At 71.2% G+C, this 56,687-nt stretch carries 53 protein-coding genes and 1 pseudogene (1 of these 54 running past the window's edge); 34 read left to right on the top strand and 20 right to left on the bottom strand.

Annotated elements, in window-relative coordinates:
- Both ABZ532_RS05390 and ABZ532_RS05385 read left to right on the top strand, forming a co-directional pair.
- On the top strand, positions 1–94 hold the end of the coding sequence (locus ABZ532_RS05390; protein ID WP_361279770.1) for a von Willebrand factor type A domain-containing protein. 1,439 nt of this gene lie to the left of the window's left edge; the window shows 94 of its 1,533 coding nt (coding positions 1,440–1,533); the start codon falls outside the window, past its left edge; its stop codon occupies positions 92–94.
- Positions 95–333: 239 nt separating this feature from the next.
- On the top strand, positions 334–795 hold the full coding sequence (locus ABZ532_RS05385; RefSeq protein ID WP_361279731.1) for an anthrone oxygenase family protein: 462 nt from the start codon (positions 334–336) through the stop codon (positions 793–795).
- Between the two features lie 78 nt (positions 796–873).
- Here the strand turns inward: ABZ532_RS05385 and ABZ532_RS05380 are convergent, their stop codons facing one another.
- Positions 874–1,374 (bottom strand): AraC family ligand binding domain-containing protein, encoded by a 501-nt coding sequence (locus ABZ532_RS05380; RefSeq protein ID WP_361279730.1) that lies wholly within the window; start codon positions 1,372–1,374, stop codon positions 874–876.
- 346 nt (positions 1,375–1,720) lie between these two features.
- Between ABZ532_RS05380 and ABZ532_RS05375 the strand changes: the two genes are divergently transcribed.
- Positions 1,721–3,388, top strand: a complete 1,668-nt coding sequence (locus tag ABZ532_RS05375) for a penicillin-binding transpeptidase domain-containing protein (RefSeq protein ID WP_361279729.1) — start codon at positions 1,721–1,723, stop codon at positions 3,386–3,388.
- 118 nt (positions 3,389–3,506) lie between these two features.
- Positions 3,507–3,962 (top strand): nuclear transport factor 2 family protein, encoded by a 456-nt coding sequence (locus ABZ532_RS05370; RefSeq protein ID WP_361279728.1) that lies wholly within the window; start codon positions 3,507–3,509, stop codon positions 3,960–3,962.
- 132 nt (positions 3,963–4,094) lie between these two features.
- Here the strand turns inward: ABZ532_RS05370 and ABZ532_RS05365 are convergent, their stop codons facing one another.
- The 4 genes from ABZ532_RS05365 to ABZ532_RS05350 are packed head-to-tail and all read right to left on the bottom strand — an operon-like array spanning position 4,095 to position 6,675.
- Entirely contained in the window at positions 4,095–4,316 is a 222-nt protein-coding gene (locus ABZ532_RS05365; protein WP_361279727.1) for a hypothetical protein, read from the bottom strand.
- Positions 4,317–4,340: 24 nt separating this feature from the next.
- On the bottom strand, positions 4,341–5,270 hold the full coding sequence (locus ABZ532_RS05360) for an MBL fold metallo-hydrolase (RefSeq protein WP_361279726.1): 930 nt from the start codon (positions 5,268–5,270) through the stop codon (positions 4,341–4,343).
- The gene (locus ABZ532_RS05355; RefSeq protein WP_361279725.1) at positions 5,267–5,890 is read right to left on the bottom strand and encodes a flavin reductase family protein; all 624 of its coding nucleotides are present in this window, start codon (positions 5,888–5,890) and stop codon (positions 5,267–5,269) included. The genes ABZ532_RS05360 and ABZ532_RS05355 overlap by 4 nt, the downstream gene beginning before the upstream one ends.
- Entirely contained in the window at positions 5,890–6,675 is a 786-nt protein-coding gene (locus ABZ532_RS05350; RefSeq protein WP_361279724.1) for an SDR family NAD(P)-dependent oxidoreductase, read from the bottom strand. Before ABZ532_RS05350 ends, ABZ532_RS05355 begins: the two co-directional genes overlap by 1 nt.
- A gap of 168 nt (positions 6,676–6,843) precedes the next feature.
- Here ABZ532_RS05350 and ABZ532_RS05345 point away from each other — a divergent pair, with 168 nt between their 5' ends.
- From ABZ532_RS05345 to ABZ532_RS05330, 4 genes are all read left to right on the top strand, one after another.
- Entirely contained in the window at positions 6,844–7,311 is a 468-nt protein-coding gene (locus ABZ532_RS05345) for an SRPBCC domain-containing protein (protein WP_361279723.1), read from the top strand.
- A 308-nt stretch (positions 7,312–7,619) separates the two neighbouring features.
- Positions 7,620–8,741, top strand: coding sequence for a hydrolase (locus ABZ532_RS05340; protein ID WP_361279722.1), 1,122 nt, complete (start codon positions 7,620–7,622; stop codon positions 8,739–8,741).
- An 80-nt stretch (positions 8,742–8,821) separates the two neighbouring features.
- On the top strand, positions 8,822–10,054 hold the full coding sequence (locus tag ABZ532_RS05335) for a cytochrome P450 (RefSeq protein WP_361279720.1): 1,233 nt from the start codon (positions 8,822–8,824) through the stop codon (positions 10,052–10,054).
- 49 nt (positions 10,055–10,103) lie between these two features.
- On the top strand, positions 10,104–11,129 hold the full coding sequence (locus tag ABZ532_RS05330; RefSeq protein WP_361279719.1) for an NADP-dependent oxidoreductase: 1,026 nt from the start codon (positions 10,104–10,106) through the stop codon (positions 11,127–11,129).
- 96 nt (positions 11,130–11,225) lie between these two features.
- Here ABZ532_RS05330 and ABZ532_RS05325 read toward each other — a convergent pair whose 3' ends face one another.
- From ABZ532_RS05325 to ABZ532_RS05305, 5 genes are all read right to left on the bottom strand, one after another.
- A complete protein-coding gene (locus ABZ532_RS05325) occupies positions 11,226–11,966 on the bottom strand; it encodes a VOC family protein (protein ID WP_361279718.1) in 741 nt (246 codons plus the stop codon).
- Positions 11,967–12,143: 177 nt separating this feature from the next.
- Complete coding sequence (locus tag ABZ532_RS05320; protein WP_361279716.1) at positions 12,144–12,521, bottom strand: VOC family protein; 378 nt, start codon at positions 12,519–12,521, stop codon at positions 12,144–12,146.
- A gap of 12 nt (positions 12,522–12,533) precedes the next feature.
- On the bottom strand, positions 12,534–12,899 hold the full coding sequence (locus tag ABZ532_RS05315) for a hypothetical protein (protein WP_361279715.1): 366 nt from the start codon (positions 12,897–12,899) through the stop codon (positions 12,534–12,536).
- Positions 12,896–14,161, bottom strand: coding sequence for an FAD-dependent oxidoreductase (locus ABZ532_RS05310; protein ID WP_361279714.1), 1,266 nt, complete (start codon positions 14,159–14,161; stop codon positions 12,896–12,898). Before ABZ532_RS05310 ends, ABZ532_RS05315 begins: the two co-directional genes overlap by 4 nt.
- Positions 14,161–14,484 (bottom strand): 2Fe-2S iron-sulfur cluster-binding protein, encoded by a 324-nt coding sequence (locus ABZ532_RS05305; RefSeq protein WP_361279712.1) that lies wholly within the window; start codon positions 14,482–14,484, stop codon positions 14,161–14,163. The genes ABZ532_RS05310 and ABZ532_RS05305 overlap by 1 nt, the downstream gene beginning before the upstream one ends.
- 172 nt (positions 14,485–14,656) lie before the next feature.
- Between ABZ532_RS05305 and ABZ532_RS05300 the strand changes: the two genes are divergently transcribed.
- Positions 14,657–16,129, top strand: coding sequence for an MFS transporter (locus tag ABZ532_RS05300; RefSeq protein ID WP_361279710.1), 1,473 nt, complete (start codon positions 14,657–14,659; stop codon positions 16,127–16,129).
- Between the two features lie 78 nt (positions 16,130–16,207).
- Positions 16,208–17,668, top strand: a complete 1,461-nt coding sequence (locus ABZ532_RS05295; protein ID WP_361279769.1) for an alpha/beta fold hydrolase — start codon at positions 16,208–16,210, stop codon at positions 17,666–17,668.
- 101 nt (positions 17,669–17,769) lie between these two features.
- Here ABZ532_RS05295 and ABZ532_RS05290 read toward each other — a convergent pair whose 3' ends face one another.
- The 3 genes from ABZ532_RS05290 to ABZ532_RS05280 are packed head-to-tail and all read right to left on the bottom strand — an operon-like array spanning position 17,770 to position 20,933.
- Positions 17,770–18,996 (bottom strand): cytochrome P450, encoded by a 1,227-nt coding sequence (locus tag ABZ532_RS05290; protein ID WP_361279709.1) that lies wholly within the window; start codon positions 18,994–18,996, stop codon positions 17,770–17,772.
- A gap of 27 nt (positions 18,997–19,023) precedes the next feature.
- Positions 19,024–20,166 (bottom strand): epoxide hydrolase family protein, encoded by a 1,143-nt coding sequence (locus ABZ532_RS05285; RefSeq protein WP_361279708.1) that lies wholly within the window; start codon positions 20,164–20,166, stop codon positions 19,024–19,026.
- Entirely contained in the window at positions 20,163–20,933 is a 771-nt protein-coding gene (locus ABZ532_RS05280) for an SDR family oxidoreductase (protein ID WP_361279707.1), read from the bottom strand. The genes ABZ532_RS05285 and ABZ532_RS05280 overlap by 4 nt, the downstream gene beginning before the upstream one ends.
- Before the next feature lie 265 nt (positions 20,934–21,198).
- On the opposite strand from ABZ532_RS05280, the gene ABZ532_RS05275 reads away from it, so the two are divergent.
- The 10 genes and pseudogenes from ABZ532_RS05275 to ABZ532_RS05230 all read left to right on the top strand — a co-directional run.
- Positions 21,199–22,416, top strand: coding sequence for a CaiB/BaiF CoA-transferase family protein (locus ABZ532_RS05275; RefSeq protein WP_361279767.1), 1,218 nt, complete (start codon positions 21,199–21,201; stop codon positions 22,414–22,416).
- A 45-nt stretch (positions 22,417–22,461) separates the two neighbouring features.
- The gene (gene cimA, locus ABZ532_RS05270) at positions 22,462–24,084 is read left to right on the top strand and encodes a citramalate synthase (protein ID WP_361279706.1); all 1,623 of its coding nucleotides are present in this window, start codon (positions 22,462–22,464) and stop codon (positions 24,082–24,084) included.
- Positions 24,085–24,108: 24 nt separating this feature from the next.
- Positions 24,109–25,140: a ketoacyl-ACP synthase III family protein gene (locus ABZ532_RS05265; protein WP_361279705.1), complete on the top strand. Its 1,032-nt coding sequence runs from the start codon at positions 24,109–24,111 to the stop codon at positions 25,138–25,140.
- Positions 25,141–25,253: 113 nt separating this feature from the next.
- Positions 25,254–26,237: an aromatase/cyclase gene (locus ABZ532_RS05260; RefSeq protein WP_361279704.1), complete on the top strand. Its 984-nt coding sequence runs from the start codon at positions 25,254–25,256 to the stop codon at positions 26,235–26,237.
- The gene (locus tag ABZ532_RS05255; protein ID WP_361279703.1) at positions 26,224–26,853 is read left to right on the top strand and encodes an antibiotic biosynthesis monooxygenase; all 630 of its coding nucleotides are present in this window, start codon (positions 26,224–26,226) and stop codon (positions 26,851–26,853) included. The genes ABZ532_RS05260 and ABZ532_RS05255 overlap by 14 nt, the downstream gene beginning before the upstream one ends.
- A 251-nt stretch (positions 26,854–27,104) precedes the next feature.
- On the top strand, positions 27,105–27,326 hold the full coding sequence (locus tag ABZ532_RS05250) for an acyl-CoA carboxylase subunit epsilon (RefSeq protein WP_361279701.1): 222 nt from the start codon (positions 27,105–27,107) through the stop codon (positions 27,324–27,326).
- Positions 27,323–29,047 (top strand): fatty acyl-AMP ligase, encoded by a 1,725-nt coding sequence (locus ABZ532_RS05245; protein WP_361279700.1) that lies wholly within the window; start codon positions 27,323–27,325, stop codon positions 29,045–29,047. The genes ABZ532_RS05250 and ABZ532_RS05245 overlap by 4 nt, the downstream gene beginning before the upstream one ends.
- Positions 29,044–30,774: an acyl-CoA dehydrogenase family protein gene (locus ABZ532_RS05240; protein ID WP_361279699.1), complete on the top strand. Its 1,731-nt coding sequence runs from the start codon at positions 29,044–29,046 to the stop codon at positions 30,772–30,774. The genes ABZ532_RS05245 and ABZ532_RS05240 overlap by 4 nt, the downstream gene beginning before the upstream one ends.
- Before the next feature lie 73 nt (positions 30,775–30,847).
- Entirely contained in the window at positions 30,848–32,077 is a 1,230-nt protein-coding gene (locus ABZ532_RS05235) for an acyltransferase domain-containing protein (protein WP_361279698.1), read from the top strand.
- Positions 32,074–32,778: pseudogene (locus ABZ532_RS05230) on the top strand (4'-phosphopantetheinyl transferase superfamily protein); the annotation flags it as partial. The gene ABZ532_RS05235 and the pseudogene ABZ532_RS05230, both read left to right, overlap by 4 nt.
- A gap of 147 nt (positions 32,779–32,925) precedes the next feature.
- On the opposite strand, the gene ABZ532_RS05225 reads toward ABZ532_RS05230, so the two are convergent.
- The 5 genes from ABZ532_RS05225 to ABZ532_RS05205 form a co-directional block, all read right to left on the bottom strand.
- Positions 32,926–33,540, bottom strand: coding sequence for a response regulator transcription factor (locus tag ABZ532_RS05225; protein WP_361279697.1), 615 nt, complete (start codon positions 33,538–33,540; stop codon positions 32,926–32,928).
- A 33-nt stretch (positions 33,541–33,573) separates the two neighbouring features.
- Positions 33,574–33,939, bottom strand: coding sequence for a hypothetical protein (locus ABZ532_RS05220; protein ID WP_361279696.1), 366 nt, complete (start codon positions 33,937–33,939; stop codon positions 33,574–33,576).
- Positions 33,936–35,090, bottom strand: coding sequence for a histidine kinase (locus ABZ532_RS05215; RefSeq protein WP_361279695.1), 1,155 nt, complete (start codon positions 35,088–35,090; stop codon positions 33,936–33,938). Before ABZ532_RS05215 ends, ABZ532_RS05220 begins: the two co-directional genes overlap by 4 nt.
- Positions 35,091–35,324: 234 nt before the next feature.
- The gene (locus ABZ532_RS05210; protein ID WP_361279693.1) at positions 35,325–37,616 is read right to left on the bottom strand and encodes a TOMM precursor leader peptide-binding protein; all 2,292 of its coding nucleotides are present in this window, start codon (positions 37,614–37,616) and stop codon (positions 35,325–35,327) included.
- Positions 37,580–37,870, bottom strand: coding sequence for a hypothetical protein (locus tag ABZ532_RS05205; RefSeq protein ID WP_361279692.1), 291 nt, complete (start codon positions 37,868–37,870; stop codon positions 37,580–37,582). The genes ABZ532_RS05210 and ABZ532_RS05205 overlap by 37 nt, the downstream gene beginning before the upstream one ends.
- A 244-nt stretch (positions 37,871–38,114) precedes the next feature.
- Here ABZ532_RS05205 and ABZ532_RS05200 point away from each other — a divergent pair, with 244 nt between their 5' ends.
- The 13 genes from ABZ532_RS05200 to ABZ532_RS05140 all read left to right on the top strand — a co-directional run bounded on the left by ABZ532_RS05200 (position 38,115) and on the right by ABZ532_RS05140 (position 52,566).
- Positions 38,115–38,909, top strand: a complete 795-nt coding sequence (locus ABZ532_RS05200) for an AfsR/SARP family transcriptional regulator (protein ID WP_361279691.1) — start codon at positions 38,115–38,117, stop codon at positions 38,907–38,909.
- A 90-nt stretch (positions 38,910–38,999) separates the two neighbouring features.
- On the top strand, positions 39,000–40,589 hold the full coding sequence (locus tag ABZ532_RS05195; RefSeq protein ID WP_361279690.1) for an acyl-CoA carboxylase subunit beta: 1,590 nt from the start codon (positions 39,000–39,002) through the stop codon (positions 40,587–40,589).
- 276 nt (positions 40,590–40,865) lie between these two features.
- Entirely contained in the window at positions 40,866–42,131 is a 1,266-nt protein-coding gene (locus ABZ532_RS05190; RefSeq protein ID WP_361279688.1) for a beta-ketoacyl-[acyl-carrier-protein] synthase family protein, read from the top strand.
- The gene (locus ABZ532_RS05185; protein ID WP_361279687.1) at positions 42,128–43,342 is read left to right on the top strand and encodes a ketosynthase chain-length factor; all 1,215 of its coding nucleotides are present in this window, start codon (positions 42,128–42,130) and stop codon (positions 43,340–43,342) included. Before ABZ532_RS05190 ends, ABZ532_RS05185 begins: the two co-directional genes overlap by 4 nt.
- A gap of 88 nt (positions 43,343–43,430) precedes the next feature.
- The gene (locus tag ABZ532_RS05180) at positions 43,431–43,712 is read left to right on the top strand and encodes an acyl carrier protein (protein ID WP_361279686.1); all 282 of its coding nucleotides are present in this window, start codon (positions 43,431–43,433) and stop codon (positions 43,710–43,712) included.
- Positions 43,713–43,869: 157 nt separating this feature from the next.
- Complete coding sequence (locus ABZ532_RS05175; RefSeq protein ID WP_361279685.1) at positions 43,870–45,654, top strand: acyltransferase domain-containing protein; 1,785 nt, start codon at positions 43,870–43,872, stop codon at positions 45,652–45,654.
- On the top strand, positions 45,651–45,860 hold the full coding sequence (locus tag ABZ532_RS05170) for a DUF6059 family protein (protein ID WP_361279684.1): 210 nt from the start codon (positions 45,651–45,653) through the stop codon (positions 45,858–45,860). The genes ABZ532_RS05175 and ABZ532_RS05170 overlap by 4 nt, the downstream gene beginning before the upstream one ends.
- 201 nt (positions 45,861–46,061) lie before the next feature.
- Positions 46,062–46,784: a chaplin family protein gene (locus ABZ532_RS05165; RefSeq protein ID WP_361279682.1), complete on the top strand. Its 723-nt coding sequence runs from the start codon at positions 46,062–46,064 to the stop codon at positions 46,782–46,784.
- Positions 46,785–47,081: 297 nt separating this feature from the next.
- Entirely contained in the window at positions 47,082–47,522 is a 441-nt protein-coding gene (locus ABZ532_RS05160; protein WP_361279681.1) for a CAP domain-containing protein, read from the top strand.
- Positions 47,523–47,992: 470 nt separating this feature from the next.
- Positions 47,993–48,811, top strand: coding sequence for a hypothetical protein (locus ABZ532_RS05155; protein WP_361279679.1), 819 nt, complete (start codon positions 47,993–47,995; stop codon positions 48,809–48,811).
- Between the two features lie 160 nt (positions 48,812–48,971).
- The gene (locus tag ABZ532_RS05150) at positions 48,972–49,535 is read left to right on the top strand and encodes a hypothetical protein (protein WP_361279678.1); all 564 of its coding nucleotides are present in this window, start codon (positions 48,972–48,974) and stop codon (positions 49,533–49,535) included.
- A gap of 147 nt (positions 49,536–49,682) precedes the next feature.
- Positions 49,683–50,594: a glutaminyl-peptide cyclotransferase gene (locus ABZ532_RS05145; protein WP_361279676.1), complete on the top strand. Its 912-nt coding sequence runs from the start codon at positions 49,683–49,685 to the stop codon at positions 50,592–50,594.
- Between the two features lie 64 nt (positions 50,595–50,658).
- Entirely contained in the window at positions 50,659–52,566 is a 1,908-nt protein-coding gene (locus tag ABZ532_RS05140) for a DUF4012 domain-containing protein (protein ID WP_361279675.1), read from the top strand.
- On the opposite strand, the gene ABZ532_RS05135 is transcribed toward ABZ532_RS05140, so the two are convergent.
- Positions 52,545–53,165 (bottom strand): low molecular weight phosphatase family protein, encoded by a 621-nt coding sequence (locus ABZ532_RS05135; protein ID WP_361279674.1) that lies wholly within the window; start codon positions 53,163–53,165, stop codon positions 52,545–52,547. The two genes, ABZ532_RS05140 and ABZ532_RS05135, sit on opposite strands and share 22 nt — an antisense overlap.
- Positions 53,166–54,596: a polysaccharide biosynthesis tyrosine autokinase gene (locus ABZ532_RS05130; RefSeq protein WP_361279673.1), complete on the bottom strand. Its 1,431-nt coding sequence runs from the start codon at positions 54,594–54,596 to the stop codon at positions 53,166–53,168.
- 266 nt (positions 54,597–54,862) lie between these two features.
- On the opposite strand from ABZ532_RS05130, the gene ABZ532_RS05125 reads away from it, so the two are divergent.
- Positions 54,863–56,593: a DUF4012 domain-containing protein gene (locus tag ABZ532_RS05125; protein WP_361279671.1), complete on the top strand. Its 1,731-nt coding sequence runs from the start codon at positions 54,863–54,865 to the stop codon at positions 56,591–56,593.
- The last annotated feature ends 94 nt before the right edge of the window (positions 56,594–56,687 follow it).

Here is a 56,687-nt window from a genome sequence, read left to right as displayed (position 1 = left end):
GCAGGCGGAGGGCCTGGCGAGGACGACGGAGGACGCGTCCGTGCAGCAGTTGGCGAAGTCGATTCGCCAGGCGGACGAGTTGACGGCCCAATGACTCGTGACGGCTGACGTCTCGGTCTGATGTCCGACCGCACCCGCTCCCCGTTCGCCGTCGCTGAACGCTGAACGCTGAACGCTGAACGCTGAACGCTGAACGCTGAACGCTGAACGCTGAACGCGACCGCTGACCAGGCGGGTGGTGTCGGGGCGCCGGCCCGGCCACCGCGTCAGGCCCGGTCGCGGGGTGGAGGAGAGAGGCTGCGGGAGGGCGTTGGGGGCGCCATGATGTGTGTCATGGCCTCCTCGCTGCTCGCCCTCGCCGTAATTTCCACCGGCCTGTACGCGGGCTTTCTGCTGATCTTCCAGACCGGGATCATGCCCGCGCTGGCGAAGCTTTCGGACGACCAGTTCGTCCCGGCCATGAGGCGGATCAACGAGGAGGTGCCGCGGGCGGTGTTCATGGTGGTCTTTCTGGCCATCATCGTGTTTCCGGTGGCGGCCCTCGTCGTGCCGGCCGAGGGCCGTTCGGCCGCTCAGACGTGGCTCCTTGTGGCAGGGGTGGTGTGCGCGTCCCTCAACCACCTGATCACGATCACCGGGAACATCCCCCTGAACAACGCGCTCGCGTCATCCGGGAGTTCACCCGACTCCGCGGTGAGGGCGGCCTTCGAGGCCAAGTGGAACCGTTTCCATACCGTCCGCACGGGGCTCAGCCTGGCCTCGTTCGTCCTCATCGTGTGGGGCTCGCTCGTGTGACACCCGGCTTGGACCGGCCCGGCCTGGTCGTCCAAGCCGGGCATGGTTCCAGCCGGACCGCGCTCGGAGACAGGGCGGTCAGACCGAGTCGGGAAGCCGTTCTCCGCAGCGGCTGCAGTAGCGGGCGTCCGACTCCGATGCCAGACGGCCGCATTCCGCGCAGACACGGTCCAGCAGACAGGCGCGCTCGCCACCCTCTTCCTCCGCGCCCGTGGCCGGAGTCCGGATGGCCAGCCCCGGGCGTCGGCGATGGACGCTGAGCTGGATGAGGCCATCGGGGCCGGCGTGCAGCGCACGGCGGGTGCCGCGGGGGAGCCACACCACCGAACCCTCGGTGAGGTCCTGCCACATACCGTCGACGCGTAGCTGTCCGCTACCCGCGGTGACATACAGCAGTACATCCAGGGCTGGTTCGACGTGTTCCGCGACATGGGTGTCCGGTAGCAGCCGCACGAGATTGGCGTCCAGCTGGCGCCCGCCTGCCGCGAGCCGCCACAGGGCCCCGCCCTGATCCTCCGACGCCTCCCGGCTCAGCTCGGCCAGCCGTGCGAGCACACCCGGCCCGGAAAGGGATGCCATGTGGTTCCTCCAGCGCTCAATCCCCACGCGGTCCTCACCGGACCCCCGAAGCCAGAGAAGGGATGCTACCTCTGTCGGCCGACCCCAGGGCGGCCATCGGGGCGGTAGCCGGGCGGAAAGTCCACGCCCGACATCGCGCGGCAGTACGGAGAGCGAGGGGACCGCGACCCTAAGCGCTGTCCCGTAATCCCCGGCGGGCTCACGACGACAGCTACGGCACCTCGCTGCGTTGTCGAATCGCCCGAATACGCCCAGTATGAGGACGACCCTCCGCCTTGCGATGCACCGCATCTGACGCCGTGCGCTGATCCACCGGGGATTACGGGACAGCCCTTAGGATGCGCGCATGGCTCGCGGCAGCGTATACCGGGACTACTCTCCGTCAGGACGCAGGCGGTGGCGTCGATCGCGCATTGCGGTCACCGCAGTGGTGGCGCTCGCAGCCGTGGCGGGAATCGGCTACTGGGCCTACTCCACCCTGGTCGTCCATGCCGAGGATCCTCAAGTGCGCGCCGCGACCGCCCGCTTGCAGGAGTTCCTGGACGCCTGGGAGGCGGGGGCGGCAAAGGAGGCCGGTTCGTACACCGGCACCCCCGCCTATGCCGAGTCCCTGATCACGTCCGTCATGACGAACCTGAAGCCGTCGAAGGCGGAGTTCACGGCGCGGAAGGGCCGCAAGCAGGGCAGCACGGAGGTTCGGATTCCGTTCACCGTCGCGATGACGATCCCCGGTGCCGGTGACTACACCTGGGAGTCGAAGGCCAGGCTCCTGCTGAAACAGAGCGAGGAAAGAGGGGAATGGGAGGTGGAGTTCACCACTCCGCTGATTCACCCCCGTCTGGCCGTCGGCCAGACCCTCGCCCTGCAGACGCAGCAACGTGCCGCTGTCCTCGACACCCGCGGCGACACCCTGCGCGCGCCCTCGATCGTCGGTCTGGTCGATCCGAGGAGCGGCAGGGGCGTGTCCGGACTCGAAGCCCGCTACGACCGGCAGCTCACCGGTGGAGCAGCCGGAAAGAAGTCCGTCGTGATCGTGGACCGTGCCTCCGGGCGCGCCGTGAAGACGCTCGGCAACGGCAACGGCGACGGTGCCAAGGGCGGAGTGCCGGTGCGGACCACCATCGACCCGAGGATTCAGGAAGCCGCCGCCGAGGCCCTGGACGGCGTACGGAAGAACGCGGCCATCGTGGCGATCGATCCGGCGACCGGTCGCATCCTCGCCGCCGCCAACCGACCCGGTGGCATGAACCGGGCACTGGAAGGACGCTACCCGCCCGGCTCCACCTTCAAAGTCGTCACCGCGGCCGCTCTGCTGAAGGCCGGCATGGGCCCGGCCGACCCCGTCGAGTGCCCGGTGTTCGCCCGTGTCAACGGGCAGCGGTTCGAGAACCACGACCAGTTCAGCATGCCGGGCGGTGCCACGTTCGCGGACGCGTTCGCCAGGTCATGCAACACCTTCTTCGTCAACGCCCGCACCAAGTTGAAGAAGGCCGCGCTGCACGACACGGCGCAGGCCTTCGGAATCGGAGGCACCTGGGACGTGGGAGTCGCCACCTACGACGGCAGCGTGCCGATCGCCAGCAGCGACAACGACAAGGCCGCGGCCACCATCGGGCAGGCCCGGGTCCAGGCGTCGCCCCTGGTGATGGCCTCGATCGCGGCGACCGTGAAGGACGGCACCTTCCGCCAGCCGGTGCTCGTGCCCGCCGCGGTGAAGAAGCCGCACCATGCGACGGAGCGGCTCCGCCCGGCCGTTCTGTCCGCCCTGCGCACCATGATGCGCGCCACGGTCACCGAAGGTACCGCCCGGGTACTGGGGGACGTACCGGGCGAGGCGTATGCGAAGACCGGCACGGCGGAGTACGGGGACCAGACCCCACCGCACACCCACGCCTGGATGATCGGTTACCAGGGCGGCCGGAACCTGGCCTGGGCGGTGCTCGTGGAGGACGGCGGCTCGGGTGGCGCCGATGCCGGGCCCATCGCCGCCCGGTTCCTGAAGGCCGTCGGCTGATGAGGCGAGAACCCCGGGACCTGTGGTTCCGAGCCGGTCTCCACTGGTGCTGAAGGCGCGTTCGGCAGCCTGGGCGCAGTCGCGCGGCCATGAGGGCAGCGTCTCGAGAGGAGTTGCCATGCCTCAGCCGGTCGGGACACTCCGGCACCAGGTCACCGGAGATGTCTACGCCGAGGTCCAGACCTTCTACGCCCACCAGATGCGCCGGGTCGACGCCCTCGATATCGAGGGGTTCGCGGACACCTTCACCGATGACGGAGAGGTCGTCCACGCGGGCGGGCACCGTCAGCAGGGCCGCGAGGAGATGATCGCCGGAATGAAGGCGAACCTCCCGCGCTACCAGGACATCGCGGTCCGCCACTGGTTCGACCATCTGCTGATCGAGGTCGACCAGGCGGACGTGGACCTCCTGCGGGTCTCGTACTACACCCTCGTCACCCAGACCAACCGCGAGGGCAACGTCAGCTTCCAGCCCACGTTCACCGTCGACGATGTCCTCGTCCGGGTGGACGGCAGGCTGCTGACCCGGTCGCGGGTGATCCACCGCGACGAGCCGGCCGCGTCCTCGACGTGACGAAGCCGTAGAAGCAAGAGAGGCAAAGGAAGCAAGAGCAGCAAATGAAGTGAGAGCGGCGGCAGAGACGGGCGAGCACCCCGTACCGAGACCGAGGTACGGGGTGCTCGCCCGTCTCCGCGCGTCATCCAGTCAGTCGATGCCACGGCAGATATGTGGTTCGCTGCCGTCGTCGTCCGGGTCACCCGCCAGCAGCAGGGGCACCCAGGCCGGTGTGGGGCGGGGCGCCGGGCGCGGTGGTGCCACCGTAGGCGTCAGCGTCGTCAACGGAGGGAGCGGAGGCAGGGTGTGTCCCACCGTCAGCTCCAACGGGGGCAGAACCTCTCGCACGGTCCGTTCCAGCAGGATCGTCATCGACGGCTCCTCTCAGCGTGTAGGTCAGGCATGGCAGGCGGGCAGGCCGCCGTGGTAGGCGACCATCTCCTTGAAGGACGCCAGTACGTCGATTCGCGCCCCGGGCGCGAGCCCTTCGAGCTCCGCGTACGCGCGGTGGAGATTGCCCACCAGCCGCTCGGAGTCCACGAGCCCGGCGAACTCGCCGGGGTCCGCCTCCTCGGCCGCGCGCAGCGGGCCGATGCCCCGGCGCAGACCCTCCTCCGCCAGCAGCTGGACCCAACGGAGATACGCCTCCGTCTCATCGATCAGCTCGCCGCCGCCGACCGGCCCGTGGCCCGGTACCACCGTCGCTGCTCCGAGCTCCCGCAAACGCGCCAGGGCGCGCAGCGAGCCCGTGATCGACCCCATCAGGACGTACGGCGTGACGCCCGACCACACCACGTCGCCCGTGAAGAGCACCGAACGCTCCGGTATCCACACCACCACATCGTCGGGGGTGTGGGCGGGCCCTACCGAGAGCAGCTCGACACGCACATCCCCCGCGTGCACGGTGAGCGAGTCGCGGAACGTGAGTGACGGCAGGACCAGCGGGGTCTCGCCCCACTCCACGTCCGGCCACAGGTTCCGCAGGCCGAGCCCGGCCTCGGCGCTGTCGGAGCGGCAGCCCTCGTGCGCCACGATCACCGAGCGGGGAGCGAACTGCCCGTTGCCGAAGGTGTGATCACCGTGGAAGTGCGTGTTGACGACGAAGTCGACTCCGGCCGGGGCCAGCCGCTCGGTCTCCTCGCGCAGCCGCCGGGCGCGTGCCTCGGTGGCCGCGGTGTCGACCAGCACGCTGCGCTCCGAGCCGACGACGAGACCGGCGTTGTTGAGACACCAACCCCCGTCCGGCTGGACGAAGGCGTACACCCCGTCCGCCACGGGCCGCAGGGAGGGCGGCGCCGTGGCGGACACGTCGGACACCGCTGTCATGCCGCCGCCTCCGTCGCAGCGGCGGCGGGCAGGCGGGAGAAGCGGCCCTGGTGGAAGACGAGCGGATCGGAGCCGCCTTCGGTGGTGGCCAGGGCCACCACCCGGCCGATCAGCAGGGTGTGGTCCCCGGCCTCGTGTTCGGCGTCGAGTACGCACTCGAACGACGTCTCCGCCAGGGGCAGTACGGCGTTCCCGGTGATCCCCTCGACCGCGCCGAGCCGGCGCATCGCCGCCAGGCCCGCCGGTCGGTCCGGGCGGCAGAACTCCTGGGCCAGTTCCTGCTGATGGCTCCCCAGCACATTGACGGCGAAGCTGCCGGCCTCGACGACCCGGGGGCGCATCCGGCCGTCCGCCTTGATGGAGACCAGGATCAGCAGGGGGTCCAGCGATACGGAGGTGAGGCTGTTCAGGGTGATGACGCTCGTGCTGTCTCCGCTGCCCTGGGTGAGCAGGGTGACACCGGTGGGGAAGCGGCCCATGGCCGCCCGGAACGCGGCCATCTCGGGCGGTGCCAGCACGGCTGTGGCGGACGGCGCGGACGGTACGGACAACGCGGACTCAGTCGGTTGGGAGAGCGGGGAAACCTTGGCCATGGTGAGGACTTCCGTCTCGGTTCGCATCAGTAGTTGCCCAGCCCGCCGCAGACGTTGAGCGCCTGCGCCGTGATCGAAGCCGCCACGTCGGAGATCAGATAGCCGACAAGTCCCGCCACTTCCTCCGGAGTCGAGTAGCGGCCCAGCGGGATCTTCGCGTTGAACTTCTCAAGGATGTCCTCCTCGCTCACGCCGTAGTGACCGGCGTAGCCCTGGCGCACCCGCTGCGCCATCGGCGTCTCCACATAGCCGGGGCACACGGCGTTGACCGTGATACCGCTCTTGGCGAGTTCCTTGCCGACCGCCTTGGTGAAGCCGATGACGCCGTGCTTGGAAGCGGAGTACGGAGCGGCCAGCTCGACGCCCTGCTTGCCTCCGGTGGAGGCGACGTTGACGATGCGGCCCCAGCCGCCGTCCCCCATCCGTCCGGTGCTCAGCACCTCACGGGTGACACGGAAGGTGCCGTTGAGGTTGGTCTCGATCACGTCGTCCCAGAGGGAGTCCTCGATCTCGGCGGTCACCCCGCCGCCGCCGCGTCCCGCATTGTTGACGAGGATGTCGATCCGGCCGTAGGTGTCGACGGCCGTCTGCACCGCGGTACGGATCGCTTCCGGCGAGGTGACGTCGCAGACCGTGCCGGAGACCTCGTGGCCCTCCGTCCGCAGCCGCTTCACCAGCGCGCGTATGTCTTCGTCGCCCCGGGCCACACCGAACACGGCTATGCCCTGCCCGGCCAGCAGCTCGGTCACCGCGAGCCCGATTCCGCTGGTCGCGCCGGTGACGAAGGCGACCCGTCGTGCCGTATCTGTCATCGTGCTCTCCCGTCGCTCGTCCAAGTGGACCGACCGTGGCGCCGGGGCCTTGCGCGGTTCTCGAATCCGGCTCGAGGCGGGGCCGTTCGAGTCCCGGTCGACGAGGGGTTGAGCGGCGGGCGGGAAGGTGACCGGACCGATCGATGTGACGCGAGCGAGGAGGGGTCCGTGTCGGAGCAGACGATTCCGGACGTACGTAAGTCGGTGACGGTGCCGGCATCGCCCGACGAGAGCTTCAAGATCTTCACCGAGCGACCCAAGGACTGGTGGCCCCCGTCCCATGTCCTGCTCAAGAAGGAGCGCGTGGGCCTTGCCTTCGAAGGCGGAGTGGATGGGCGCTACTACGAGTGGGATGTGGAGGGCAACGAGATCACCTGGGGCCGCATCCTGGAGTGGGAGCCGGGGCGCCGGCTCGCGATGACCTGGCGGCTCGACGGCAATTGGCAGTCGATCCCGGACGACGAGCGGGCCAGTGAGATCGAGGTGACCTTCGCCCCGGCCCCCGGTGGCGGCACCACGGTGGAGCTTGCGCACATCAAGCTGCACAAGCATGGAGAGGGTGCCGAGCGGATCTTCCAGGCACTCGACGGTCCGAGCCCGGGGGAGACCCTGGAGCGGTTCGCCAAGCTCTTCTGAGCCCGGCCGTCTTCCGCGGAGGCGGCCTCGGGCCCCGGTCGACGAGGACCGGGGCCCGAGGCATGTCCGGGGGAAGGTACGACTGGTACGGCGGGACCGGGCCGGTACGGCGGACACGGCATGCGCACGGCCGGTACGGCCCGTAGGCCGCGGCGCGCACGGCAGGAACGGCGCGCAGGCAGGAACGGCGCCCGGCAGCAACCCCAGACGCGCCCCCTAGCCGCGTTGCACCCGGTTTCGAGGTGCCCCCGGCAGGGTGAGCCACCGGACCGCGCACCGCGAAGCGTTCACCACAGGAGGTCACGAGGATGGCTGCCGTCATACAAGGGGACACCGGGCTGGCCGAGGCCGCCGACAAGCTGCGCGCCCTCGCGGCCGAGCACGCCGCCGACGCGGACAGCACCCGCCGGATCGCTCCCGAGGTCACGGAGTCGATCCGGCAGTCCGGATTCGCCCGGCACTTCGTGGCCGCCCGCTGGGGCGGTACGGAAGGCAGCTTCGGTGAGCTGACCCGGGCCGTCGTCGCCGTCGGCGAGTCCTGCGCGGCGACCGCCTGGTGCGCCTCACTGGCCGCCTATTCGGCGCGGTTCGCCTCGCACCTGCCGGAAGAGGGGCACCGCGCGATCTGGAACGAAAGCCCCGACACCGTGATCGCCACCGGGCTGATGCCCGCCGGACGGGCCAGGGCGGTGGACGGCGGCTGGCGGCTCAGCGGACGCTGGAGCTACGTCAGCGGGGTCGACTTCGCCGACTGGATCCTCGTCTGCGCCGCAGCCGCCACCGGCGCCGAAGGACCGCCGCAGCTGCGCTTCTTCGCACTGCCCCGCGGGACGTGGACGGTGCAGGAGACCTGGGACAGCGTCGGTATGCGAGCCACCGCCAGCCACACCGTGGTGCTGGAGGACGTGACCGTACCGGCACATCTGTCCTTCGACCGCGCCGACATGCTGACCGGACACAACGAGACCTCCGCCGCACCCTGCCACCGGGTGCCGTTCCAGGCGGTCGGCGGGCTGACCTTCATCGCCCCCGTGGTGGGTGCGGCCACCGGTGCCCTGGCCGCCTGCGCGGGAACCATGACCGGCCGGCGCCGCAACCACGCGGGTGAGCTGATCCTGGTGCGTGCGTCGGGGCGGATCGACGCCGCCCGCCACCTCGTCGACCAGAACGCCGCGGTCATCGACGAGCAGCTCTTCACACCGGAGCTGATGGCCAGGAACGAGCGCAACGCGACCTTCGCCGCCGAGCTCCTCCAGGAGGCGGCGGGCCTGCTGGTCCGTGGCGCGGGCACCGGCGGACTCGGCGAGGCACACCCCTTGCAGCGGTTCTGGCGTGACATCACTTCCGCCACGAGCCATGTCGCGCTCCAGTACGACACGGCGGCACGCAAGAACTACTCGGCCGTGCTGCTCGGTCCCGAAGAGGAGTGACCGGCCCGAAGCCGCATCGACCAGCACCCACGCCGCCGCCCCGACCACCCACGACAGACCCCACCTCGCGGAGGTATCCGATGTCCGCCTGCCCCGTGTCCGATGTGTCGGACGTCTACCCCTTCCCCGGGTCGAGCTACCGCGGCCCCGCCCCGCGGTACGCCGACCTGCGCACCGAACAGCCCGTGGTACGCGTCCCCACCGCGGGCGGCGTCGACACCTGGCTCATCACCCGGTACGAGGACGTACGGGCACTGTCGGCCGACCCCCGCCTCAGCCGCGCGCTGGCCTGCGGGGAGGGCGCCCCGCGTATCGGCGGCACGATGCACACGACCCCGGAGATGATCATCTCCCTGGACTCTCCCGAACACTCCAGGCTGCGCAAGCTGGTGGCCGGAGCATTCACCCTGCGCCGCGTCGAGCGGATGCGGGCCGGGGTGCAGAAGGTCGCCGACGAGCTCCTCGACGACATGATGGCCAAGGAGGGCCCGGTCGACCTGGTGCAGCAGCTCTGCCTGCCGCTGCCGCTGACGGTCATCGGCGAGCTGCTCGGCGTACCCGCCAAGGATCTGCGGGACTTCGAGAAGTGGGCCAGGGCCTTCGCGACGGTCGACGACCGCGCGGGCGGTGAGGAGTCACTGGCCGGGCTGGCCAAGCTGAGCGAGTACATCGTCGGGCTGGTCGCCGAGAAGCGCGCCAATCCCACGGACGACATGCTCTCCGACCTGATCGCGGCCCGCGACAACGACGACCGGCTCAGCGAGCAGGAGCTGGTGACCTTCGGCTTCACCCTGATCGGCGCCGGCTTCGACACCACCGCCAACCAGCTCGCCAATTCGGTGCTCGCGCTGATCGCCGACCACCCCGAGCAGTGGCGGTGGCTCGCCGAGGACCGCGACCGCATCCCGGTGGCCGTCGAGGAACTGCTGCGGCACGTCAACCTGTTCGCGACCGACACCTCGGGCTTCCCGCGGATCGCCGCCGACGACATCGAGGTCGGCGGGGTGACCATCCGCAAGGGCGACGCGGTGCTGCTGTGCCTGGCGTCCGCCAACCGCGACGGAGAGGTCTTCGACGACCCCGACCGGCTCGACCTGGCCCGCGCCCACAACCCGCACATCTCCTTCGGCCACGGGGTGCACTACTGCCTCGGCAAGCACCTCGGCCGGATGGAGATGGAGATCGCCATCGACGGCCTCATCCGTCGCTTCCCCGGCCTCAGGCTCGCCGTGCCGCAGGAGGAACTCCCCTGGCACACCGGCGAGATCAATCACACCCTGACCAGCCTGCCGGTGGTCTGGAAAGCCCCCTGAGGGCCTCACCGGCCCACAACCATCCCACCTGGTACGGAGGACAGTGATCATGACATCGGGAGCAGCGACGACCCCGGACAAGGCCCGTGAGATACGGCTGGCCAAGCACCTGGAGGGCGACCTCACCCTCGACCACTTCGAGCTCGTCGAGGTCGAGGTCCCGGAGCCCGCCCCTGGCGAGGTCGTCGTACGGATGGACCACCTCGGCGTCGCCGCCGCGTACCAGGACCGGATGCGCGCGGAGTGCCAGCTCCCGCTGCCGCCGTACCAGGTGGGCGGGCGGATCGGCGGCGGGGAGACCGGCACCGTCGTGAAGTCCAACAGCCCGGATCTCGCCGTCGGCGACCTCGTGCAGTCCATGACCGGCTGGTGCGAGTACGCCGTCGGACCCGCCCACACGTTCTTCAGACTGCCGCAGGGCGTCTTCCCCGACACCTCCTACTTCCTGTGCCAGGGGCCCACGGCGTACTACGGCATGGCCGACATCGCCCGGGTCGGTGAGGGCGACGTGGTCTTCGTCTCCGGTGCGGCCGGGGGTGTCGGCTCGCTCGCCGGGCAGATCGCCAAGCGCCGGGGCGCGGCCCGGGTCATCGGCAGCGCGGGCAGCGCGGAGAAGGTGGCGTACCTGGTGGAGGAGCTCGGCTACGACGCCGCCTTCGACTACCACGACGGACCGGTGGTCGAGCGGCTGCGGGAGCTCGCCCCCGACGGCGTCGACGTGTTCTTCGACAACGTCGGCGGCGAGCAGTTCGAGGCCGCGATCCAGGTCGCCGCCCCGTACGCCAGGTTCGCCCTGTGCGGCGCCCTTTCCGTGCAGAACGGCGCCGGCGAGGACGGCCTGCCCCGGCTCGACCTGATGACGGCGATCACCCGGCATCTGGAGCTGCGCCCGTTCGCCTGCTACCACACCCCGGAGCAGATCGGAGCCTGGGTCCAGCACTTCGCGACCTGGCTGGGCGAGGGAAGGTTCGTGTTCCCGCAGACCGTGGTCGAGGGGGGCATCGAAGCGGCCCCGGAGGCGCTGATGGCATGTCTGAAGGGCGCCTACCGGGGCAATGTGTCGATCCCCCTCTGAGGAGGGACCGCCACCTGTCCCTGGCCGGTGCGACGAGCCCGTGAACACCTCTCGGCGTTCACGGGCTCTTCGTGCGCGTGTCGTCAATGCTCCACGTCAGGACGGGGCGAGGACACAGAACTCGTGGCCCTCCGGGTCGGTCAGGCACGTCCACGGGACGTCGCCCTGGCCGAGGTCGAGGTCGGTGGCGCCGAGGGCGCGCAGCCGGGCCACCTCCGCCGCCTTGTCGTCACCGGGGTAGGGCAGCAGGTCGAGATGGACGCGGTCCGGCACGGTCTTCACGCCGGGCGTGCGAAGGAACTTGAGATACGGGCCGACACCCTTGGCGGAGCGCAGCACCGCGTGATCGTCGGTCACTTCGTGCAGGGTCCAGTCCAGAGCCTCATCCCAGAACCGTGCCATGGCCCGCGGATCCGCGCAGTCGACCACCACCGCGGCGATCGGACCGGTGTCCCGGTAGACCTCCCGGGGCTCCAGCACGCAGAACTCGTTGCCTTCCGGGTCGGCGAGGACCGTCCACGGCACTTCGCCCTGTCCCACGTCGGCGGGTGTCGCACCGAGAGCCTTCAGGCGGGCGACCAGCTCCGCCTGATGAGCCGCGGAGGTGGTGGCGAGATCGAGGTGCACACGGTTCTTCGTCGTGGCCTTGGGTTCCGGGACGGTGATGACGTTGATCCCGACGGCGACCGGGTCCGGCCAGACGAAGCCGCCGAAGGGGCCGACGTAGGCGGTCACACCGGGTCTGTAGACACTCCAGCCGAGTGCCTCCGCCCAGAACCGGCCGACCGCCGAGTCGTCAAGAGCCTTCAGGTTCACCTGAGCAGGTCGCAGCGCCATGCCGCCGATCCTATGCACCCCCTCTGCGACGACATCCGCACTGTCGCCGGCAGAGATCGACTGGCTCACCAGCCGTGCTGCTCGGTCCGCGGACGAGAGCGCTCAGCGCCCTCGGGCGTACTGCTCACTCGTCAGATGAAGCGCTGAGTCACACACGGGTTTCCCTGTCGGGTTCCGTCAGTCCCGGACGAGGCAGAAGGGATGGCCCGCCGGATCCGAGAAGACCCGCCAGCTCCGCTTCCCGTCGCCCGCGTCGAGCAGTGTGGCGCCCTTGCCGAGCGCTTCCTCCTGCGCACGGTCCAGGTCCTCGACCGCCAGGTCGAGATGGAACTGCTGGGGGCGAGCGGGGTCCGGCCACCGCGGCGGCCGGTGGTCCGCCACGCGCTGGAAGGCCAGCACCAACCCGTCCTCCGTGTGGAGTGTCGCCCAGCCGTCGCCGAGCGACCACCGGGGGTCGGGCTGGTTCACCGTGCCGCCGAGCAGCGACTGGTAGAACCGGGACAGCTCGTCGGCATCGGCGCAGTCCAACACCACACACTGGAGCTTGGCGATCATGAGTGCAGCGTCTCACGACGGGCGTCGCGCCGATATCCCGACCCTGGCCCGGCGGCTCGGGCGGCCCGTGCGGTCGTGCACCACCGAGGTGCCCGTGCTGCTGAAGGTGTCGCCGCTCAGCGTGGCCCGCTGCACGATGTCCACCCAGCCGGTGCACGCGCCCGAGTCGTCGAAGACCGGCTCGGCGACCCGGAAGGCGAAGGCACCGGCACCACCCGTGGCACGCCAGCTCCCCGCGCCGCCCGACGCGAGGAACACCCGTCCGTCCACGGTGAAGTGCAGTACGCCCGGGTAGGTGCCGCTGGGCCGGGCCACCTGGACCGCCCAGGCCCCGGCCGGTGTCAGCGTGCCGGAGTCCACCGGGGCCGAGGTCCTCACGCCGCCGTCCGCGTCGTAGCCGCGTTCGCCTGCCAGGTCTTGAAGTCGAAGTCCGGCCGGGCCGCCTCGTCCGGAGACGGGCCCGGGGTGTCCGAGGCCAGCAGGCGGCGCGTGATCATGTGGTCGGCCGGGCGGTTCACCGACTCGGTGCCCACCAGCCGGTCCCCGCGGAAGCAGAGCACCGAGAACCGCCGCCCGGCCGGGTCGCCGACGGTGACCGTGCGGTCATGGCCGCCGGTGATGCCCGCCATCTGGACACGCAGGTCGTACTGCTCGGTCCAGAACCACGGGACGGAGGTGTACGGGACGGGCTTGCCGCACAGTGCGGCCGCCACGCAGCGGGCCTGGTCGGAGGCGTTCTGGACGGACTCCAGACGCAGCAGGCCCGACGCGGGAGGGGCATACGGGGTGGGGAAGCGGGCGCAGTCGCCGATGGCGTACACAGCGGGGTCGCTGGTGCGCAGGGACGCGTCCACGATCACGCCGTCGCCCACGTCGAGGCCCGCGTCCGCTGCGAGGTCCACCGCGGGCAGCACACCGATGCCCACCACGACCACATCGGCGGCGATGCGCCGGCCGTCGTTCAACTCCACGACCCGGACATGGCCTTCGCGGTCGCCGTCGAGGCCGGTCACCTCGGTGCCGAGCAGGATCCGTACCCCACGCTCCGCGTGCTCTGCGGCGAGGAAGCCCGAGACGGCAGGGGTCACCGTACGGCCCATGATCCGGGGGCCCGCCTCGACGACCGTGGTGCGGACGCCCAGCCCTGTCGCCGTGGCCGCGAGCTCCATGCCGATGAAACCGGCCCCGACGACCACCAGGTTGGCCGCCCCGGACAGTTCCCGGCGCAGCACGTCCGCGTCCGCGAGGCTGCGCAGGGACAGCACACCGGCCAGGCCCGTGCCAGGGACGGGCAGCGGGCGCGGGCGGGCGCCGGTGGCCAGCACCAGGCGGTCGTAGGGAAGCGCGCGCCCGGAGGCGAGGACCACCCGGGACGCCTCCCTGTCGACGGAGGTCACCCGGTCGCCGCTCACCCGCTCGATGTCCTGCGCGGCGTAGAAGTCCTCGGGCCGCAGCTCCAGTTCGCCGGGGCCGGCCTTGCCCGCGAGATACGCCTTGGAGAGCGGGGGGCGCTGGTACGGGACGGGCAACTCGTCGCCCACCAGCACGACATGGCCGTCGTAGCCCCCCGCGCGCAGGGCGGCGGCCGTGTCCGAGCCCGCCTGTCCGGCGCCCACGATGACCACCTGACGCCCGGCCATCAGCTCTGCCTCTCCGGCAGGTGCACCACCAGGCCGTCGATGGCGTCCGAGACGGGAAGCTGGCAGCTGAGCCTGCTGCTCTCCCGGCGCGGGCTGGCCGTGCCGTACAGCACGTCGTCCTCGACATCGTCCATCGGCGGCAGCGGGAGGGTGTTGGCCTCGTCGATGTACACATGGCAGGTCCCGCACTGCGCGGAACCCCCGCACTGCGCCTCGATGCCGTTCACGTTGTTGAGCTTCGCGCCCCGCATGACGGTGTTGGGCTCGGGGACATCGAGCACGGTCTCGCTGCCGTCGGGATGTGTGTACCTGATCTTGGCCATGGCGCCTCCTCGTGGGATCCGTCCGCTTGTACGCCCGGTACGCCCATGCGGCACGCGACTGTGACAACGGAGGCTGGGGGGCGCCTTGAAGTCCCCTCGAACACAGGAGGAACCCGTCCCCGGTCGACCAGGGCCCGAGCGGGCGTCGATGCACCGGGCCCAGCGTCCTGGTATGACCACCGCTGAGAGCCTGCGTACATCCGATGCCGCCCCCACCGAGGCAGGCGGCGGTCGTCGCCTCCGCCTGATCCTTCTCGCATGCTGCCTGGGCCAGTTCATGAACGTGCTCGACGCCTCGGTCGTGAACGTGGCCCTGCCGTCGATCGGCGCCGAGCTGGGCTTCGCTCCCACCAGGCTGAACTGGGTGAACAACGCCTACACCATCGCCGTCTGCGGCTTCCTGCTGCTCGGCGGGCGGCTTGCCGACATCTTCGGGCAGCGCAGGGTGTTCCTCGCCGGGGTCGCCCTCTTCACCCTCGCCAGCAGCGTTGGCGGGATGGCCGACGACCCGGCGACCCTGGTGCTCGCCCGCGCCTTCCAGGGCCTCGGGGCCGCCGTCATGGCGCCCGCCACCCTCACCGTGCTCGGCACCACCTTCACCGCGCCCGGCGCACGCGCCAGGGCGTTCGGGATGTGGAGCGTGGTGTCGGGCGCCGCGGGCGCCGTCGGTGTGCTGGCGGGCGGACTGATCACCGAGTGGTTCTCCTGGCGCTGGATCCTGCTGGTGAACGTGCCCATCGGGCTGCTGCTGCTCGCCCTGGTGCGCTGGGTGGTACCCGAGACCCCCGGCCGCGGCGCCGGACGGCGCGCCCTCGACGTACCGGGCGCGGTCACCGTCACGGCCGGGCTGATGGCCCTGGCGTACGGGATCGCGGAGTCCCACACCTATGGCTGGGGTTCGTCCCGCGTGCTGGGCGCGCTCGGCGCGGGCGCCGTGCTGCTGGTGCTGTTCGTGCTGGTCCAGGCGAAGTTCGCCGCTTCGCCGCTCGTGCCGCTCGCCATCTTCCGCAACCGCTCGGTGAGCAGCGCCAACCTCGTCGCCTTCTTCAGCATCGCCGCGCTCTTCAGCACCTTCTACTTCTTCACCCTCGCCCTCCAGCAGGTGCTCGGCTACAGCCCCCTGCGGACCGGGCTCAGCTATCTGCCGCTGTCGCTCGGGATCGCGCTCGGCGGGTGGGGCGTCTCCAGGCTGGTGCCCCGCACCGGCCCGCGGCCCGTGCTGGTCACCGGGCTCGCCCTCGCCGCGGCCGGCCTTCTGTGGTTGTCCGGGATCGACGCGCACTCCGGCTACACCGCCGACATACTCGGCCCTGCCCTGCTGCTCGGCTTCGGGATGGGCGGCGTACTGAACGCCACCACCAACGCCGCCACCGCCGGGCTCCCGCCGCGCCAGGCCGGTTTGGCCTCCGGCCTGCTCAACACCACGCGGCAACTCGGCAGCGCCATCGGACTGGTGACCCTGGCGGCCGTGTCCGCCGCCCGGGCCGAGACGGCGCTCGGCGGGGGGAGGGCGTTGCCGGAGGCCCTGGTCTCCGGATACGGCCTCGCCCTCGGTGGAGCCGCTGTGTTCTGCCTCGCCGGGCTGCTCGCCGCGCTCGCCGTGCCCGGCCGCGTACCCTCCGCATCCCACCCGGTCCGGAGCTGATCCAGGATCCAGGACCTCTCGAGGCGCTGACGAGACGCTGCCCGCCTGACGCGAATTGGAGGTTCTGCGGTGGCAACCATGCGGTCCGCGACGACACCGCCCGACGCGCTGAGCGAGTTCCGCGCCCAGCAGCCGCGGTGGACCACGAACACATCCGACGACGGCGGCGGCACGGTCGAGCACACGACCATCGAGGTGCCCGCCGACTACACGAGGCCGGAAGGGGAGCGCCTCACGATCGCCCTCACCCGCCATCGCGCGGCCGACCCCGGGCGCCGGCGCGGGATCCTGCTTTCCGTCAACGGGGGGCCCGGCGGCGACTGGGGCCGGGGCCGGAAGCTCGCCGCCGCCTACGCGGACACCCCCGTGCACGAGGTGTACGACCTCATCGGCTTCGACCCCCGCGGTACCGGTGCGTCCACCCCGCTGCACGCCGAAGTGACGGTACCCAGGGCGCCGTTCGACTCACGGCCCCCGGACTCCGCGTTCGACGCGCTCGCCGAGGACATGCGGCAGCGGGAGCTGGGCTGTGAACGGGGCGGCGGCACCCTGCGCCCCCACATCAGCACCCGCAACACCGCCCGAGACATGGACATCATCCGCTCCGTGCTCGGTGAGGAGCGGCTCAGCTTCGTGGGCTACGCCTACGGGGCCTATGTGGGCGCGGTGTTCGGCAGCATGTTCCCGGAGCGGCTCGACCGCAGCGTGCTCGACTCCTGCGTCAACCCCGACTGGACCTGGCGCGAGCAGTTCCTGTGGCAGGGCGACGCGGTCCAGCGGAACGTGGTCCAGTGGGCCCACTGGACCGCCGACCGGCACGGACGCTTCGGGCTCGGCCGGGACGAGCGTCAGGTGCTGGCCCGGGTGGAGGAGGTCGTCGCCCGGCTGGAGAAGCTCGACGACGGTCCCCAGTTGCGCACGCTGTTCGACGGTGCCGTCGGCACCCGCGCCACCGACCGGTCCCTCTGGGCCGACCTCGGCGGCCTCGTCGCGCGGCTCGCGGACGCCGGCACCGCCGGTGACGCGGAGGCGGCCCGCGGACTCCTGGCCGAGCAGGGCACCTGGCGGCCCCAGGACAACGAGGGCGAGCTGCGCACCGGCGTGCTGGAGGCCATCACCCTGGAACACGCCTGGCCCGACGACCTCGAGGTCTACTACCGGGACATGCGCGAGTTCCGCACCCGCTTCCCGTACGGCTACGGCGTGCTGCGCGCCCAGCCCTGGGTGGGAGCCTTCCGCACCTTCACGCCCGCCGAGCCGCCGACCGCCATCGCACGCGACGGCTACCCGGTGGGCCTGGTCGTCCAGGCCGACGGCGACCCCCTGGACCACTACGCGGGCGGCGTCGCCATGGCGGAGCGCCTGGGACACCATCTGATCACCGTGGCCGACTCGGGGGACCACGAGGTCTACCGGCTGCTGGGCAACCCGGAAGTGGACGCCCTGGTCGACCGCTACCTGGTGGACGGGACGCTGCCGCCGTCACGCGTGAGCGTCCCGGGCACCACACAGAGGCCGGACATCCCGGCCGACGACTAGGGACTCGTCCGGGGCTTTCGTGTCGGCCCCTCGACGCCCACCGCGCATGAAGCGGGCCCCGCCCTCCAGGGCGGGGCCCGCTTCATGCGCGGTGCCGGAGATCACCAGCCCTCGACGGGCAGCTCCCACAGCCCGTAGATGACCGCGCCCTCCTTGCGCTCGATCTCCAGGAACGGCTTGGCCAGCTTCAGACCCGGGATCCGGTCGAACAGCTGGCCCCACACGATCTCGAGCTCAAGGCGCGCCAGGTCCGCCCCGATGCAGTGGTGCACCCCGTGACCGAAGCCCAGGTGCTTGCGGCTGCCGCGGCTGATGATCAGCTTCTCCGGCTCGGGGAACACCTCCGGGTCGCGATTGGCCGCGAGCCCCAGGCACAGGATGCCGTCGCCCTTCCGGATCACCTTGCCGCCGATCTCGATGTCCTCCAGGGCGACCCGGGGCACGGCCGTGTCACCGATGGTCGCGATCCGGACGAGTTCCTCCACGGCCGGCTTGACCAGGGACTTGTCGTTCCTGAGCAGTTCGAGCTGGTCGGGGTTCTCCAGCAGGCAGGCGGTACCCAGCGAGATCTGGCTGGCGGTCGTCTCGTGGCCGCCGTTCATCAGCAGCCGGACCATGTTGAACAGATCGCGGTCGGTGTACTCCTCGCCAGACTCCTCGTAGTCCGCCATCGCCCGGCTCAGCAGGTCGTCCCCCGGCTCCCGCTTCTTGAGCTGGATCAGTTCCTCGACATACGCGTTGACCTCGACGATCGCGGCCTGGCGCTCCTCGGTGGAGCTGTGGCCGCCGAGCAGGGCCGTGCCGTGCTTGATGAAGAAGTCGTGCCGGTCCTGAGGGATGCCGAGCAGCTCGCAGATCACGGTCATCGGCACGGCCAGCGAGAACACCCGGTGCATGTCCACGGGCGGTTCCATCGCCAGCATCTTGTCGATGTGCTCGTCGACGATCTCCTCGATACGCGGACGCAGCCGCTGCACCTGCCGGTTGGTGAAGGTCAGCGCGGCCTTGCGGCGGGTGGAGGAGTGCTCCTTGCCGTCGTAGCCGATGAACGAGGTCTCGGTGCGGTACTCAGGCGGGGCGATGAAGTAGAAGGGGAAGTTCGCGTGCTTGCGGGAGGCGCTGACCCGGGGGTCGGTGAGCAGCTTGCGGATCGTCTCGTAGCCGGTGACGGTCCATATCCGCAGCCCGGAGCCGGTCAGCGTGACCTGGGAGACGTCCTCCTCGACCATCTCCGTGTACTGCGGCGGCGGGGTGAACGGGCAGCCGCGGGTGTACGGGAAGGTCGGGGACTGCTGTTCCGGGCCGGACTCGGCGGCGTGTGTGGTCACGGTGGGTCCTTCCTGAAGGGCGATGGGTCAGCGCAAGGGGCCGAAGAACGCACGCAGTTCGGCCATCAGCAGTTCGGGCTGTTCGAGTGCGGGGAAGTGCCCGCCGCGGTCGTGGTCGGTGAAACGGCGCAGATCGGTGAAGCGCCCCTCGATCCACGGGCGCGGCATACGCCCGTCCTTGGGGAAGTTGGAGACCGCCGCGGGGATCCCCACCGGTCCGAGAGCCACCTTGTTCTGGCTCTCCCAGTAGATCCGGGCCGACGAGGCGGCGGTGCCGGCCAGCCAGCCCACCGTGACGGCGTCGAGCAGCCGGTCGCGCGGGATGACCTTCTCCAGGTCGCCGTCGTGGTCGCTCCACGCCCAGTACTTCTCCGCCATCCAGGCCAGCTGGCCGGCCGGTGAGTCCGTCAGCCCGTAGCCGAGGGTCTGCGGCCGGGTGGTCTGGATGACCGAGTAGCCGCCCTCGTTCTGCTGGAACTCCTTCATCGCGGCGAGGCCCGCCATGTCCCGCTCGGAGAGCTCCGCGTGCTGCTCGGGCGGGCGGGCGAACGGCATCGTCAGATGGACACCGATGAGCCGGCGGGTGTCGGCGGGCCGGGTGGTGTCGCGTTCGCCCAGGATGGCCGTGACGAACGAGCCCCAGTCGACCCCGTGCGCGGCGTACCGCTCGTAGCCGAGCCGGGACATCAACTCGTCCCAGGCGCCGGCGATGTGCTCGGCGGTCCAGCCGCAGGACGCGGGACGGTCGCTGAATCCGTAGCCGGGCAGCGAGGGGCACACGACGTGGAAGGCGTCGGCCGGGTCCTCGGGGTCGGTCAACGGGCCGATGAGGTCGAGGAACTCGACGACCGAGCCGGGCCAGCCGTGGCTGATCAGCAGGGGTACGGCGTGCTCGTGCCGGGAGCGTACGTGCAGGAAGTGGATGCCGAGGCCGTCGATCTCGGTGCGGAACTGGGGAAGGGCGTTCAGCCGGGCCTCGGTGGCCCGCCAGTCGTAGCGGTCCGCCCAGTACGCGCACAGCTCCTGTACGTACCCGAGCGGCGCGCCCTGCGACCAGTCGGACACCGTCTCCCGTTCCGGCCAGCGGGTGCGGGAGAGCCGCAGCCGCAGGTCCTCGAGCTCGGACTCGGGGGTCTCGACACGGAAGGGAGTGATTCCGGTGCCGCTCACGACTGGTCACCGCCGACGTCCATACCGCCGTCGATGGTGATGATCTGACCGGTCACCAGGTCGCTGGACGGGTCCGCGAGACGGGTGATCCAGGAGCTGACGTCCTCGGCCTCGGCCACCCGCCCGAGCGGGATGCCGTGCGCGACCCCGGCGAACAGTCCCTCCACCTGCTCCGGGCTCAGCCCGTTGGCCGCGTACGCGTCGGTCCGCACGAAGCCGGGTGCGACCGCGTTGACCCGGATGCCCTGACCGGACAGCTCCGCCGCCCAGCTCCGGGTGAAGCTGTGCAGCGCGGCCTTGCTCGCCGAGTAGACGGAGCTGCCGGGGCCCGGGTTGTGGCCGCCCCGGCTGGAGACCAGCACGATGCTGCCGCCGGGGGAGCGCAGCAGCGGCAGCAGCCGGTGGGTGAGCACCAGCGGACCCAGGACGTTGATGTCGAAGACCTCACGGGCCACGTCCGCATCGAGCGCGGCGAGCGGGCTGAACCGGAACACCCCGGCGTTGTGCACCAGGACGTCCAGGCTGCCGCCCGCGACGGCCACCGCGTCCGCCACGGCATGCGCGCCCTCGTCGGTGGTGACGTCGGCGGCCACCGGGACCACGGCGGGGCTGAGGGCGGCGGTGGCGTCGAGGCGGTCCTTGCGGCGTCCGGTGACGATCACGGTCCGGGCACCGAGGCCCGCGAAGGCGAGGGCGGTCGCGCGGCCGATGCCGGTGCCGCCTCCGGTGATGACGACGGTGCGGCCGTCGAACGGCTGGTCGGTCATGACGGATTGCCTCTTTCCTCAGGATCCTCGGGGTGGTGGGGGCAGTGGGGGCAGTGGGGGCACGGGTGCGCGGCGGTACGTGCGCCGGGGACACAGATGTGCGAAGTGTCGCCGCTGCCGCTCGGGCCGCCCTTGAGGGCCCGGCTTGAGGCGTTCTGTAGGGTCCGTCCCTACGGTGCCCCGCATGCTGATCACGCATCGTGCGAACGGGCAGCCCGAGCGGCAGCGGCCCGGCGGGCTGCCCGGCGAGCGGCCCCGCGGACCGCTGAGCGGACTGCGGGTCATCGAGCTGGCCGGGATCGGCCCCGCCCCCTTCGCCTGCATGCTGCTCGCCGACATGGGCGCCGATGTCGTGCGGATCGACCGCGCCGACGGACAGCGGTCGTTCGGCGACTGGCACCGGTACCTGGACCGAGGTCGCCGCTCACTCGCCCTCGACCTCAAGCACCCCCGGGGCGCCGAGACCGTGCTGCGGCTCGCGGAGCGCAGCGACGTGCTCGTGGAGGGCTTCCGCCCGGGCGTCACCGAGCGCCTCGGCATCGGCCCCGGCCAGTGCGCGGAGCGCAATCCGGCGCTGGTGTACGCGCGGATGACGGGCTGGGGCCAGGACGGTCCGCTGGCGCAGACCCCGGGGCATGACATCAACTACATCGCGCTGAGCGGTGCGCTGGACGCCATCGGACCCGCGGACGGGCCTCCCGTGCCACCCGTGAATCTGCTCGGCGATTTCGCGGGCGGGGCCCTGTACCTCGTCGCGGGGATACTCGCGGCCGTACACGAGAGCCGGGGTTCGGGACGCGGGCAGGTGGTCGACACCGCGATCACCGACGGAACGGCATCCCTGCTCGGCATGCTGCTCGGCATGGCCGACGCGGGGGAGTGGGGGCACGGACGCGGAGGCAACCTGCTGGACGGCGGGGCCCCGTACTACGGGGTCTACCGCTGCGCCGACGGGCGGTATGTGGCGGTCGGGGCGCTGGAGGAGCGCTTCTACCGGGCGCTCACCGACGGGCTGGGCTTCGGCGGTGCGGACGGCGAGCGGCTGCCCGACCGCACGGACCGAGCGAACTGGCCGGCGTTGCGAGCAGCGTTCGGGAAACGTTTCGCCACACGCGACCGGGACGCCTGGGCCGCCGTCTTCGACGGCACCGAGGCGTGCGTCAGCCCGGTCCTGACCGCGGCGGAGGCGGCGAGCCACCCCCATCACCGGGCCCGCGGCACCTACGTCCCGACGGCCGACGGCGCCCAGCCCGCCCCCGCGCCCCGCTTCGGCCGCACGCCCGCCACCCTGCCCCCGCCGGCGCCCCGCCCCGGCGCCGACACCAGACACCTACTCGCCGAGTGCGGATGGACCCCGGCCGAGGTGGAGCAACTGCTGCGCACCGGCGCGGCCGCGGACGATCCCGGGTCCGGTCGCGGCACCGGGCGTCGACCACCGCTCCAGGTCTTCCCGAGCACAGCGCCGGACGGTGGGCCGACATAAGCCGCCGTGTGACGGGCATGGGCGGCGCGAGTGAGGAGGGGCGGGATGGCCGAGGAGAGCCTTCAGCTCTACGACACGACCCTGCGCGACGGCAGTCAGCAGGAGGGCATGGTCCTGACGGTCGATGAGAAGCTCGCCGTCGCCCGCCACCTGGACGTCCTCGGTGTGGGCTTCATCGAGGGCGGCTGGCCCGGAGCGGTGCCCAGGGACACCGAGTTCTTCCATCGGGCCCAGACCGAACTCCATCTCAGGAACGCCCAGTTGGTGGCCTTCGGCGCCACCCGCAGGGCCGGGGTCCCGGTCTCCCTCGATCCACAGGTGCGCGCCCTGCTGTCGGCCGGCACGCCGGCGATCACCCTCGTCGGCAAGAGCCACACCGGACATGTGCAGCGTGCTCTGCGCACCACACTCGCCGAGAACCTCGCCATGATCGGCAGCACGGTGCGCCACCTGGTGCACGCCGGCCGGCGTGTCTTCCTCGACGCCGAGCACTACTTCGACGGATACCGCCTCAACCGCGACTACGCATTCGCCGTGGTGCGCACCGCCGCCGAGGCCGGGGCGGAAGCCGTGGTGCTGTGCGACACCAACGGCGGCTGTCTGCCCGACGAGGTCGCCGAGATCGTGGCCGAGACCATCGCGATGACGGGTGTCGCCGTCGGCATCCACTGCCACGACGACACCGGCTGCGCCGTCGCCAACACCATGGCCGCCGTGGACGCCGGAGCCATGCACATCCAGGGCACCGCGCACGGCTACGGCGAACGCTGCGGAAACGCGAACCTGTTCACCGTCATCGGCAACCTCGTCCTGAAGAAGCAGCACAAGGCGGTGGACCCGGAACTGCTCGCGGGGATGACCGCCACCAGCAACGCCATCACCGAACTCACCGGCATACCGTCCCGCCCGTCCGCCCCCTACGTCGGCGCCTCCGCCTTCACCCACAAGGCGGGCCTGCACGCCTCCGCCCTGCGCATCGACCCCGGCCTGTACCAGCACATCGACCCGGCCGGTGTCGGCAACGCCATGCGCACGCTGGTCTCCGACATGGGCGGCCGGTCATCAGTAGAACTCAAGGCGCGCGAGCTCGGCTACGACGTGGCCGCGGGCTCCGACGAAGTGGCCCGCGCCGCCGCCCGTATCAAGGAAATGGAGAGCGACGGCTACAGCTTCGAGTCCGCCGACGCCTCCTTCGAACTGCTGCTGCGCGAGGAACTGGCGGGCGGGCCCGTCGAGCCGCCGTTCCAGGTCGACTCCTGGCAGGTGTCCGTGGCCCGCGAGGGCGACCACGAGGTACGCACCGAGGCCGCGGTGCGGCTGCGGATCGACGGCGTCCCGCTGGCCGCCACCGGGCACGGCAACGGCCCGGTCAACGCCCTGGACCGGGCCCTGCACCAGGCGCTCGACCCGTTCTTCCCGCAGCTCGCCCGACTGGAGTTGGTGGACTACCGGGTACGGGTGCTGACCGGCGAGACCGGCAGCGGCGCCCGGGCCCGCGTACTGATCTCGTACCGCGACGGCGAACGCCGCTGGGGCACCGTCGGCGTGGACCAGAACACGGTCACGGCGAGCTGGCGCGCCCTGCTCGACGCCGTCCACTACGTGCTCCTCGATGACGTACGCCCCGGTGGCGGAGCAGTGCCGCTCGCCGCCGCCTGGGCGGGCTGACAACCTCGAACTCCGGGAGTAGCTGTGCGCGTGGAAGACATCTACATACGGGGGACGTCCGTACGGCTCCCCGGCGTGGCGTCCGTCGCCGACGCCGTCGCACGGGGCGCCTGCCCACCCAAGGTGGCCTCGTCCACCGGCATGGTGTCCGTGGCGTACTCGTCTGACGAGTCCGCCGCCGAGATGGCCGCCGCGGCGGCCCGTACGGCGGTGGAACGCGCCGGCTGCGCCCCCGAGGACATCGATCTGCTGCTGCACGCCGACACCTACCACCAGGGCCAGGACCTGTGGCCGGTCGCCTCGTACATCCAACGGGAGGCACTCGGCAACACCTGCCCGGCCCTGGAGATCCGGCAGATGTCCAACGGGGGCCTGGCCGCGATCGACCTGGCCACCGCCTACCTCAGCGCGGGCCACGGCAGCTGCGAGGCCCTGCTGACCACCGCCGACCGGTTCTGCGAACCGGGCATCGACCGCTGGCGCACCGACCCCGGCACCCCCTACGCGGACGGGGCCACCGCCCTGGTGCTCTCCCGCCGCGGAGGCTTCGGGCGGCTGCTGTCGCTCGCCCTGCTCGCCGACCCCGACCTCGAACCGCTGCACCGGGGCGACGAGCCCTTCACCCGCGCCCCGTTCGGCCACCGCATTCCCGTGGACTTCGACGAGGCCAAGCGGGCCTTCATCGGCCGGGTCGGTATGTCGTACGCCATCACCCGCGCCCACAACGGCCAGCAGACGGTCATCAAGCAGGCGCTCGCCGACGCGGGCATGGAACTGGCCGACGCACGCTGGGTCATCCTGCCCCACTTCGGCCGGCGCAGGCTCCAGTCCATCTACTACCAGCCGTTCGGCATCGACCCAGACCGCACCACCTGGGACTGGAGCCGCACCGTCGGACACCTCGGCGCGGGCGACCAGTTCGCCAGCCTGGACCACCTCGTGGTGTCCGGGCGGGCCAGGCCGGGTGACCGCTGCGTCCTGATCAGCGTCGGCGCCGGATACAGCTGGGGCTGCGCCGTCCTGGAGATCACCGGACAGCCCGCCTGGGCGGCATGAGTACCGCGGACCACCGCTGACCCACGATCCACTCCCGCTCGAGCCCGCTTCGAGCCCCCCTCTGTCACTCTGAACCGGCCGCTCTCACGGCCGCACTGAAGGGAAGGTACGCCGTGGCGACCGTTACGCCCGACACGTCGGCACCGCACGTCACCGAGCACTCCGTCACCGTCTCCGCCCCCGTCTCCACCGTCTACGACCTGATCGCGGACGTCTCGGCCTGGCCGCAGGTCTTCGGCCCCACGGTCCATGTCGAGGTCATCGAGGAGGCACCCGAGAGCGGCGGCGAGCAACTGCTGCGGATCTGGGCCATCGCCAACGAGCAGGTCCGCACCTGGACCTCGCGGCGGGTGCTCGACCCCGAAGCCCGCAGCATCACCTTCCAGCAGGTCGTCCCGGCCGCCCCGGTGGCCTCCATGGGCGGCGCCTGGCGCCTCGAGCCCGTGGACGACGGCACCACGCGAGTGGTGCTGCTGCACGACTACCGCGCCGTCGGCGACGATCCCGCCGCCGAGGAGCTGATCGAGCAGGCCGTCGACCGCAACAGCCGCTCCGAGCTCGCCGCGCTCAAGAACGTCGCCGAACTGGGCACGGCGCGCGACGAACTGCACTTCACCTTCTCCGACTCGGAGTCCGTCGCGGGCGCCGCAGGCGATGTCTACGCCTTCCTGGGCCGGGCGGACCTGTGGCCCGAGAGGCTGCCGCACGTGGCACGCCTCGACCTCACCGAGGATGAGCCGGGCATCCAGCACATGGACATGGACACCCGCAGCCTTGACGGCTCCCTCCACAACACCACCTCCGTACGGGTCTGCTTCGAGGACCGCCAGATGATCGTCTACAAGCAGCTCCGGGTGCCCGTCGCCATGAGCGGCCACACCGGCCGCTGGGTGATCGAGTCCCTCGGCGACGGCACGGTGAAGGCCACCTCCTGGCACACCGTGACCCTCGACCCCGAGGGCGTACGCAGCGCGCTCGGCCCGGAGGCCACCCTTGCCGAGGCCCGTGCGCTGGTCCGCAAGGCGCTCGGCACCAACAGCTCCACCACCCTGCGCCACGCCAAGAAGTTCGCGGAGGACACGCGTGCCGGAACGTGATCCGAACGGACCGGTCACCGTCATCAACCGGTTCGACGTCAAGGGCGACATCGCGGAGTTCGAGCGGGAGTTCCGGCGCCACGCGCAGTTCCTGCGGCGCCGTCCGGGCTTCGACTTCCTGGTGACCGTCCAACTGGTCGACCAGCCGCGGGTGTACGTACACCTGGGCCACTGGCGCCGGCTGAGCGGCTTCCTGGACACCGTGCACGACGACACCTTCGTCGCGCATGTCCAGCGGCTCGGCCCGCTGGTGCACACCGAGGCCGACCAGGCCCTCAGCGTCGAGCGGACGCTGAGGGAGAACGCGGCCGTGGGCGACGCCGCCGTGGTCCTCATCTCCGCCCATGTGCACCACGACCCGGCCGGCTTCGAGAAGCGGTACGCCGCGCTCGGCGAGGCCTGCGCGGCGATCGGCGGCTTCGGCGGCAGCGACCTGCTCCGTTCCACGGTCCGGCCGCTGTCCTACACGGGGGTCCACTGGTGGCGGGACGGCGACTGCTGCGCGGACGCCGTCCAGTCCGGGGCCTACCGGGCGGCGCTCGACGACCTCGCCGAACTCGCGGACGTCACCATCGAACGGAGCCGGCACCTGGCCTATGAGCGCGTGATCGACTGATTTCCCGCACAAGCGCGGACCGGTACGGACGAGAACTGACCAGCACGGACCAGTACAGACCAGCATGAACGGCTACGGGACAAAACCGCACGGAACAGCATGTACCCGACCACGGGGACGCCACCCCTTCCCTTCCGAGACCTCTCCAAGGGGTGCGCGTCCCCCGGCGCGTTTCCGTCCCGAACGGACGCTCGGCCGCTGTCCGTGTCGCCCGCGAGGCCCCCTCGAGCGCCCGGGCGCACTCTTCCCCCATGGCAGAAGAGACAGGAATCACCGTGCTGCGCGGCCTGCCGGACGCGGCGGAACTCGCTGCCGTGACCACCGTGCTGCTGGCGGTGCTGCGCGACAGGGCGCGGCAGGCGGACGGGCCGGAACCGGCCGCGTACGCCGACTGGAGCGTCAAAGGCACCGGTGGACAGGTCCCGGCGGCCTGGTCCGCCCGGCAGACCCGACGGAAGGGGGGACTGCGGTGACCGGTCAGCGGACCTTCATCGACACGTTCGAGACCGTGGCGGCCGAGACACCGGAGCGGGACGCGCTCATCCTGCTCACGGAGGACGACGGCCGGCTGAGGCCCGAGAGCGTGACCTACGGGGAACTCAGCGCCCAGGCGAGGGCACTCGGCGCGCGGCTGGGAGCGCATGCGTCGCCCGGTGACCGCGTGCTGATCCCGCAGTCGTCGCGGCGGCTGTTCGCCGCCTCTTTCCTGGCCTGCCTCCACGCCGGGCTCGTCGCCGTCCCCGTACCGCCACCCGGCAGCAGGGGCCACCATGACGAGCGGATCGCGGGAGTCGTCAAGGACGCGGCGGTGAGCTGTGTGCTCACCGAGAGCCGCCACGCCCCCGAGGTGTCCCAGCTACTGGCCCGCACCGGTTTCGGCGCGGTGACCTGCCTCCTCGCGGACACTCCTGCGAACGCCCCGGCGGGTGCCCCCGCACCCGCCACCGCGACACCGCCCGGACCGGCACTGCCCCCTCCCGGCCCGGACGAGATCGCGTACCTCCAGTACACCTCGGGCTCCACCCGCGAGCCCCGCGGTGTGATGGTCACCCAGGGCAATCTCGTCGCCAACATGGAAGCCATCCACCACGCCCTGGGCACGGACCCCGGATCGCGGTTCGGCGGCTGGCTGCCCCTGCACCACGACATGGGCCTCGTCGGCCAGTTGCTGCACCCGCTGTGGCTGGGGGCGACCACGGTGATGCTCTCCCCCCAGGCCTTCGTCAAGAAGCCCTTCCACTGGCTCGACACCGTGTCCCGCTACGGCCTCACCATCAGCGGCGCCCCCGACTTCGCCTATGAGCTGTGCCTGCGCAGGATCAACGACACGCAGCTCGCCACGCTCGATCTCACCCGCTGGCGGCACGCCGTCAACGGCGGCGAACCGGTGTACCCAGGCACCCTGGAAGCCTTCGCGGAGCGCTTCGCCCCCGCGGGGCTGGGGCCGGGCGCGCTCACCCCGGCCTACGGGCTCGCGGAGGCCACCCTGATGGTCTCGGGCGGCGGCGCCCCGGCTCCGGGGGCCGGGGCGCCGAGCGCCCGCAACCCGTTCGCGCCGTGCGGCGCGCCCGCGTCGGCCGAGGTCAGGATCGTCGATCCCACGGCCCGCAAGGAGCTCCCCGACGGACGGATCGGCGAGATCTGGGTACGCGGCGACAGCATCGCCCCCGGCTACTGGGGCCGCCCCGGCGAGACCGCCGAGGTCTTCGACGCCCGCCTCGCGGGCAGCGGCGGGTATCTGCGCACGGGCGACCTCGGGATGATGGAGGCAGGGATCCTCCATGTCACCGGCCGCATCAAGGACATGATCGTGGTCGCGGGACGGAACCTCTACCCGCAGGACCTGGAGCGCACCGTCCAGCAGGTCAGCGGGCTGTTCGGCCCTGCCACCGCATTCGCCGTCCCCGGTGCCCGCGAGCGGGTCGTCGTGGTCCAGGAGCTGCGTGCCCGCAGCCAGTACGACATCGACCTCGACTCGCTGGCCGCCGCGGTGGAGGCAAGGATCGGGGAGGAACACGAAGTACGCACCGGGGGACTCCTCTTCGTCCGCCCCGGCACCGTACGCCGCACCACCAGCGGCAAGGTGGAACGCGCGGCGATGCGCCGGATGTTCCTGCGCGGCGAGCTCAGTCCGCTGCACCAGCGGATCGACCGCGAGATCGAGCGGCTGCTGGCGTCCGGGGCCGGCTCATGAGGCCCGTGCGGGAACGCGCCGACGCGCTGGAGCGGTCCTTCGGCCCGCTCGACGATCCCGCCAACCCGCTCGGCGGGGCCGCATTCGTCGCCGCCGACGCGGCGGGCGAGGTGCCGACCGCCGCTGAGGCCGTACTCGACCACTACGGTCTGAACGAGGAGTTCGTGCCCGCCGCGCAGGGCGGCAGGCTGCGGCGGATGGACGAACTGGGCCGGGTGCTGCGCCCCGTCTTCCGCCGCGACGCCTCCCTCGGCTTCGGCTACGGTCTGAACTGCTTCTTCGCCGCGACTCCGGTCTGGACCGCGGGAAGCGAGGACCACCGCAAGCTGGCGGCCGGGCTGCTGCTCGGCGGGGACCGGATCGCCGTCGCCCGCCACGGAGTGGCCCACGGCAACGACTTCGTACGGGACGAGTTCACCGCGCTGCCCGTGCCGGGCGGGGGGCTGCTGCTCAGCGGCAGCAAGACCGGGATCGCCAACGCCTCACGCGCCCGCGGTCTGCTGGTCTTCGCCCGCACCGGACCGGCCGGGCAGGCCCGCAGTCACACCGTGCTGCTCCTGGACCGAGAGGCCCTGCCGCCCGGCCGGGTCACCGACCTGGGGCGGCGGGCCACCACCGGGATGCGCAGCGCCGAGTTCGGGGGACTCGGCATCGAGGAGTGCCACGTACCGGAGTCGGCCCTGGTCGGCGGGCTCGGCGACGGATACGAGCTGTCGCTGCGCTCGTCCCTGGTCATCCGGGGACTGATCCCGTCCATCGTGCTCGCGGGCGCCGACACGGCGTTGCGCACGGTGGCGGCCTTCGCCGTACGCCCCAGGTCCGACGGACGCTCCTCGCTCGACGTCCAGCATGTGCGGGACGTGCTGACCGGGGCGTTCCTCGATCTGCTGCTGATCGACTGCCTCGCGCTGGTCGCCACCCGGGCGCTGCATCTGCTGCCCAAGCAGATGAGCGTGTACGCCGCCGCCGCCGCGTATCTGGCGCCCAAGCTCATGGCGGAGGCCATGGACGAGATGTCCGCCGTGCTCGGCGAGGTGACCTTCGCCGAGGAAGGCGCCTACGCCATGTTCCAGAAGCAGCTCAGGGACCTGCCCGTCACCTCGCTCGGCCACGCGGGAAGCGCGGGACGGCAGGTCAGCATCCTGCCCCAGCTGCCGTTCTTCGCCCAGCACGCCTGGTTCGCCGACCCCGAGCCCCCGCCCGGTCTGTTCCGGCTGCACGAGGACCTGCCGCCGCTCGACCTGGCGCAGCCCGCGCTGCTCGGCGACGCCGATCCGCTGGCGGCGACCCTGGTGGCGAGCACCGATCTCTTCGAGTCGGTCCCGCTGCCCCGGCAGGGCAGGGACGGCGGAGTGCTGCGCTTCCTCAGCCGCGCCTTCGCCATCGAACTCGACGATCTGCGCAAGGCGTTCGCCGATGTCCCGCAAGGCGACCGCAGGGCGCTGGCGAGCCCGCACAGCCTCGGGCTCGCCGACCGCTACACGCTGGTGCTCGCGGCCGCGGCCTGCCTGGGGGTGTGGCGTGAGCAGCAGTCCGCGGGCCCCGAAGCGGACCGCTTCCTCGCCGACACGGCCTGGCCGTCGGCCGCGCTGTACCGGCTGTGCCGCCGGCTCGGCCTGGCGCTGCCGGACCGGCCGGCCGCGGCGGAGCAGCGGGTGCTCGCGGAGGTGCTCGCCCGGCTGCACGGCCGCCGCAGCTACGACCTGTACGCGTCCTCGCTGGCCTGACCCGCCGCGCACGCGTCGCCCGAACCCCGCTCCCCTCCCTGGCCCCTCCCCCTAGTCCCCCTAGGAGCACACGATGTCCACGCAGGAACACGACGGTCACAGCGACGTCTACCGTGAATGGCTGCTGGAGCGGCTCCGCCACTATCTCTCCCGGCCGGTGCAGGACTCGGTGCCGCTGGTGGAGTACGGCCTCGACTCGGTCGCCGCGCTGAGCCTCTACGGAGACATCGAGGAGGAGTTCGGACCCCTCATCGAACTGGACGACATCTGGGCGTTCCCGACCGTGTGGGAGCTCGCCCGTCACATGGCGTCCCGCGATGTCCGCAAGAGCGGCGGCGGGGTCCGGGCGGCCTTCGTGTTCACCGGGCAGGGATGCCAGCACCCGGGTATGACCTCGGCCCTCTACCTGAACTCCTCCAGCTACCGCAGCCAGCTGGACGAGGTCGCCGACGCCCTGTTCCCCTACCTCGGGCTCTCGGTGGTCGACCTGATCCTCAGCGAGGACCCCCGTATCCACCAGACGGCCTTCACCCAGCCCGCGCTGTACGCCGTCGAGTACGCGCTCGCCCGGACGCTCGAGATGGTCGGGGTGGTCCCCGTGGCCGTACTCGGCCATGGCATCGGTGAGTACGCGGCGGCCACCGTCGCGGGGGCGCTCGGACCGGCTGACGCCGCCAAGCTGATCGCGATGCGTGGCGCCTTCATGCAGTATCTGCCGTCGGGCGGAGGAATGATGGCCGCCCCCATCTCGCCGTACGAGATCGCCGAACTGGTCGCGATCGAGCCGGGGGTCGGCATCAGCGCCGTCAACGCCGCCAAGGCGACCGTGCTGTCCGGCGAGCTCGCCGGACTGGAGCGGATCGAGGACGGGCTCGCTGCCCGTGGCATCAGATGCCGGCACCTGCCGGTGACCCATGCCTTCAACTCGCCGCTGATGGAGCCCATGGCGCCGAAGTTCGAGGCTGTGGCCCGCCGGGTGCCCGGTGGCGCCGCGCGGCTGCCGTTCTACTCGACCGTGTACGGCCGGCTCGCCGCAGAGCCGCTGTACGCCTCGTACTGGACCGAACAGCTCACCGCACCCATCCGGTTCGCCGACGCGGCCCGCAACATGCTGGCCCAGCAGAACCCCACGCACATCGTGGAGATCGGCCCGCGCCCGGTGCTCACCCCGTATCTGCGCCGGATGGGCAGCCCCACCTGCATCCCTATGTGCCCGCGTCCCGACACCGATGCCGTCGACCTGGCGGGGGTGATCTCGGCCCTGGACGCCGGGCCGCTGGCCGCCGCACCGGCAGGTGCATGAGAGTGACCGCCCGTATCGGACGGCCGCTGCCCGCACTCGGTCCCACGGGCCCCTGGGACCAGGTCGGGGACGAACTGACCGGCACCGGAAGCGTCCTGGTGTACGGCACCATGCCCGGCTGGCTGCCACGCGGCGAGGCCGACTCGGTGCGCCGCATCCTGGGCCGCGACTGGCGCCGCTACGAGAACCTGGCCCGGCAGGGGATGCGGGACCGGTTCGTGGCCTCCCGGCTGTTCCTGCGCTACACGGCAGCCGCGGTGCTGGACACCACCCCCGACCTGGTCGACCTCTCCTACCAGCCAGGCGGCCGCCCCTATGTGCGCGGCTGCGACCAGATCGACGTCAGTCTCAGCCACACCGAGGACATGATGGTCGTCGCGGTCACCCGCCGCGGGCGCATAGGCGTCGACGTGGAGCGCGCCGACCGCAGACTCGCCCGTACGGGATCCGAACTCCAGGCGTGCACTCCCTACGAGATGGAGCGGCTGGACGAGGGTGGTGAGGAGGCCCGCAACGACACCCTGGTGCGGATGTGGACCCTCAAGGAGGCCTACAGCAAGGCACTCGGCCAGGGCCTGCGCTTCCGCTTCACCGAGTTCGGCTTCGCCCTGAACGGGCCGGGCACCCGGCTGGTGCGGCCCGACGGCACCCAGGCGGCCGGTGACGACTGGAGCTTCGGCACGTTCCCCGTCGGGGAGCGCTATGTGGTCAGCGCGGCCGTACACGACACGGGCTTCGGGGACATGGCGGACCTGTCGGTGGCCACGATGCTGGACGAGGGTCTGTTCGACACCCTGCTGGGCCTCGCGGGTCCCGGAGGCTCCGGTGGCGCGGAGTGGGGACCTCCGTCAGGGGATCCAGCCGGCCTCCTCGGCGATCCGGATCGCGTCGATACGGTTACGGGCACCGAGCTTGGTGACGGTCGCCGTGAGGTAGTTGCGGACGGTGCCCTTGGACAGGAACAGGCACCCGGCGATCTCGGCGGCGTCCGCTCCCTGGGCGGCGAGTCGTAGCACCTCCAGCTCCCTGGGCGAGAGGGGATTCTCGGGCGAATCCCAGGCACTGAGCGCCAGCTGCGCGTCCACCACCCGGCGCCCGCCCGCCACTGCCCTTACGGCCTCGGCCAGTTGGTCAGGAGGCGAGTCCTTCAGCAGAAACCCGGTGACATGGGCTGTCAGAGCGCGGCGCAGTGTGCCGGGACGGCCCAGGCTGGTGAGGATCAGGGTCCGGCAGCTCGGCAACTGCTCGTGCAGCTCCGCCGCCGCGGTGAGCCCGTCGGTTCCCGGCAGGTCGATGTCGATGATCGCCACATCCGGTCTGGACTCCAGCGCCGCCTTCACGATGGTGTCCCCCCGGTCGACGGACGCCACGACCTCCAGATCGGGTTCGAGCTCCAGTAGTGCGACCAGCGCGCCTCGAATCATGTGCATGTCCTCGGCGAGAAGAATCCTCACGCACAGCATCAGTCCCCCCCCGGGCGAATCAGGTCGTCGTTCTCAAGCGGCTGTCCTCTCGCCGGCACGCGATCCGGTGTCCCCTGGCGCTTCGTCGTCTCCGGTCCGCGGCCGTGTGGGTGCGTACGCCTCGAGGTGGAAGCGGCCGCCTCCGCGCAGTTCGGCGGTGAGCCGTCCGCCGATCTCCGTGATGCGCTGCCGGAGGTTGTCCAGCGCGCCGTTCGCCGGCCGCTCGCGTGTCAAGGCCTGGTGGTGCTGTGCTCCGTCGTTGACGAGGCTGAGCAGGACCGCTCCGTCGTCAATGGTGGCGGAGATGCTGCACCTTTGTACCTTACTGTGTCGCAGCGTGTTGGTGACACCCTCACGGAACGTACGGCCACGGCGGGGAACCGGCACCGGCTCGCTCAAGCGGCCACCTTCTCGTCGGCGCGCGGTCCGGTGTCCCGTGGCGCTTCGTCGTCTCCGGTCCGCGGCCGTGTGGGTGCGTACGCCTCGAGGTGGAAGCGGCCGTCCTCGCGCAGTTCGGCGGTGAGCCGTCCGCCGATCTCCGTGATGCGCTGCCGGAGGTTGTCCAGCCCGCTGCTCGCCGGCCGCTCGCGAGTCGGGGCCTTGTGGTGCTGTGCTCCGTCGTTGACGAGGCTGAGCAGCACGATTTCACCGTCGACCGTGGCGGTGATGCTGCACTTCTGCACCTTGCTGTGGCGCAGTATGTTGGTGACGCCCTCACGGAGTGCGGTCGCGAGTACGGTGTCGACGACCGGATGGAGACGGCCGCAGTCGAGGTCGACCTCCGTCTCCACATCGGCGGCCGAGAGGATCGCTGCTGCGGATTCGGCTTCGTCAAGCAGGGACATGTCGCGGTAGCCGCTGGAGACGAGACGTACGTCGGCGAGTGCCTGGCGGGCGACCCGGAGCAGATCAGCCGTCTCCTCGCGGGCGTCCTCCGGGCGGGTGTTGATCAGGCGGTGTATCAGCTCGCCCTTGAGGGCGATGGCCGAGAGGCTGTAGCCGAGCAGGTCGTGCAGGTCCCGGGCGAAGCGCAGCCGTTCCTGGACCACCGCCATCCTGGCCATCTCCGCTCGCTGGGCGTGCAGTTCGTGCACGAGGTCGGTCAGCCGGCTGAGTCCGTAGATCACGAGGCCGGTGAGCATGCCCGCGATGACGTAGTACCCGACCTGTGCGGGGGGTTCCCCTTCGATCGTCGCGTAGACCGGGATGCTGGCCACCACCAGGGCGAACAGCGACCAGGCGATCCGAGAAGGCAGAGCCAGCAGCACGGTCGCGGCCAGCGGCCCCTCCATGCTTCCCCACGACGTCCCGTACCAGATCACCGGCAGATAGGTCAGCAGTGCTTGAAGGATCAGCACAGCGACCTTGCTCCGCATACTCCAGGAGCGGGCAGCAGGCGCGGAGACCACGAACTGCACGCTGAAGACGATGACGATCAACGTGATGCTGACGGTGAGGCGCAGCGTGGTCGGGTTGCCCCACCGCAGCACGTTCAGGATGGTGACCGTCCCGTAGCACAGCAGGGCGACGACGGTGATCGCCCGTGCCATGTGCGGTGCCGGAAGTTCCGGCCGGTGTCTGTGCTCGGCGGATTCCGCACGGAGGCTGCCGGGATTCTGCCCCCGGTTCATCATGCCTCGGCCAGCTTGTCTGCCATTGGTTGAATCCAGGACAGCATTTCGGGAGCGGTCCGGCATCGCAGCCTCCTCGGGGGACTGTGGCAGAACCGCATGCTAATGACGAAAGGGTGACGGTGCCCGCCCTAACCGACAACAGCCCGGGTTTCAGACGAAGAGGGAAACCGGGTTCAACTCCTCGTATGGTGTGGCTCGATCACACCACCCCATCTCCACGGGTACGTCGAAGAGGCGGCCGGGCGCGAACCGCGCCCAGAAGTGGCGTAGACCGGGCACGACGACCTTGACCACGGGCAGCCCCACGTCGGGCCTGGTCTGGTCCAGTACCAGCAGTTCCATGCCCCGGGCCCGAACTGCGGATTCCGCCGCCGCGACGTCCGCCCGCAGGTCCGCCCGCGGGACATAGGCGTAGTCCCCGGGAGCCTTCGCGGACTGGCCGGGATCAGGGAGCACATAAGGCTGATTTTCGACGGCTGCCGTGCGCCACCACTCCATCAACTCCGGTGGCAGTCCTGGTCTTCGACGCAGCGGCTCACCCGTGTCCGGGGGCGGGAGCAGCTGGCACATTTCCGTGACAGCCCGGCGCAGTGCCAGCCGTGGGTCGAAGTGCGCCCCGAAGCCGAAGGAGATGTTCTGCTGTGGACCGTCGGTTCGGGACACCGCGCCCATCACGGGGATACCGAAGTCCGCGGTGAGATCGAGAACCCACAACGAGCGGCCTGTCCGCGCGTATGCGTTGCGGGCCCGGGCCAGCCACGGCTCGTCGAAGGCATCGAGGTCGACGGCGGGCCGTCGCAGCCGGTTGTACCACCACAGCGCCACCGCGTCGCGCTCCACCAGTTCCAGGAACCCCTGGACGACGGCGTCCTCCGGACTTGAGCCTGCCGCATTGCCGTTGGAGTCCGACCACGGCGGCTGTTCGACGCCATCCGGCCCGGGGCCGTAGTACAGCATCGACGTCGGCAGCATCCGGTGGCGGCCCTCGGTGAGCGACCACACCGGGGTCCACTCGCGCGGTGCCCGCTCGTCGAAGCGCGGCGGCACCGTGTGCATCGCCGAGTGGCTCGCGTTCCAGTGGGCACGGTCGCGGAACTGCCGGTCGGCGAAGAGCTGGACGGTGTTCGGGTGCACGGCCTCCCCACCGAGCGCCCAGAACGAGTCCCGCACCGTCGGCTCGTCCCCCTGCCGGGTGCCGCAGTAGCGCTCGATCGCTTCGCACAGTGCTCCGGCCTGCGCCTCCTCCGGCGTGACGCCCTTACCACCACTGTGGCTGCGCAACCCCTCGGGGGAGTGCCCGCGCCAGGCCAGATTCCGCCCGGACACCCAGCGGTTGAGCCCCTCGGGCGTCCCCGGCGACGGCCGGAGCGACGACACCACACCCGTGACGGGGTCGACCAGATGCCGGTAGCGCGCGAGCACTTCGGTGGGCGGCAAAGCGCGGTGGTTGCTGCCGGTCTCCCCGGCCTTCGGCCTGGAAACCAGAACCACGGGGCGGCGTACCCGTTCGGCGACCAGCTGCGGATCCCCGCAGTCGGCGCACTGGGGACGCTTGGCCACCTGATGGTGATGGGTGCGCAGAGTACGGGTGTCCAGCCTGCACACCGCCCCCTGGCCCTCGTACCGCATGCCCGCCGCCCATTTGAGGGCCTCCAGCACCGTCGTGTGCAGCCCCATCATGCGTACCGCCGTCAGCGAAGCCTCCGGCAGCGGCACCGGTCCGGGCAGCCCCAGGGCGTGCCGGACCGGTGCCTCGGAGGAACGATGGCCACGCAGCCTGTGTGCCAGACAGGACCAGCACGGCCCGCCGTCCGCGCCGAAAACCGGCCCGACCCACACCTCGGGGCCACACGGGCGAGCCAGCAGCCAGGGCCGCCCCGCCGCCCGGTACCGCGCGTCCACCTCGGCCAGCGCGGGGTCGAGATAGTCGTCGCACAGCACCAGCCCGAAGGCGGCTGTGTCCACCGTCTGAGCCAGGGACAGCCCGGCGGCCAGGCACTCCGCCCTGGCCGCCGCGCCATCCGTCCGACCCAGCGGCGCCACCTGCACCGGCGTTGCGGCGACCACCGCCGCGACACCGGGGCCGCCGATCCCGGCGAGCTCCCAGTACGCCTCGGCGGCGGAGTCCGCACCCGGATCCCGGTAACTGACGAGATCGGCCCTGGCGAGAGCGGCGATCACCCGCCCTACTTCCTCTGCCGGTACGACCGGAGTCGCCTCGGCAATCAGCGCCGGCAGGGTGCGCGTACCGTCGAGGAGCGGCGCCAGGGCGACGGCCTGCTTTCCCCGCAGCACCGTGGTGCCGCGTTCCGACAGCAGATACACCGCCTCCCCGGCCACCGTCTCCACGCGCAGGTGGCGCTTGAACCCCACCGGAAGACCGGCGTGATCCGGGTCCGTGGCGGTCACGAGCTCGCCGCGGAGATGGTGGTCCAGTTGCATCCGGCAGTGATCGCCGCGGCCGTGTCGTCGAAGCTCTCCAGCAGCACGCCCAGCGGGCGCCCCGCGTCCTCGTCCAGGTAGACCGGCTCCGCCGCGACCAGGCCGAACTCGGCGAGGACGGACAGCGGGTCGGTGGTGTAGCGCAGGGCCAGGTCGGGTTCCAGACCTGTCCGGGCGGTGAGCAGTGCCAGACGGTGATCGTCGGTCTGCGTTGTCGGGGCCTTGCCGGGTACGAGCGTGGTCGAGCCGATCATGGGTTCCCCTCCCAAGTCAGTCGTACGAGTTTTCGTCGACGTCCTGTGGGTCAGGATTGTGAGCCGTGGATCTCGCGGCGGCCCAGTGCCCGGTTCACCATCGCGGTATGACATTTTCACGTCGACCTTCGTGAGCCGCTCACTGGGGACGCGACCGTCGTTGATGCGAACCTCGACCCTCAGCAGTGCTCCGCCCCGAGCACCGGAGCGTGAGACGGGGAATCGAGGCAAAGGGGAACGAACGATGGAGATCAATGTTCTGGGACCGCTCGCCGCCATCGAGCACGGAGTCTCCGTGGTCCCCACCGCGGGCAAGCCGCGCCAGATCCTCGCGCTCCTCGCCCTCCAGGCCGACCGGGTGGTCACCGTGCCCACCCTGATGGAGGAGATCTGGGGCGAGGAGATCCCGCGCAGCGCGGCGACCACCCTCCAGACGTACATCCTCCAGCTACGCCGCAAGCTCGCCGCGGCGCTGGACGGTGATCCTGACCGGCACGCCAAGGACGTGCTGGTCACCCAGCACGGCGGCTATCTGCTCCAGGTCCAGCCTGGCAGGGTGGACGCCGAGGAGTTCGGCCGGCTGGCCTCCTCCGGACGGGACGCGCACGAGGCCGGCGACTACCACGCCGCATCCGAACTGCTCGGCACAGCACTGAAGATGTGGCGCGGCCCCGCCCTTGTCGACGTCAGAGTCGGCAGTGTGCTGGAGCTCGAGGTGCTGGGGCTCGAGGAGGACCGGATGGCGACCCTGGAGCGGCGCATCGACGCCGACCTGCGCCTCGGCCGGCACACCGAGATCGTGCCCGAGCTGCGGGTCCTGGTCGCCAAGCACCCGATGCACGAGAACTTCTGCGCGCAGCTGATGACCGCCCTGCACCGGTCGGGCAGCGCCTGGCGGGCCCTGGAGTCGTACCAGCGGCTGCGCGGCACCCTCATAGACGAGCTCGGTCTTGAGCCCTCGCCGAGGCTCCAGCGTCTGCATCAGGCCATCCTGTCGTCCGACCCGGAGCTGGACCTGACCGTGCCCGCCACCGGCTGACCGGGACCGGGGCCTCGCTGACGGCCCCGGGACGGCGGTCTCTCCAGGCTGCTCCACCGTGCTTCGAGGAGCCGTTCCTACGTTCGGCCAATGACGATCCTTGACGAGCTCACGGTCACACCGGCGGCCCCGGACCTGCGCCGCTCCACCGACGAACTGCGCCGCCTCAAGGAAGAGGTGAGCCGCGGCCCCGACCCGGCCGCCACTCGCCGGCAGCACGAGAAGAACAAGCTCACCGCCCATGAACGCCTCGAACTGCTCTTTGACGAGGGCACGTTCACGGAGATCGAGCCGCTGCGCCGGCACCGGGCCAGCGGCTTCGGCCTGGAGCACCGCAAGCCCCACGGGGACGGCGTGATCACCGGCTGGGGCCTGGTCCACGGCCGTACCGTGTTCGCCTACGCCCACGACTTCCGGGTGTTCGCCGGGGCACTGGGCGAGGCGCACGCCGAGAAGGTCCACAAGGTCATGGACCTCGCCGAGGCCGCGGGCGCCCCCCTCGTCAGCCTCAACGACGGCGCGGGGGCCCGTATCCAGGAAGGCGTCACCGCCCTCGCGGGCTACGGCGGCATCTTCCGCCGCAATGTCGCCGCCTCCGGTGTCATACCCCAGATCAGCGTGATGCTCGGCCCCTGCGCGGGTGGCGCCGCCTACTCGCCGGCCCTCACCGACTTCGTGTTCATGGTCCGTGAGACCGCGCAGATGTTCATCACCGGACCCGACGTGGTCCAGGCCGTCACCGGCGAGAAGATCACGCACAACGGACTCGGCGGCGCCGATGTGCACGCCACCACCTCAGGGGTCTGCCACTTCGCCCATGACGAGGAAGCCGCCTGCCTGGAGGACGTGCGCTTCCTGCTCGCCCTGCTGCCCGCCAACAACCGCGAGATGCCGCCCGCCGTGGTCTCCGACGACCCGGCCGACCGGCGCACCGACACCCTCGCCGAGCTGGTGCCCGCCGAGCCCGGCCGCTCGTACGACATCCGCAAGGTCATCGAAGAGGTCGTGGACGACGGCGAGTTCCTGGAGGTGCACGAGACCTGGGCGCAGAACGTGGTGTGCGCGCTCGCCCGGCTCGACGGGCACCCGGTGGGCATCGTCGCCAACCAGCCCGCGTCGCTCGCCGGGGTGCTCGACATCCACGCCTCGGAGAAGGCCGCCCGCTTCGTGTCCTTCTGCGACTCGTTCAACATCCCGCTCGTGACTCTCGTCGACGTGCCCGGCTTCCTGCCGGGGGTCGACCAGGAGCACGGCGGCATCATCCGGCACGGCGCCAAGCTGCTGTACGCCTACTGCAACGCCACCGTGCCCCGGATCTCCCTGGTGCTGCGCAAGGCCTACGGCGGCGCGTACATCGTCATGGACTCCCGTTCCATCGGCGCCGACCTGTCCTTCGCCTGGCCCACCAACGAGATCGCCGTGATGGGCGCCGAGGGCGCCGCCAACGTCATCTTCCGGCGTGAGATAGCCGCCTCTGACGACCCCGAAGGGGTACGGGCCCGGCGCATCGAGGAGTACAAGTCCGAGCTGATGCACCCGTACTACGCGGCCGAACGCGGCCTCGTGGACGACGTCATCGACCCCGGCGACACCCGGCGCGTGCTCGTCCGCTCACTGGCCATGCTGCGCTCCAAGCAGGCCGAAGTGCCCGCCCGCAAGCACGGAAATGTGCCGACGTAGTGCGGTTTTCCTCGGTCCACGCACACGCGAGCCACGGTCGAGAGCACACCCGTTCCATGGCTGGACCGAGCCCGGCGACAAGTCACGAGCGAGTCGCCGGACAGGTGCCCGGCCGGCCGGGGTGGGGAGGACCTGACCCTGAACCGCCCCGGCCGCCGCATCGATTGCAGGAGCGTCACGGAAGCGTCACGGACGAAGGGATCGACAGTGACCCCCACAGTTCCAGCCGGCTGGTGCGCGACGGCGCACCCGGCCCCGTCGAAGGCCAGGTAGACCATGCGCAGAGTCGCCATCACAGGCCTGGGCGTCGTGGCCCCGGGCGGGGTCGGTGTCAAGGAGTACTGGGACCTGCTCACGGCGGGACGTACCGCCACCCGCAGGATCAGCTTCTACGACCCGTCCCCGTTCCGCTCCCAGGTCGCCGCCGAGTGCGATTTCGACCCGGGGGCAGCGGGACTGTCCCCGCAGGAGACCCGGCGCCTCGACCGGGCCGCCCAGTTCGCGGTGGTCTCCACGCGTGAGGCCATCGCCGACAGCGGGCTCGACATCGCCACGCTCGACCCCGGGCGGATCGGCACCTCGCTGGGAAGCGCGGTCGGCTGTACCACCAGCCTGGAGCGGGAGTACGTCGTCGTGAGCGACGGCGGGCGCCTGTGGAACGTCGACCACACTTATGCGGTACCCGAGCTGTACCGGCACTTCGTGCCCAGCTCGATGGCCGCCGAGGTGGGCCAGGCGGCCGGGGCCGAAGGACCCGCCGCGGTGGTCTCCACCGGCTGCACCTCCGGACTCGACTCGCTCGGACACGCCGTGGAGCTCATCCGCGAGGGCACCGCCGATGTGATGATCGCGGGCGCCACCGAGGCGCCGATCTCACCGATCACCTCGGCCTGCTTCGACGCCATCCACGCCACCACCCCGCGCAACGACACCCCGGAGAGCGCCTGCCGGCCCTTCGACCGGACGCGCAGCGGACTGGTGCTCGGCGAAGGCGCGGCGATCCTCGTCCTGGAGGAGCTGGAGAGCGCGAAGCGGCGCGGGGCCCATATCTACGCGGAGATCGCGGGATTCGCCTCCCGTTGCAACGCGTTCCACATGACCGGTCTCAAGCCCGACGGGCGCGAGATGTCCGAGGCCATCGACGTGGCTCTGGCCGAGGCCCGGCTCGCACCCGACACCATCGACTACATCAACGCCCACGGCTCCGGCACCAAGATGAACGACCGCCACGAGACAGGCGCGTTCAAGCGCAGCCTGGGGGACCACGCGTACCGCACCCCCGTCAGCTCCATCAAGTCGATGATCGGGCACTCGCTCGGCGCCATCGGCTCCCTGGAGATCGCCGCCTGCGCGCTGGCGATGGAACACGGAGTGCTGCCGCCCACCGCCAATCTGCACGAGCCGGACCCCGAACTCGACCTCGACTACATCCCGCTGACCGCCCGCGAGAAGCAGACCGACGTGGTCCTCAGCGTGGGCAGCGGCTTCGGCGGGTTCCAGAGCGCCATGGTGCTGGCCCGCCCGGAGAGGAGCGTCGCATGAGCAGGACCACCGTGGTGACCGGCCTGGGCGTGACCGCGCCCAACGGCCTGGGCACCGAGGAGTACTGGAAGGCCACGGTGGCCGGGCAGTCCGGCCTCGGCGAGGTGACACGCTTCGACGCCTCCGGGTATCCCTCGCGGATCGCCGGTGAGGTCGCCGACTACAACGCCGAGGAGCACATCCCCAGCCGTCTGATGCCGCAGACCGACCATATGACGAGGCTCGCGCTGACCGCGGCCGACTGGGCACTCGCCGACGCCGGGATCGACACCACCGAGATGCCCGAGTACGGCATCGGTGTCGTCACCTCGGCCTCCGGAGGCGCCGTCGAGTTCGGCCAGCGGGAGCTGGAGAACCTGTGGAGCAAGGGCAAGGAGTACGTCAGCGCGTACCAGTCCTTCGCCTGGTTCTACGCCGTCAACACCGGCCAGATCTCCATCCGGCACAAGCTGCGCGGCCCGAGCGGTGTACTGCTCACCGAACAGGCGGGTGGCATCGACTCCATCGGGCAGGCGCGCCGGCACATCCGCAAGGGCTTCCCGGCCGTGATCTCCGGCGGTGTCGACGCGGCCGTCTGCCCCTGGGGCTGGGTGCCGCAGATCGCCTCCGGACTGATGTCGACGGTCGACGACCCCGAGCGCGCGTACCTGCCGTTCTCGTCGGACGCGAGCGGCTACGTACCGGGCGAGGGGGGCGCGATCCTGCTGCTCGAGGACGCGGAGGCGGCCCGCGACCGGGGTGCCACCCATGTCTACGGGGAGATCGCCGGTTACGCGGCCACCCTCGACCCCGCTCCCGGCTCGGGCCGCCCGCCCGGCCTGCGCAGGGCGATCGAGAACGCCCTGGCCGACGCGGGATGCACCACCGCCGACATCGACGTCGTCTTCGCCGACGCGTCGGGAGTGCCCGAGCTCGACCGCGCGGAGGCCGAGGCCCTTGCCGCCGTGTTCGGACCGAACGCGGTCCCCGTCACCGCGCCCAAGACCATGACCGGACGCCTGCTCGCCGGAGGCGCCGCCCTGGACGCGGCCACCGCCCTGCTCGCCCTGCGCGACGGGGTCATCCCCCCGACCGTCCATGTCACGGCACCCGCCCCCGGACTCGGCATCGACCTGGTCACGGAGACGCGGGAGGCCGATCTGCGCGCCGCGCTCGTCGTCGCCCGGGGCCACGGCGGCTTCAACGCCGCGCTGGTCGTGCGCCGTCCCTAGAGCCGGTACGAGCTGCGATCCCCACCCCCCACAAGTCCCACAGCGTCACCTACCTACCCGCCCAGCCCGACCGAGAGGACGTCACATCATGACCACCAGCACCACGACCACGACGACGACCACTGTCACCCTGGCCGACCTGACCCGCATGCTGCGCGAGAGTGCGGGCGAGGAAGAGGGCGTCGACCTGGACGGCGATGTCATCGACACCCCCTTCATGGACCTCGGTTACGACTCCCTCGCCCTGCTCCAGGTGATCGGCCAGATCCAGCGCGAGTACGGCATCGAGATCCCGGACGACGCCGTGGTCGACGCGGAGACCCCGAGGGCCCTGCTCGCCCTCATCAACGCAGACCAGACCACTGCCTGATCTGCACTCTTCGCGGTTCGGTACTCCCCCTGCCGAGCCATCCCGACGCGGCCGTCCTGCCTGAATCCCCCGTGGGGCGGGACGGCCGCCCCCCACGCACCACCCGCATCGCGCACGCCAGGGCGGCCGGAGGGCCGCGGCCCACCAGGAGGGAACCATGTCGCTCACCTCGTACAGCGCGGTCGTTCGGAGGCTGGTCGTCAGCCCCGGCACCGCGCAGCCGCCCCGAGGACGGATCGTGGCATCGGCCGCCGGCGTGTCGGCGGTGCTGCGGGCATTCGGCAAGCCGCCCGAGGAACTGCCCGTACGCACCATCGTGTACGTCGGCGCCGCCGACCCGGACCCCGCACTCGGCACCCGGCACGAGGGCTTCACGGTGCGCACGGTGTCCACCCCCGGCCGCGCCCTGCGCCTCGCCGACCGCGAACTGCGCGACGGAGTCGCCGACTTCGCCATGGTCGCCGGATTCGGCGAGCTGGACCCCCACACCATCACCGTCTACGCGGTCAAGCGGGCCGCCGAGGCCATCGCCGAGGGCGACCGCGTGCTCGGCGTACTCGACGTGAGCGGCGGCGGCGACGAGATGCCCGCCCTGCGGCCGCTTCACCACGGACGCCGCGCCACCGACCCCGAACACCACCGGCTGCTGCTCTGGTCCGGCCAGGACACAGCCGACGAGAGCCGCGTCCGCAGCGAACTGCTGCCCCTGCTCAGCGGGTTGCACAGCGAGGCGTACCCGGCCCTGCCCACCGCCGTGCCCTGCGGCACCACGCCCGGTCCGGTGCGCGGCGCCGCCGTCGCCGTATCGGCACTGGCCGCCGCCACCGTCCATCAGGCCAAGTCCGTGGCCGCCGCCCGCCCGCGTCCCATCGCGCTGCTCTTTCCGGGCCAGGGCTCCCAGCACGCCGGCATGGCCGCCGGACTCTATCTGCGCGAACCCGTCTTCACGGCCGCCGTCGACGCCGCGCTCTCCCACATGGGCGACGAAGGGCACCGGATCCGCGAGGACTGGCTCAACTCCACCTCCCCGCGCATCCCCATCGACGACGTACGCCGTGCCCAGCCACTGCTGTTCGCGATCGACTACGCGCTCGGCCGCCTCATCCTGAGCTGGGGGATACGCCCCGCCGCGCTGCTCGGACACAGCGCGGGTGAACTGGTCGCCGCGACCCTCGCCGGAGTCATGGCGCTGCCCGACGCCGTGGCCATGATGATGGCGCGGGTGCGCGAGGCGGTACGGATACCGGAGGGCGGCATGCTCGCCGTCGCCGCGAGCGAGGAACAGCTGTACCCGTATCTGGAGGAGGACGTGGCCATCGCCGCGGTCAACGCGGCCCAGCAGGTGATGCTCGCCGGTTCGGCCGCCCCGCTGGCCGACGTCGAGGCCGGGCTCAGGGCCGACGGGTTCACCGTCGTCGCCGTCCCCGCCACCAGTCCCTTCCACTCACCGGCGATGGCCCCGGCGTCCGACGCGGTGGAGACCGTCTACCGCGGTATCCCCCTACGTGAGCCCCGGCTGCCGCTCTACTCCGGGTACACAGGCGGCCTGATGCGTACGGAAGACGCGCTCAGCCCCCGCTTCTGGGCCCGCCAGATCACCGACACCGTGTACTTCAAGGCCGCGCTCGAAGAGCTGCTCGCGGTGGACGACATGCTGCTGGTCGAGGCCGGTCCCAGGCAGACCCTCACCGCCTTCGCCCGCAGGCACCGCGCCGTTCGCCTCGGCGCCAGCGCGGCCACCGCGGTGCTGCCCGCCCGCCGGGGTACACCCGAGGCCGACCGCCAGTCGGTGCTGACGGCCGCGGCACGCATCTGGACCGAGGGTCACGATCTCGACCTCGACGCGTTGTCCCGGCTGTGGACATGGAGCGACGAGGAGCCCGTGGCGACCGTGACCGCGGCGGGAGCGAGTTGGGAACCGGCCACCGCGCTGCGGTCATGAGGCTGCTGATGAGGGTGGTGCACGGCTGTTACGACGCCCTCGTGGCAGCGGGGTGGATGTGGATCGGGGTGCCCGTGCCCGCGCCGAGGACGGCGCACCCCGGGCTCCGCCCACCCCCGCCCGGTCATCCGGAGCGGGTGCGCCCGGACATCCCGCTGACTCCGGTGGAGCGGGTGCTGCGGCGTCAGTTGGTGTCACGAAACTGATTGCACATCTCACCTGACCGAGCAGCCGCAGAGTATCCCTTGTCATCGACATTCGAGCATCCAAATCAGAAGAACTGATTTGTTTTTTTCGTTTCTCGAAAATCCACGACCGCTACTGCGTGACGTGTCCGCCCTCTGTTTCGTTTCCTGCTCGGAGGGGTGAGGTCAGATCCTTCCCCCGCTGCAAGAAGGGAATTAAGGGTGGAGAGCAAGGCTCAGCGCATTCTCCTCGCAGCCTGCCTGGCTACGGGGGCGACCATGGCCGGTGCAGGAGCGGCCCTGGCGGACAGCGGCGCCGTCGGAGCCGCGGAGGGTTCACCCGGGATCCTCTCGGGCAATGTGATCCAGGCCCCGGTGCACGTGCCGGTCAATGTCTGCGGCAACACCGTCAACGTCATCGGTCTTCTCAACCCGGTGTCGGGCAACGCGTGCGCCAACGGCGACGGCACCACCGTGGGCGAGGTTCCGACGGTCCCCGGGGCCGAGGAGCCCACGGTCCCGGGCACTGAGGAGCCGCCGGCCAATGAACCGCTGCCGCTCCCCGAGCCGCTCCCGGAGCCGGAGCAGCCCGAGCCGCTGCCGGTCCCGCCGGTCGAGGAGCCGCCGGCCGTTCCGCCCGCCACGCCGGCCGAGAACCCCCAGCCCGAGGCCCCGGCCCAGCCGCAGCCGCCGGTCGTCAGCACGCCCGAGACCCCGGCCACGCCCGAGACCCCGGCCACGCCCGAGGTCCCGGTGGCGGAGACGCCCGAGACTCCGGCCGTCACCCCGGTCGTGGACACCCAGCCGGCCGCCCCGGTCACGCCGGGTGCGACCCTGGCCGAGACGGGTTCCGAGGCCAACGCCGGCATCATGGCGGCGGTCGCGCTCGCGCTCGCCGGCGGCGGCGCCGTCGCGATCCGGAGCGCCAGGGCCTCGCGGCGCTGACCACGGGCCACGGGCATGCCCGCGGTAAGGAAGTCCCGGACACGGCAGCCGCGTGTCCGGGACTTCTCCGTGTGTGGCTGACATGGCATCCGGTGAATACAGTCTGACCAATCGTCCGTAAGAAGAGAAAAGATTCGCTCCCGTACCGATTTTCCAGGCGGTCAGTGGTAAGCGCTGTACAAATGTGCCATGACGAACTGGGCGAAAAGAACTATGGGCTCGGCTCTGTTCGCCGGGCTCGGGTTGGCGAGTGCGTGGCTGGGCGGGTGGGGAGTGCTCGGTGGGCCTGTACCGGCAATGGCGGCGCCCGCGAGTGCCGCCGCCGGGCCGTCAGGGGTCCACGCGAGACTCGAAGCGGTCGCCGACGGCGTACTCGGCCTGGTCAATGAGGAGCGGGCGCGCGGCGGTTGCGACCCCGTCCAGGCTCATCCGGTGCTGGAGCGGGCCGCCGAGGAGCACAGCGAGGACATGGCCCTGCGGGGACGGCTGACGCATACGGGGACGGGCGGAGTCTCCGTGTCGGAGCGCCTGCGCGACTCGGGATACCGGAACGAGTACTTCGGTGAGAACCTGGCGCGGGGTTCACTCACCGCCCGGTCCGTCGTGACCAGCTGGATGCACAGCCCGGAGCACCGGGAGATCATTCTCACCTGTCTCTACGAGGAAGCCGGTGTCGGTATCGCGCTGGACGCGGACGGTCCCTGGTGGACGGTCATTCTCGGCGCCGCCCACCCCTGATGGGCCGCCACGGCTGCTGCCGCGCCCTTGAGGCGAGTCCCGAACGGTCCTGAGGCGCCCGGCCGGGAGGAGGGAGCCGGGCGCCTCGGGCAGCTGGTGGTACGTCAGAAGCGCGCGCACGTAACGAAACCGTCGACCTTGCGGTTGCCTGACTCTCTGCGCGCTGTGCGATTCCGGGTCGGACAGCACGATGGCATCGACGGCGGAGTCCGCTGGCAAGTACGTGTCGGCGCGCTCGGAAATCAGCCCGCTGGATGCGTGGTCCGCCTGTCGGATCATCCGACAGGCGGACCCGTTGGGATTCTGGGCAACTGCCCATGGGGCGAACGCAGGTTCGGCGTTGTGGGGTTGCGGTGGGGGCGGTCGTAAGTTATCGGCTGGCGTCTTGGTCGCCTTTAGTTTTTGGCTCTCTTTGTGTTGAATACGTCGAACCTGCGAGTTCAAAAGCCGTGACAGGCGTTTATGCGTATGTGGAACCGCGTGAAGTATGGGAAAGAAATACAATCCTAGCCAAGGCGTTCTGCGCCAGCGACGACAAGGTCAGGGCGGCGCAGACCGCTCTGAACGAGGCGCAGGCCGACCGCACGAGGAAGCTCGCTGCCTTCGCCGTGATCGTCGGTGACGACGGAAGCGTGGCCGGGATGATGGGTCTGCACGAGCGCGAAGTCCGCGTGGCGCGCAGGACGGTCGGCCGGGACGGAGCCCGTACCGTGGCCGCCAATCTGCTGACCACGGGCCAGGACACGATCAGGGACGCCGTCACCGAGCCGGTACCCGAAGCCTCGTATCCCGCCGCCCCGGTGGAGCCGGCGCCCGTGGTCCCGCCGCAACCGGTGGCGGCACCCTCGGTGCCCACGCCGGCGGCTTCGTCCCCGGTCCCGTCCCAGGTGTCCGCCTCGATCCCGGCCTCGTCCGCGGCCACGACCGCGGCCTCGATCCCCGTGATCCCGGCCCCGAACCCGATGCCGGGGCCCGCGCCCGCGTTCGAGGACCACTGGACCGAGGCCCACCAGCCCACCGTGCTCTGGACGTCCGCCATGGACTCGGTGCTGGTGTGGAGCTGGCAGTCGGGCGTGGACCTGATGGTCGTGGCCAACGAGCTGGGCGTCGATCTGCGCTCCGTGCTCCAGCGGGTGCAGATCCTCGCCGCCGACGGGCATCTGGCCAAGCCGGACCTGCCGAGTACGAGGACCACGCTGGGCCGCCACCGCCGCTACGAGGAGGACTTCGAGTTCGCCGGCGCGGTCAGCGGCGAGGGCGACCTGTACCCGCCGCCGAGCTGGACCTGAGGTTGGGCAAATGGTGTACGCCACCCCGTGGTTCTTAGGCCATACGGTGCCTCCGCCGCCTTGGCGCGCAGACAATCGCGGCAAGCCGCGATGTATCGGTAAATATGTCACGCAGGGGTCGTCAGCTGTCGGCCCGAAACCTTCCGAGGAGCGTGAACACATGAGGACGTCCCCAAGGCGTGCCGGCCTGGCGGCCATGGCCGCCTCCACCGTCGTCGGAGCCGTAGCACTTATCGTCGCCCAGCCCGCGTACGCCCAGTACCCGCCCGTCCCGCTTCTGGTGCTGGACCCGACCGTGGTGTGCCCGGGGGACTCCGTCACCTTCCATGCGACGGGGTTCGCGCCCGGGCAGCAGACGACCCTGCGGCTCCTGACCAAGTCCGTGGTGCTGGGCCAGTTCGACGCCGACCCGCAGGGCGACGTGGACGGGACCGTGACGATCCCGCCGGGAACCCACAGCGGGAAGCACACCGTCAGGCTGGAGGCGGTCGATCCGGAGCGGGACCTGTCCGCGAAGCTGACCGTGAAGAAGCCCAACGACTGCACCGGGAGCGCTTCCAGCACATCACTGGATGAGTCGGGGAACGCAGGCGCCCTCAGCGCCCCCGAACTGGCCGCGACCGGTCGTGAGGACGACTCGCTGAAGCTCTTCGGTGGTGCGGCCGGCCTCGCGCTGCTCGGTGGCGGCACGGTCATGGCCGTCCGGCGGTTCAAGAGCAGCTGAGCACCACCTGCGTGCGGCCGTGACGCTCCCGCCCGCACTTCCCCTCCCCGTCAGTGCCGTGTTCGCGCGTCGTCCGGCACCGGCGGGGTCGCCTCCGGCGCCGGGTCCCTCCCGGCGCCGGGGCAGGCGTTGACCGAAGGACTGGATGTGCGTCTGTACCCAGGAACCCCCGGAACCACGTGCCGGCCGCCGGTCGCCGTCTGCGCGACGGCGGCTGTGTGCGCCGCTCTGCTGATCGCCTCGTGCGCCCCCGGACATGGCCGGGGACTCCCCGGCCCGAGCGCACCCGCGCACGGTTCGGATCAGCCCGGCCGCGCGGACCGTGTCGAGCGGCTGACGGTCAGGGTGCTCGAGGTGCTGCCGCACGACAAGAGCGCCTTCACCCAGGGATTCGAGCTCGATGGCAACACCCTCTACGAGAGCACGGGCATGGCCGGCAGGTCCTCGGTGCGCTCCGGCCATCCCGACGGAACGAACCGGCTGCGGGTGGCGCTGCCCCGGCCCCTGTTCGGCGAGGGCCTGACCGTACTCGGGCCCACCCTCTGGCAGCTCACCTGGCGGGACGGGGTGGCGATCGAGCGCGACGCCCGGACCCTGGCCGAGCGGCGGCGGGTCCGCTACTCCGGGGAGGGCTGGGGGCTGTGCCACCAGGCAGCGCGCGGCAGGCTGGTGATGAGCGACGGTTCCGCGCGGCTCGCCTTCCGCGATCCGCGTACCTTCGCGAAGACCGGGGAAATCACGGTGACCTCGGGGGGCGAACCGGTGTCCCAGCTCAATGAGCTGGAATGCGTCGGGGACACCGTCTACGCCAACATCTGGTCGTCGGACCAGATCATGCGCATCGACGCGAACACCGGGAAGGTCACCGGAAGGATCGACGCCTCCGGTCTGCTGACCCCGCCCGAGGCGAGTCGAGCCGATGTGCTGAACGGTGTCGCGGCGGTCCCCGGCACCGATGAGTTCCTGATCACGGGCAAGCTCTGGCCCAAGACGTTCCGGGTGGTCTTGGTGCCCGCCCCCTCGCAGGCTCCCGCCGTCGACGGCGGACAGCGTCCGTGAGCCGCGGGACGTCACGGCGCCGAAGTGCAGATCGTAGAAACATCGTCGTACGGACGGGAGCCCCATGAGCCTTGGACTGAGGCCGCCACGGCCGCGACTCCTGTCGCGCCTTCTCTCGCGTCTGCCTCCACGCCTGACCCTGCCCCCGGGCCTCCTGCGTCGTTCCCTGCCTCCGCGCTTCGGACCGGTCAGGCTCCTGCTGGTCGCCGCCGCCGTGCTGCTGGCGGCGGGCGCCGCCTGGATCGCGGTGACCGGGCTCTTCGCACGCGCCGAACTGCTCGCCGCGAAACGCGATCTGGAGACCCTGCGGCAGTCGGTCACCGGCGGCGGAACGGCGCCGGGCCAGGGGAGCGGCTCCGCCTCCGCGGTCGCCGGAGCCACGGACGCCCGGCGCACGATGGGCTCCGCCGCGGACCACGCCGGGCTGGCGCACCGCCTCACCACCGGGCCCGCCTGGTATCTCGCCTCACGTATCCCCTTCGTCGGCCGCCCCGTTGACACCGTGCGCGGCGCCACCCACGCGGCCGACCGGCTCACCCACGAGGTGTTCCCGGCGCTGGTGCGCATGGTCCCCGACATCGCCAGGGACACCCGGGGCCGCGGCTTCCAGGCGCTGCTGTCCGCGCTGCGCGGCAGCGCACCGGGCATCGACCGGGCGGCGCGTGCAGCCGCCGAGACGGAGGCGGCGGTCGCCGAACTGCCCGGCGACACCTGGCTGCCCGCCGCCGACCGGCTGCGGGAGGAGCTGGCCCGCCGGCTCGACGGCCTCACGTCCGTCATGACCGACGCACGCGTCGCCGCCCGGGTGCTGCCCCCGATGCTGGGCGACGAAGGGCCCCGGCGCTTCTTCGTGGTGTTCCAGAACACGGCGGAGGCACGCGGCACCGGAGGCATGCCCGCGGCCTTCGCCGTCGTCACCGCCGACGAGGGACGGCTGAGCTTCGAGACCTTCGGCAACGAGACCTCGCTGGCGAAGGCGAAACCGGTCGTGGACCTCGGAGCCGAGTTCACCTCCCGGTACGGGCCGAGCAACCCCACCAGCACCTGGGCAAACAGCAACCTCAGCCCGCACTTTCCCTACGCAGCCCGGATCTGGGCGGAGGCCTGGCGGGCCCAGAGCGGCAAGCATGTGGACGGTGTGGTCGCGCTCGACCCCAGCGCGCTGTCCCTGCTGCTGCGCGCCACCGGCCCGGGACGGCTCTCCGACGGCACCGCGCTCACCGCCGGCAACGTCCTGGACCTCACCGAGCGCACGGGCTACGCACGCTACGCGGACCCCGCCCGGCGCAAGACGGTCTTCTTCGACGCCGCCCGCACGGCGGCCACCCGGCTGGCCGGCGCCGTCGACGACCCACGGCGCCAGCCCGCCGTACTCGACGCGCTCCACCAGGTGCTGGAGCAGGACCGGTTGAAGGTCTGGAGCAACTGGGAGGAGGAGCAGCGCCTGCTCGAAACGCGACCGCTGGGCGGCGTCCTGCCTTCCGACGAGGGACCCTTCGCCGGACTGGTCGTCAACAACACCACGGGCGGAAAGCTGGACTACTACCTCGACCGAAACCTGGAGTGGATTCCGGGACGCTGCACCCCGGACGGCCGGCCGGTCATCGTACGGATCAGTCTCCGCAACCGTGCGCCCGCGTCAGGGCTGTCCGGCGATGTCACCCTGCGGGCGGACAAGCCGTCGTACCCCACCCGGCCCGGTGACAACAGGCTGCTGGTCTCCTACTACGCCAGCGCCGGTGCGGAGCTCACCGGCGCTGCCCTGGACGGTACGCCGGTGATGGCGGGTACCGAGATCGAGCACGGCCACCCCGTCTACACGACGGACCTGGAACTGCCGGCCCAGCAGACCCGCACGCTGACGCTGACGCTCATCGAGCCGCTCACCGACCGTGCCCCGACTGTGCTGCGCCAGCCGCTGGTCAACCCCCTTCGGGCGAGCGTCGAGCCCTATCCGCCCTGCGTGAGCTGACAGCTCCTGCGGGGAGCACGGGGCTCCGGCGGCGCGAAGGGCTCGCTGGGCGCCAGCAGCGCCGCCAGCGCGGCGACCGCCGTTTCGATCTCGTGCGCGCACCGCATGAGGGCTCCAAGGCCGCCACCCTGGGGATCGGCGATCTCGTCGTCCACGGCGGGCACCGGGTACGGGGTGCCCCGCGCGACCGCGACGCGGGCGATCAGCTCCCTGGGTGTTCGGGTGTGCTCCGTCACCCCGTGCACCAGCCTCAGGAACTCCTTGAGGGTGAAGGTGCGCCGCAGTGCCGCCGGACACATCCGCACCGCCTCGTCGCGGTGCTCCCGGGCGAGCCCGAGCACCAGGTCCGCCGCGGCGATCAGCTCCGGGGTCAGCACCGTCGAGGCGAAGCCCGTCCCCTCCCCGCCCAGCGACTCCAGCGCCGCAAGGGTCGCCGCGTCCATCCCGGTACTGCCCCAGGCCCGGGTACCGGCGCTGGACACCCGGGCGTTGGGCAGCCGGGGCGCCAGCAGTCGCTCGGCGAGCGGCGAGCGGTACATGTTCCCGGTGCAGATGAACAGCACCCGCAGCTCCGGGGCGCCGGTGGTGTCGCGGGTCATTCAGGCCTCGCTGCCCGCAGTCGCCGAGGCGCGCGGACGAGGCGCCGTCACGGGCTGCTCGGTACCGGTGGGATCGCCGTAGCCGTACGTGGACCCGTGGCCGCCTGCCATCCGGTTGGGGACCGGCGCCATGCTGAGCACGGCTCCCAGGGTGTGGACACCCACTTTGTGCAGCGACTCCGATGCGGCGATGATGCGGTCACGGGGTGTCTTCCCGGCCTGCGCGATGAGGATGACGCCCTGCGTCAGCGGGGCGAGCCCCACGGTGTCGGCGACGGGCAGCAGCGGCGCGCTGTCCACGATCACGGTCTCGTAGCGGGCGGCGAGTTGGTCGAGTACCTCGTGCATCCGGTCGGACGCCAGCAATTCGGCGGGGTTGGGCGGAATCGGCCCGCTGGTGAGGACCGAGAGCTGCCCGGTCTGCTGGATCACCTCCTCGATCTCCGCCTGGCTGATGAGCACGCTGGCCAGACCGGCGTCCGGGACCAGACCGAACGCGGCGGCGATACGCGGCCGGCGCAGATCGGCGTCGACAAGGCAGGTGGACGTACCGGAGTCGGCGAGTGAGAGCGCCAGGCCCATGGCCGCGCTGGTCTTGCCCTCCCCGGGATGCGCACTCGTCACGACGATGACGCTCGACCTCTGGCCGACCTGGGTGAACTTCAGATTCGTCCGCAGATGCCGGAACGCCTCGGCGCGAGGCGAGTGCCCGAGTGCGCCGACGGCGGGCGGCAGGCTGGCGGACTTCCTGTCGAAGGGGATGGCGCCGAGCACCGGCAGCCCGGTGTGCTCCGCGAGAGTCTCCGTCGTCTTCACCGTGGTGTCGAGGGCCTCGCGCAGCACCGCGATGGCCCCGCCGAGGAACAGCCCCGCCAGCAGTCCCATTCCGGTGTTGAGCATGGGGCGCGGGCTCACCGGGGCCGTAGGGGGAGTGGCCGCGTCCGTCACCCCGATCTTCACCGGGGAGTGGGTCTTCGGGGACTTCCCCCGTGGGGTCTCGAGCCGCTCCACCACCTCGCTGAAGCGCAGCGCGACAGCGTTGGCGATTTCCGCTGCCCGGTCGGGATCCGTATCGCTGACCGCGACGTTGATGAGCACCGTGTTGAGCGGCGCCTCGGCGGTGATGCTCCCGGCGAGCTGTTCCGCAGTGGTGGGGAGGCGCAGCATCCTGACGACGCCTTCGGCGACCTGACGGCTGGTCACGATCGACGCGTACGACTGGACCCTGGCCTGCGAGAAGGCATTGCCCTGCTGGAGCTGGGCGATGTCGGTGGCGCCCGACTGGGCGGACACGAAGAGCTGGGTGCGGGCTTGGTAGACCGGCGTGGCGAAGGCCGTGGCGGCCCACGCGGTGCCGACGCCTAGCAGCGTGCAGACGAGGACGGCGGGCCAGCTGCGCAGCAGCGCTCTGAGGACGATGCGGAGTTCCACAGACAGCACCTCGTTGGGCGAGTTCGGATCGGGGCGCCCCCAGATTAGTCAAAAATAGGGCATACATTCCGTTGTGGGCGTTTTCCCTCGCAAGAGGGTGGCGCCGGTCCAGATCAGGAGAAGAGCCGGTGATGGTGCTACGACGCATTCCGCGAGCCCTTTTGACGGCTGCTGATTCGCTGATCAGAACCGGGGTCGCCCGCTGCGCGGGGCTGCTTCGGCGCAGCCGTGGGCGCTGGCGTGCCCGGCACGTGCTGCTGGCAGGCGTGTCCCTGCTCCTTCTGACTGCCGGATGGCTGGTCGTCACGGGGCTGTACGCCCGCAGTGAGCTGCTCGCGGCCCGTCATGACCTGGAGGCGATGCGGAGCGCGATGGCGGGGGAGCAGGCGACGGCAGGCGGCCACCGGGGTGAGCGTGCCGAAGCGGCAGCGGAATCGGCGGCCGACCACGCGGCTCAGGCGTACGGGGCCACGACCGGCCCCGCCTGGTATCTGGCCGCCCGGCTTCCCTTCGTCGGTGCACCCCTCGAGACGGTCCGCGGTACGACCAGGGCCATCGACCGGCTGACCGGCGATGTGCTCCCCAGCGTCGTAGGGACCGTGAGCAGGCTCAGCGGTCACGGCGGCAGCGGCCGACTCGACCTCGCCGCGCTGCGCGGATCCGCACCGGCACTGGAACAGGCGGCCCGCCACATGGCGCGGGCCAGAGCCGAGGCACACGGGCTGCCGCGGAGGACCTGGCTGCCCGCCGTGGACCGCGTGAGGGGAGTGCTCGTCGACCGTCTCGACCGGCTGGCGCCCGCGGTCGCGGATGCCGCGACCGGTGCGCGGCTGCTCCCGCCGATGCTCGGGAACACCGCGCCGCGCCGCTATCTTCTGGTGTTCCAGAACACGGCCGAGGCACGCGGCACCGGCGGACTCCCGGGGGCCTTCGCCGTCGTCACCGCCGACCAGGGACACATGCGCTTCGAGACCTTCGGCAACAACACCATGCTGGAGAACGTGAAGCCCAAGGTCGATCTCGGAGCTGAGTTCACGGGCCGGTACGGAGCCTACGACCCCACCGGCACCTGGGCGAACACGAACCTCAGCCCGCACTTCCCCTACGCGGCCCGCATCTGGGCGGCGACCTGGCGGGCCTACGGCGGAAAGCCGGTGGACGGCGTGGCCGCGGTCGATCCCAGCGCGCTGGCCCTGCTGCTGCGGGCCACCGGTCCGGGGGTGCTCCCGGACGGAACCCTGCTCACCTCCGACAACGTCCTGGACCTCACCGAGCGGACGGGCTACGCCCGCTACGCGGACACCACGCGGCGCAAGGCCTTCTTCCTCGACGTCGCCCGCTCGGCGGCCACCCGGCTCACCGCCGCACTCGACGATCCGCAACGCCTGCCGGCTCTGCTCGCCTCCGTCCACGAAGTGGTGAAGCAGGAACGGCTGAAGCTGTGGAGCACCCGGCCGGACGAACAGAGTCTCGTGGAGGCGCGGCCGCTGGGCGGTGTCCTGCCTTCCGGCGAAGGACCTTTCGCCGGGCTTGTCGTCAACAACGCCGCGGGCGGAAAGCTGGACTACTACCTCGACCGGCGGCTGGAGTGGATCCCGGGGCGCTGCACCCCGGAAGGGCGGCTCGTCACCGCAAAGATCAGCCTCGGCAACCGCGCCCCGGTCACCGGGCTTCCCAGCTACGTCACCCTGCGCGCGGACAAGCCGACGTACCCCACCCGGCCCGGCGACAACAGGCTGATGGTCTCCTACTACGCCAGCGCCGGTGCGGAGCTCACCGGCGCGACGCTGGACGGCGCTCCGGCCATGACGGGCAGCAGCGTGGAACACGGTCACCCCGTGTACAGCGTGGACCTGGAGCTGCCGGCGCAGCGGACCCGTACCCTGACCCTCCACATGGTGGAGCCGGCCAGCGACCGTGGGCCCGTACTGCTGCGGCAGCAACTGGTCGCCCCACTGCGGACCGTGGTGCGGCCGCTCCCTGCCTGCCAGAGCTGACACCACTGCCCGCCGCCGCTCCGGTGAGCGGTGCCGGACGGTGGCAGACGGGGAGCGCCGTGCCACCCGATGCTGCTCATCGGGTGAGAGTTCC

This window comes from Streptomyces sp. NPDC019396, assembly GCF_040632375.1.
In the GTDB taxonomy this organism is placed as follows: domain Bacteria; phylum Actinomycetota; class Actinomycetes; order Streptomycetales; family Streptomycetaceae; genus Streptomyces.
This window is presented reverse-complemented; position numbering and strand designations above follow the sequence as displayed.

What these genes read in the sequence shown, in the direction of transcription:
- ABZ532_RS05250 (WP_361279701.1), top strand. Translation starts at nt 27,105, where the DNA reads ATGGCAGAAGAGACAGGAATCACCGTGCTGCGCGGCCTGCCGGACGCG.
- ABZ532_RS05370 (WP_361279728.1), top strand. Translation starts at nt 3,507, where the DNA reads ATGCCTCAGCCGGTCGGGACACTCCGGCACCAGGTCACCGGAGATGTC.
- ABZ532_RS05160 (WP_361279681.1), top strand. Translation starts at nt 47,082, where the DNA reads ATGGCGGCGCCCGCGAGTGCCGCCGCCGGGCCGTCAGGGGTCCACGCG.
- ABZ532_RS05140 (WP_361279675.1), top strand. Translation starts at nt 50,659, where the DNA reads ATGAGCCTTGGACTGAGGCCGCCACGGCCGCGACTCCTGTCGCGCCTT.
- ABZ532_RS05205 (WP_361279692.1), bottom strand. Translation starts at nt 37,870, where the DNA reads ATGATCGGCTCGACCACGCTCGTACCCGGCAAGGCCCCGACAACGCAG.
- ABZ532_RS05385 (WP_361279731.1), top strand. Translation starts at nt 334, where the DNA reads ATGGCCTCCTCGCTGCTCGCCCTCGCCGTAATTTCCACCGGCCTGTAC.
- ABZ532_RS05135 (WP_361279674.1), bottom strand. Translation starts at nt 53,165, where the DNA reads ATGACCCGCGACACCACCGGCGCCCCGGAGCTGCGGGTGCTGTTCATC.
- ABZ532_RS05350 (WP_361279724.1), bottom strand. Translation starts at nt 6,675, where the DNA reads ATGACAGATACGGCACGACGGGTCGCCTTCGTCACCGGCGCGACCAGC.
- ABZ532_RS05335 (WP_361279720.1), top strand. Translation starts at nt 8,822, where the DNA reads ATGTCCGCCTGCCCCGTGTCCGATGTGTCGGACGTCTACCCCTTCCCC.
- cimA (WP_361279706.1), top strand. Translation starts at nt 22,462, where the DNA reads ATGGCCGAGGAGAGCCTTCAGCTCTACGACACGACCCTGCGCGACGGC.
- ABZ532_RS05365 (WP_361279727.1), bottom strand. Translation starts at nt 4,316, where the DNA reads ATGACGATCCTGCTGGAACGGACCGTGCGAGAGGTTCTGCCCCCGTTG.
- ABZ532_RS05360 (WP_361279726.1), bottom strand. Translation starts at nt 5,270, where the DNA reads ATGACAGCGGTGTCCGACGTGTCCGCCACGGCGCCGCCCTCCCTGCGG.
- ABZ532_RS05225 (WP_361279697.1), bottom strand. Translation starts at nt 33,540, where the DNA reads ATGCTGTGCGTGAGGATTCTTCTCGCCGAGGACATGCACATGATTCGA.
- ABZ532_RS05170 (WP_361279684.1), top strand. Translation starts at nt 45,651, where the DNA reads ATGAGGCTGCTGATGAGGGTGGTGCACGGCTGTTACGACGCCCTCGTG.
- ABZ532_RS05195 (WP_361279690.1), top strand. Translation starts at nt 39,000, where the DNA reads ATGACGATCCTTGACGAGCTCACGGTCACACCGGCGGCCCCGGACCTG.
- ABZ532_RS05310 (WP_361279714.1), bottom strand. Translation starts at nt 14,161, where the DNA reads ATGGCCGGGCGTCAGGTGGTCATCGTGGGCGCCGGACAGGCGGGCTCG.
- ABZ532_RS05215 (WP_361279695.1), bottom strand. Translation starts at nt 35,090, where the DNA reads ATGGCACGGGCGATCACCGTCGTCGCCCTGCTGTGCTACGGGACGGTC.
- ABZ532_RS05305 (WP_361279712.1), bottom strand. Translation starts at nt 14,484, where the DNA reads ATGGCCAAGATCAGGTACACACATCCCGACGGCAGCGAGACCGTGCTC.
- ABZ532_RS05190 (WP_361279688.1), top strand. Translation starts at nt 40,866, where the DNA reads ATGCGCAGAGTCGCCATCACAGGCCTGGGCGTCGTGGCCCCGGGCGGG.
- ABZ532_RS05185 (WP_361279687.1), top strand. Translation starts at nt 42,128, where the DNA reads ATGAGCAGGACCACCGTGGTGACCGGCCTGGGCGTGACCGCGCCCAAC.
- ABZ532_RS05330 (WP_361279719.1), top strand. Translation starts at nt 10,104, where the DNA reads ATGACATCGGGAGCAGCGACGACCCCGGACAAGGCCCGTGAGATACGG.
- ABZ532_RS05210 (WP_361279693.1), bottom strand. Translation starts at nt 37,616, where the DNA reads ATGCAACTGGACCACCATCTCCGCGGCGAGCTCGTGACCGCCACGGAC.
- ABZ532_RS05300 (WP_361279710.1), top strand. Translation starts at nt 14,657, where the DNA reads ATGACCACCGCTGAGAGCCTGCGTACATCCGATGCCGCCCCCACCGAG.
- ABZ532_RS05355 (WP_361279725.1), bottom strand. Translation starts at nt 5,890, where the DNA reads ATGCGAACCGAGACGGAAGTCCTCACCATGGCCAAGGTTTCCCCGCTC.
- ABZ532_RS05295 (WP_361279769.1), top strand. Translation starts at nt 16,208, where the DNA reads ATGCGGTCCGCGACGACACCGCCCGACGCGCTGAGCGAGTTCCGCGCC.
- ABZ532_RS05280 (WP_361279707.1), bottom strand. Translation starts at nt 20,933, where the DNA reads ATGACCGACCAGCCGTTCGACGGCCGCACCGTCGTCATCACCGGAGGC.
- ABZ532_RS05175 (WP_361279685.1), top strand. Translation starts at nt 43,870, where the DNA reads ATGTCGCTCACCTCGTACAGCGCGGTCGTTCGGAGGCTGGTCGTCAGC.
- ABZ532_RS05240 (WP_361279699.1), top strand. Translation starts at nt 29,044, where the DNA reads ATGAGGCCCGTGCGGGAACGCGCCGACGCGCTGGAGCGGTCCTTCGGC.
- ABZ532_RS05235 (WP_361279698.1), top strand. Translation starts at nt 30,848, where the DNA reads ATGTCCACGCAGGAACACGACGGTCACAGCGACGTCTACCGTGAATGG.
- ABZ532_RS05180 (WP_361279686.1), top strand. Translation starts at nt 43,431, where the DNA reads ATGACCACCAGCACCACGACCACGACGACGACCACTGTCACCCTGGCC.
- ABZ532_RS05325 (WP_361279718.1), bottom strand. Translation starts at nt 11,966, where the DNA reads ATGGCGCTGCGACCTGCTCAGGTGAACCTGAAGGCTCTTGACGACTCG.
- ABZ532_RS05320 (WP_361279716.1), bottom strand. Translation starts at nt 12,521, where the DNA reads ATGATCGCCAAGCTCCAGTGTGTGGTGTTGGACTGCGCCGATGCCGAC.
- ABZ532_RS05380 (WP_361279730.1), bottom strand. Translation starts at nt 1,374, where the DNA reads ATGGCATCCCTTTCCGGGCCGGGTGTGCTCGCACGGCTGGCCGAGCTG.
- ABZ532_RS05340 (WP_361279722.1), top strand. Translation starts at nt 7,620, where the DNA reads ATGGCTGCCGTCATACAAGGGGACACCGGGCTGGCCGAGGCCGCCGAC.
- ABZ532_RS05150 (WP_361279678.1), top strand. Translation starts at nt 48,972, where the DNA reads ATGAGGACGTCCCCAAGGCGTGCCGGCCTGGCGGCCATGGCCGCCTCC.
- ABZ532_RS05375 (WP_361279729.1), top strand. Translation starts at nt 1,721, where the DNA reads ATGGCTCGCGGCAGCGTATACCGGGACTACTCTCCGTCAGGACGCAGG.
- ABZ532_RS05200 (WP_361279691.1), top strand. Translation starts at nt 38,115, where the DNA reads ATGGAGATCAATGTTCTGGGACCGCTCGCCGCCATCGAGCACGGAGTC.